This is a genomic window from Pseudomonas sp. PDM14, assembly GCF_014851905.1.
Lineage (GTDB): Bacteria > Pseudomonadota > Gammaproteobacteria > Pseudomonadales > Pseudomonadaceae > Aquipseudomonas.
In genome coordinates, this window is record NZ_JACVAQ010000002.1 from 729,874 (window position 1) to 785,293 (window position 55,420).

A 55,420-nucleotide genomic window follows, 5' to 3' on the forward strand; every position below is an offset into this window, starting at 1 on the left:
ATGCTGGCGCTGCTCGCCTGGGCCAGCCTGCGCCTGCTGGCCACGCTGCGCCCGCACTGGCCACAACAGGGGCTGTGGCTGCCGGTGCTGGGCAATGGCGCGGCCCTGGCGCTCGCCTTGCAGGTGGCGCAGCGCGAGACCGGCCTGGGCCAGGCGATCCTGCTGGGCCTCGGCAGCGCGCTGGGGTTCTGCCTGGTGCTGACCCTGCTCGCCGACCTGCTACAGCGCACCGACCAGGCCGCTGTCCCCGCCGCATTGCGCGGCTTGCCGCTGCTGCTGATCAGCGCCGGCCTGCTCGGCCTGGCGCTGCTCGGCCTCAATGGCCTGGTGCCGGCATGAGCAACGCCCTGCGCCTGGACGCCGAGCGCATCCGCGCCATCGACGCCCTGCTGCCGCAGACCCAGTGCGGCAAATGCGGTCATCCCGGCTGCAAGCCCTACGCCGAAGGCATCGCCCAGGGCGAGGCGATCAACAAATGCCCGCCCGGCGGCACCGCCACCATCCACGCCCTCTCGCGCCTTTTGCAGGTGCCCGAGCTGCCGCTGGAGCTGCCCGCCGTGCCGGCGCAGATCGCACTGATCCGCGAGGCGGAATGCATCGGCTGCACCAAGTGCATCCAGGCCTGCCCGGTGGACGCCATCGTCGGTGCCGCCAAGTTGATGCACACGGTGATCACCGCCGAATGCACCGGCTGCGAGCTGTGCGTCGCCCCCTGCCCGGTGGACTGTATCGATATCCTCGTCCTGCCTGCCGAGCAGGCCGAGGAACAGCGCCGCCACGCCGACCAGTTCCGTCAGCGCCACGAAGCCCACCTGGCACGCCTGGCTCGTGATGACGCGCGCCGCCAGGCCGAACGCCAGGCGCGCGCCACGCCCGCCACAACCACACTGGCAAAGGCCGTGCAGGCCGACCTGCCCCCCGTGCAAGCCCCACCTGCGGTCGACCCGCACAGCCAGCACAAGCGCCTGAAGATCGACGCGGCGATGGCCAAGGTCGCCCTGAACAAGGCCGAAAAGCAGTTGGCCGTGCACGGCAGCCCCGAGCTAGTGCGCCAGGTCGAGGCATTGCGTCAGGCGGCCGAGCAGGCCCAGCGTGCCCTGGATGCCGCCCAACCGGCGGCGCCGAGCGCAGGGCTGGTCGAACTCAAGCAGGCGAAGATCGCCCTTGCCGGCCGCCGCGCCGAACTCGGCAAGGGCGAACGCCAGGGTCTCGACGAAACCGCGCTGGCGCCGCTGCGCCAGGCCCTGCGCGATGCCGAAGCGGCGCTGCACGCCGCCGAAGCCGCCAGCGGCAAACCCGCCCCGGTGCTGGTGCGTACCGACAAGGCGCCGGTGGACGTGCAACTGCGCACACTGAAGACTGAGCTGGCTTACGCCCGCGCCGACCTGCTGCGCCTGGAGCGGCGCCAGACCAGCGACGCCGCCACCCTGGAACAGGCCCGCCAGCGCCTGACGCTTGCCGAGCAGCGCCTGCATGACCACACACGCGCCTGACCTGGCGTTCGACCCGCGTCCGGCCATGCAGCGGGTGCTGCTCGCCTGTCTGCCGGGCCTGTTGGCACTGTTCTGGCTCAACGGCTGGGGCGTCTTGCTGCAACTGCTGCTGAGCAGCGCTACCGTGCTGACCTGCGAAACCCTGGTACGGCGTCTGCGCCAGCAAAGCGCGCCGCCCCCCGACCAGAGCCTGTTCGCCACCCCGTTTCTCGCCGAAGGCAGCGGCCTGGTCAGCGCGGTGCTGCTCGGCCTCGCCCTGCCCGCCTACGCGCCCTGGTGGCTCACGGTCAGCGCCGCGGCCTTCGCCAGCCTGTTCGGCAAGGCGCTGTTCGGTGGTTTCGGGCGCAATCCGCTGAACCCGACCATGCTCGGCTATGCCTTCGCCCTGCTGGCCTTTCCCGCGCACACGGTCCACTGGCCGGCACCACGGGGCGACTACGCTCTGCTCGGCGCGGTGCAACAGGTATTCGGCTTCGGCAGCGGCCTGATCGACGGCTGGAGCCAGGCCACCGCGCTCGACAGCCTCAAGCACAACGACCGCCTGACCATCGACGAACTGTTCACCCGCCACCCGGCCTTCGGCAGTGTCGGCGGGCGTGGCGTGGAATGGGTCGGCCTGGCCTTCCTCGCCGGCGGTCTGTTCCTCCTGCAGCAGCGGGTGATCCGCTGGCACGCGCCGCTGGGCATGCTCGGTGCGCTGTTCGTCATCAGCCTGCTGTGCTGGAACGGTTCCGGGTCGGACTCCAACGGCTCGCCGCTGCTGCACCTGTTCAGCGGCGCGACCATGCTCGGCGCGTTCTTCATCGTCACCGAGCCGGTCAGCGGCGCCGACAGCGCGCGGGCACGGCTGTACTTCGGCATCGGTGTCGGCCTGCTGACCTACCTGATCCGCACCTGGGGCGGCTACCCGGACGGCCTGGCCTTCGCCGTGTTGCTGATGAACCTCGGCGTACCCAGCCTCGAACGCCTGGCGACGTGGCGTGCAGCGGAGGCCAAGGCATGAATCGTCGGCAGATCGCCGTGATCCTCCTGCTCGCCCTGCTCGGCAGCGGCCTGCTCGCGACCTTGCAGTACCTCGCTGCACCGCGCATCGAGGCGCAGCGCCAGCTCGCTGCCGAGCGCCAGTTGCTCGACCTGCTGCCCGCATCGCTCTACGACAATCGGCCCCTGGCGCAGCCCATTGCCCTGCCCATCGACAGCCTGCTGGGTAACCGCACACCGCGCAGCGGTTACCGGGCCACCCTCGCCGGGCGACCCAGCGCCGTGCTGTTGCCGATCACCGCACGTGGCTACGAAGGCGATATCCAGCTGCTGGTGGCGATCGGTGCCGACGGTCGCCTGCTCGCCAGCAAGGTGCTGCAGCAGGCTGAAACGCCGGGGCTCGGCGACCTGATCCTGCCAGAGCGCAGTTCCTGGCTCGTGGGGTTCGCCGGCAAGACGCTGAACGACAACGCGCCGAGTTGGAACCTGCGCGCCGACGGCGGCGAGTTCGACCAGATCGCCGGCGCCACCGTCACCTCCCGCGCGGTGGGCGATGCCCTGCAACGCAGCCTGCGGTTCTTCGATGCACAGCGGCGCTATCTCCTGGGTGAGCAGCCATGAGCCGCGTCGTGCGCAATGCCCTGCTGTTTGGCCTGACGCCGCTGCTCGCCGGCAGCGATCTGCTGGTCAAGGCCCTCACCATCGCCCTGTTCGGGCTGCTGCTGATGAGCCTCGGCGGTGTGACCCTGATGCCACTGCGCCGCTGGCTGCAGGGCAAGGCGCTGGCACTCGCCGCCCTGCTGCTGAGCGCGCTGCTGATCGGCTGTGGCGACCTGCTCCTGCAACTGTTCAGCGGCGAACTGCACGCCGCGCTTGCCGCCTGGCTGCCGTTGCTGGCGCTGCCGATGCTGGCGCTGGCCTTCGACGAACGCCCGACTATCACAAGTGGACTGCATGCCGGCCTTGCATTCGCCGCCCTGGCCCTGAGCCTGGGCCTGTTGCGCGAAGGATTCGGCAACGGCAGCCTGTTCGCCCATATGGACTGGTTATTCGGCCAGGCCGCCAGCAGCTGGCAGCTCTCGCTGCACGGCGGCATCGGCCTGCTGGCTTACGCCCCCGGCGCCCTGATCCTGATCGGCCTGCTGCTGGCCGCCAGGCGTCTTTTCTTCAACTCGACCAGCGAGCCGTCATGAACGCCGCCAAACGCTTTGAAATCTTCCGTCGCCTGCATGAAGACAACCCCGAACCGAAGACCGAGCTGGCCTACACCACGCCGTTCGAGCTGCTGATCGCGGTGATCCTCTCCGCCCAGGCCACCGATGTCGGCGTGAACAAGGCCACGGCCAAGCTGTATCCGGTCGCCAACACCCCGCAAGCCATCCATGCCCTGGGCGTCGAAGGGCTGAGCGAATACATCAAGACCATCGGCCTGTTCAACAGCAAGGCAAAGAACGTCATCGAGACCTGCCGCATCCTCGTCGAAAAACATGGCAGCCAGGTCCCGGATAACCGCGAAGACCTCGAAGCCCTGCCGGGCGTCGGCCGCAAGACCGCCAACGTGGTGCTCAACACTGCTTTCCGCCAATTGGCCATGGCGGTGGATACGCACATTTTCCGCGTCAGCAACCGCACTGGCATCGCGCCCGGCAAGAACGTGGTGGAGGTGGAGAACAAGCTGCTCAAGTTCGTGCCACGCGAATTCCTCCTCGATGCGCACCACTGGCTGATCCTCCACGGCCGCTACGTCTGCCAGGCGCGTAAGCCGCGCTGCGGCAGCTGCCGGATCGAAGACCTGTGCGAGTACAAGGCAAAAACCTCGGACGATTGATCGCTCATAGGCGAAAGCGATCTACCGATTGAAAAAATCTTTTTTACCGCCCCCAACTTTGTCGCTATAAGGTCCGCCAACAGCACCCCCGAACGTTGGAGTGGACCATGAGCACTGGCAAAGAAGACCTCGAACTCGAAGAAGACTTTGTCGCCGAGGAAACCGAGGAAAGCAGCGAGCGCCCAGTGGAGGTCGCAAAGACCAACCTGACCAAGCGTCGCATCATCGACAACCTCCTCGACGAGCGCCGTCTGCAGAAGCAGTTGAACGACTACGACTTCGACCTCTAAGCGCTGCCCATGCAAGACCACCCATGAAAAAGCCCCGCAATCGCGGGGCTTTTTCGTTGCGGCCGAACGCTTCAGTCACCGCGTTTGCCGGACAACAGCTCGATCTTGTAGCCATCCGGGTCCTCGACGAAGGCCAGGATGCTGGTGCCGTGCTTCATCGGCCCGGGCTCACGGGTGATCTTGCCGCCGCGCTGGCGAATGTCCTCGCAGGCCTTGTACACGTCGGCCACTTCCAGGGCGATATGGCCATACGCGGTGCCCAGTTCGTAGGCCTCGACACCCCAGTTGTGAGTCAGCTCGATCACGCTGTTCTCGGCCTCGTTGCCATAGCCGACGAACGCCAGGGTGAACTGCCCGTCCGGGTAATCCTTGCGCCGCAACAGGGTCATGCCCAGCACCTCGGTGTAGAAGGCGATGGACTTGTCCAGGTCGCCGACGCGCAGCATGGTGTGCAGCAGTCTCATGGCAATCTCCTCTGCCCGTTCTCCGGGTCTGAAAATACAAACCCCGGCACATGGCCGGGGTTCGTGGGCTCATCAGGGCAAAAGCTTATCAGAACAGCTTGCGGCCCTTGCCGGCAGCGATACGCATGCGCAGCGCATTGAGCTTGATGAAGCCTGCTGCGTCGGCCTGGTTGTACGCGCCGCCGTCTTCTTCGAAGGTGGCGATGTTGGCGTCGAACAGCGAGTCGTCGGACTTGCGGCCGGTGACGATGACGTTGCCCTTGTACAGCTTCAGGCGCACCACGCCATTCACGCTGGCCTGGGAGGCATCGATCATCTGTTGCAGCATCAGACGCTCCGGGCTCCACCAGTAGCCGGTGTAGATCAGGCTGGCGTATTTGGGCATCAGCTCGTCTTTCAGGTGAGCGACTTCGCGGTCCAGGGTGATCGACTCGATGGCACGGTGGGCCTTGAGCATGATGGTGCCGCCGGGGGTCTCGTAGCAGCCACGGGACTTCATGCCGACATAGCGGTTTTCGACGATGTCCAGACGACCGATGCCGTTCTCGCCGCCGATGCGGTTGAGCTCGGCCAGCACGGTAGCCGGGCTCAGTTCCTTGCCGTCGATGGCGACGATGTCGCCGTTACGGTAGGTCAGCTCGATGTAGGTCGGGGTGTTCGGCGCGGCTTCCGGGGACTTGGTCCAGCGCCACATGTCTTCTTCGTGCTCGGTCCAGGTGTCTTCCAGCACGCCGCCTTCATAGGAGATGTGCAGCAGGTTGGCATCCATGGAGTACGGCGATTTCTTCTTGCCGTGGCGCTCGATCGGGATGGCGTGCTTCTCGGCGTAGTCCATCAGCTTCTCGCGCGACAGCAGGTCCCACTCGCGCCACGGGGCGATGACTTTCACGCCCGGTTTCAGCGCGTAGGCGCCCAGTTCGAAGCGCACCTGGTCGTTGCCCTTGCCGGTGGCACCGTGGGAGATGGCATCGGCGCCGGTTTCGTTGGCGATTTCGATCAGGCGTTTGGCTATCAGCGGACGGGCGATGGAGGTACCCAGCAGGTACTCGCCTTCGTAGACGGTGTTGGCGCGGAACATCGGGTAGACGAAATCACGCACGAATTCTTCGCGCAGGTCGTCGATGTAGATTTCCTTGACGCCCATGGCCTGGGCCTTGGCGCGAGCCGGCTCGACCTCTTCGCCCTGGCCGAGGTCAGCGGTGAAGGTCACCACTTCGCATTCATAGGTGTCCTGCAGCCACTTGAGGATCACCGAGGTGTCCAGGCCACCGGAATAAGCCAGAACTACCTTCTTAACGTCCGCCATGCCAATCAACTCCACGGGGTTGTACGGAAAAACCCGGGATTCTACCGGCCACGACGGCCGATTTACAGGGGCGCGACAGGGACGAGCGACAACGCGACGGATTTGGCGGTCGGTTCGTGACTAGGAAGTAGCAGCCGGCGCGGCCGCCGGTGCAGGCGCGGCGGGAGCTGCAGCCGGTGCCGGCTCTTCGGCGACCGGTTCGCGTGACAGGCTCATGGTCACCCGACGGTTCTTCGCTCGATTGGCTTCACTGTTGTTCGGCACCAACGGATAACGCTCACCATGGAAGCGCACGACGATCTGCTCGGCCGGCACGCCATTGGCCTTCAGGTACTCCTCCACCGCCAGGGCGCGGCGGCGTGAGGTGTCGCGGTTGGTCAGGCGATTGCCGCTGTTGTCGGAGTGGCCGTCGAGCTCGATGCGGTTGACGCTGGGGTCGGCCTTGATGAACGCGAGAATGATGTCGAGCTTGGCCTGGCCCATGGCATCGAGCGTCGAGCCCCCCTCGGGGAAGCCAATCTGCGCCTTGCGGATCTGCTCGAAGTTGACCGGCAGCAGCTTGGCCGTACAGGCCAGGTAGTCGTTGTAGGCCTGGTTGAAGCGCGACGGCAGCAGGCGCACCTCCAGGCTGTCGCCACCCACCTGCGTGCGATGGCGCACGAGTGGGCTGCGGCCTTCCATCAGACCGGTAAGCAGGCGACCGGCCTGCTCCTGCGAGCTGTTGAACGGCACTTCGCCGCTGACCACTGTGACCGGCCCCAGGTTGATGTCACCGCGCCCGGGCTGCCACGGCGCCGCAGCGGCCAGCAACGTGGCGGAGCCGGCGCCCATCCAGCGCTCACGCGCCTTGAGGCGGAACGTGGCCTGCTCGCCGGCGCGACGAACGAACTCGCCGCTGCCGAAATTGGCCACCGGTTGCGACAGCCGGCACTCGAACTGATCGCCCTCGACCTTCCACTCCACCTTCTCCATGCGGGTCTGGAAGGTGATGGCGGCAGCCGGCATGCTCAGTGACAAGCAGGCAAGCAGACCAAGCGGAAAGAGATAGGGCTGGCGCACGACAGGCTCCATGGCGAAAACAGCTTCTATTCGGGGTATCGGTAGCGCTCGGCAAAACTTGATAGCCCGTGCCGGCAAAGGTCATTTCCGGTAGCATGCGAGCACGTTTTACCCGCCTGGAACCTTCCATGTCCGACCGTCTTACCCTGCTGCGTCCCGACGACTGGCACATTCACCTGCGCGATGGCGCGGTGCTCACCCACACCGTCGCCGACGTCGCCCGTACCTTCGCCCGCGCCATCATCATGCCCAACCTGGTGCCGCCGGTGCGCACTGCCGCCGAGGCCGACGCCTACCGTCAGCGCATCCTCGCCGCACGCCCTGCCGCCAGCCGCTTCGAACCGCTGATGGTGCTCTACCTCACCGACCGCACCACCGCTGCCGAAGTCCGCGAGGCCAAGGCCAGCGGCTTCGTGCATGCGGCCAAGCTCTACCCGGCCGGCGCCACTACCAACTCCGACTCCGGCGTGACCAGCATCGACAATATCTTCCCGGTGCTCGAAGCCATGGCCGAGGTCGGCCTGCCGCTGCTGGTGCATGGCGAGGTGACCCGTGCCGAGGTCGACGTGTTCGACCGCGAGAAACGTTTCATCGACGAGCACCTGGTGCGCGTCGTCGAACGCTTCCCGACGCTGAAAGTGGTGTTCGAGCACATCACCACCGGTGATGCGGTGCAGTTCGTCCAGGGCGCCCCAGCCAACGTGGGCGCAACCATCACCGCGCATCACCTGCTGTACAACCGCAACCACATGTTGGTCGGCGGCATCCGCCCGCACTTCTATTGCCTGCCGATCCTCAAGCGCAACACGCACCAGGAAGCCCTGCTCGACGCGGCCACCAGCGGTAGCCCGAAGTTCTTCCTCGGCACCGACTCGGCCCCGCACGCCCAGCACGCCAAGGAAGCCGCCTGCGGCTGCGCCGGCTGCTACACCGCGTATGCGGCCATCGAGCTGTACGCCGAAGCCTTCGAGCAGCGCAATGCGCTGGACAAGCTGGAAGCCTTCGCCAGCCACTTCGGCCCGGACTTCTACACACTGCCACGCAACACCGACCAGATCACCCTGGTTCGTGAAGAGTGGGCCGCACCGGCAACCTTGCCCCTAGGTGAGCTGACCATCATTCCGCTGCGTGCCGGTGAAAATCTGCGCTGGCGTCTGCTGGAGAACAATGCGTGAGCGACGACAACTTCGATGACGAACTCGAAGGCAGCCTGCCTTCCGGCCCTCGCCACCCCATGGCCGCGCGTTTCCGCGGTTACCTGCCGGTGGTGGTGGATGTCGAGACGGGCGGCTTCAACTGCGCCACCGACGCCCTGCTGGAAATCGCCGCGACCACCATCGCCATGGACGAAGGCGGCTTCCTCTACCCGGATCACACGCACTTCTTCCGGGTCGAGCCATTCGCCGGCGCCAACATCGAACAGGCGGCGCTGGAGTTCACCGGGATCAAGCTCGATCACCCGCTGCGCATGGCGGTGACCGAGGAGCATGCGCTCGGAGAAATCTTCAAGGGCCTGCGCAAGTCGATCAAGGCTAACGGTTGCAAGCGCGCCATTCTGGTCGGCCACAACAGCAGCTTCGACCTCGGCTTCCTCAACGCCGCGGTGGCCCGTTGCGACCTCAAGCGCAACCCGTTCCACCCGTTCTCAAGCTTCGATACCGCTACCCTCGCCGGCCTCGCCTATGGCCAGACCGTGCTGGCCAAGGCCTGCCAGGCCGCCGGCATCGAATTCGATGGGCGTGAGGCGCACTCGGCGCGCTACGACACCGAGAAGACCGCCGAGCTGTTCTGCGGCATCGTCAACCGCTGGAAGGAAATGGGCGGCTGGGACGAATTCGACCACTAAGCCCTCCGCAACAAACAAAAAACCCGGCCTAGGCCGGGTTTTTCATGGGCGCGTTTCCTCGATCAGAGGCTGGACGCGTTCTCGGCCAGGTACTTGGCCACACCTTCCGGCGAGGCGGTCATACCCTTGTCGCCCTTCTTCCAGTTGGCCGGACAGACCTCGCCGTTTTCCTCGGTGAACTGCAGGGCGTCGACCAGGCGCAGCAACTCGTCCATGTTGCGCCCCAGTGGCAGGTCATTGACGATCTGCGAGCGGACCACGCCGTTCAGGTCGATCAGGAACGCCCCACGGAATGCCACCCCATCGGCGGACTCGACGTCGTAGGCCTTGGCGATTTCGTGCTTCACGTCGGCGGCCAGGGTGTACTTGACCGGGCCAATGCCGCCCTTGTCCACCGGCGTGTTGCGCCAAGCGTTGTGGGTGAAGTGCGAATCGATGGAAACGCCGATGACTTCGACGTTGCGCGCCTGGAAGTCGGGGATGCGGTGATCCAGTGCGATCAGCTCCGACGGGCAGACGAAGGTGAAGTCCAGCGGGTAGAAGAACACCAGGCCGTACTTGCCCTTGATCGCCGCGGACAGGCTGAAGCTTTCGACGATCTCGCCGGTGCCGAGCACGGCAGCGACGTTGAAATCCGGAGCCTGTTTACCAACGAGTACGCTCATTCTCTATCTCCTGATCAGTGCATTGCGATACGAATCGGCGCAGGCGTCTGGCGCGGGCGTTACAAGCCTGGCCTGGGCTGAGCCTATAGTGACGAGCACTGATCATACACCCGTTCTTTTGCCATGTTCGCCACACTGCCTGCCGCATAAAAATATGCTAACCATTTGATAGTAAAGGCTTTTCCCCTCTCGTCGGCGCGCAGATACAAACGACTTCAATGTTTTGACAAGCATTCTCATTAACATTAGTATCGCCTCCCAACAGCAACCTCTTCTCATTCAAGAGTTGGTCTATGTACGTTTGCCTCTGCCAGGGTGTCACTGACGGTCAAATCCGCGAAGCGATCTATGAAGGTTGCTGCAGCTATCGCGACGTGCGCGACAGCCTCGGTGTCGGCACCCAGTGCGGCAAATGTGCGTGCCTGGCCAAGCAGGTAGTGCGCGAGACCTTGAGCGAGGTGCAGGGCAGCCAGGTCGCCCTCGCCTGCCCCGCCAGCTTCGTCGCCGCCTGAGCGAACCAACTCCATAAAAAAGCCGGACACTGTCCGGCTTTTTTGTTTCCGCCATCGACCTCAGGCGCTGGGCACACCGCTGTGGAAGCGAAACTCGGTGTCCGGCGACTCGATCAGGTGCTGCTCGACAAGGCGCACGCGCTCGATCGTCTCACTCACATCCTGTTCGGTACCGTACTGGTAGGCCAGCTTCAGGTAATTCTGGAAGTGCCGCGCCTCGGAATTCAGCAGGCCGCCGTAGAACTTGGCCAGCTCTTCGTCCAGATGCGGCAGCAGCGCCTCGAAGCGCTCGCAGGAACGCGCCTCGATGAACGCGCCCACCACTAGGGTATCCGTCAGCTTGTACGGCTCATGGTTGCGCACGATGGCCCGCAGTCCAGAGGCGTAGCGCGCCGCCGAAACCGGGCGCAGGTCGATCTTGCGCCGCTTCATGATGCGCAGGACCTGCTCGTGGTGCACCAGTTCTTCGCGCGCCAGCCGCGACATCGCATTGATCAGGTCGATCCGCGTGTTGTACTTGGCCATCAGGCTCAGCGCGGTGCTGGCAGCCTTGAACTCGCAGTTCTTGTGATCGATCAGCATCACTTCTTGGTCAGCCAGGGCCGCCTGAACCCAGGCATCGGGCGTGCGGCAACCAAGGAACGCATGAATTTCCGGGAAGCTCATGCAGCCTCCCGCAGCGCGGAACTGAACGCGCGGAGGAAAGATCGGAAAGAAGTCGTGAACATCGGGGCACGGGTCTCGGCGGACAGGCCAGCCTCTTGGCAGGCAGAATCAGGGCGCGCCATTATACGAGTGGTGGCGCTCGGGACCAGTCGTGTCGTGATGCAGGTCAACACGACTATATTCCTCACGGCTATAGTGACGTCAAAAGAACTGCATTCATGCTCAGGGAGACACCCATGCAAGCTATTCGCAGCATTCTCGTCGTAATGGATCCAAACCGCGGGGAGTGCCTGGCGCTCAAACGGGCCAAGCTGATTGCCGGCGTCACCCAATCCCACCTGCACCTACTGGTCTGCGACAAGAAGCAGGAGCACGCTGCCCTACTGGAAAGCACCCAGGCCGACCTGATCCAGGAAGGCTACAGCGTCAGCTCCCAGCAGTCCTGGCATGAAAACCTCTACCAGACCATCATCACCGTGCAACAGGCCGAAGGCTGTGGCCTGGTGATCAAGCAGCATTTCCCGAGCAATCCGCTGAAGAAAGCCCTGCTGACCCCCGACGAGTGGAAGCTGCTGCGCTATTGCCCAGGCCCGGTGCTGATGGTCAAGACCGACAAGCCGTGGACCGGCGGTATCGTCCTGGCGGCGGTCGACGTCGGCAACAACGACGGCGCGCACCGCACCCTACACTCCGGCATCGTTATGCATGGCTACGACATCGCCGGTTTGGCCAAGGGCACCCTGCACGTGATCAGCGCCCACCCCTCGCCCATGCTGTCCGCCGCCGATCCGACCTTCCAGCTCAAGGAAACCATCGAAGCGCGCTATCGCCAGCAATGTGAAGCCTTCAAGAGCGAATACGAGATCAGCGACGACCGCCTGCATGTCGAGGAAGGCCCGGCCGATGTGCTGATTCCGTACATGGCGCAGAAGCTCCAGGCTGTCGTCACCGTGATCGGCACAGTCGCCCGCACCGGCCTTTCCGGCGCGCTGATCGGCAACACGGCCGAAGTGGTGCTGGACACCCTCGAGAGTGACGTGCTGGTACTCAAGCCGGAAGCCATCCTCGCCCACCTGGAAGAACTGGTCGCGCAGCGTGCCGACTAAGTGAACGCCAAAAAAAGCCGCCCTCGGGCGGCTTTTTTATTGGCTCGGCTCGCTCAGACGCGGATTTCCATACCCTCGCGAAGGAATTTCGGGGCGATGTAACGCTCGTAGTGGGCTTCCGACAGCAGGAAGAACTCCTTGTCGATGGCTTCGCGCAGGTCCGGCAGTGGCCAATCGCGAAACTCCGGCATCAGCGAAATCCCGTAGGCATCGAGACGGCTGATTACCCGCGCGGCGCGCGCGATCAACTGATAGGCCCAGCAGTAGGCCGACTGATCGGGGACGAAACGCACCTGGTGCTGCTCCAGCTGCTGACGCAGACGAACGGCGTCAAACACCTCGAGCTTGCCTTGCATCACCTGCACCAGAAGCACTTCCAGGCGACGCCAGACGGCACTCTTCTCGTCTTCGTTGTACAGGTTCCAGTTCACCACTTCATGGTGAAAGCGCTTGCAGCCGCGGCATACGAGGTCGCCGTAGACGGTTGAGCAGAGGCCGACGCAGGGAGTCTTGATGCGCTGATTGGACATGGCGGGGAAACAGGTCAGTCAAAACAGGCGGCCCATAGTAGCCGCTTAAGCCTGGAGGGTCACGACCAGCCGATGTTCGTCGACTTGCCCATCCCGACATTCGTCGCAGTCAAGCGAGCCGCATGCCTCGGGCTTTGCGCTTAACTTTAGCCGGCTATTCCAGTAGAATCGGTCCGCCATTTTAGGCGTCGATGTCCGTCAGAAGCTGTTTTCAAAGCGTCACGAGCACAGTCAATCCGTCAGGAACATGTTGGCGTCAGGTCTTCCCAGTCCTGCGCCAGCCCTCATCGCCCGGTTCCTGCGGCGTAAAACTTTGAAAGCAGCTTCTTGTATGAGGTTATCGACACAGTGGCCGAGGCGCCCAAAAAGCGCAGAGGCGCTCTGTGCGATGACTTTCTGGATAAGCGTCGCGAGCCACCTTGCGACAACTGATGAGGGTAAAAACTGTGCTTGAAGCCTATCGCAAACACGTAGCAGAGCGTGCCGCCCAGGGTATCGTGCCCCAGCCGCTAAACGCCGAACAAACCGCAGGCCTGGTCGAGCTGCTGAAGAATCCCCCAGCCGGCGAAGAAGAATTTCTCGTCGACCTGCTGACCAACCGTGTACCGCCGGGCGTCGACGAAGCCGCCTACGTCAAGGCCGGTTTCCTCTCCGCTGTCGCCAAGGGCGAAGTCTCCTCCCCGCTGATCACCAAGAAGCGCGCCATCGAGCTGCTGGGTACCATGCAGGGCGGCTACAACATCGTCACCATGGTCGAGATGCTGGACAACGCCGAACTGGCTGAAGTCGCTGCCGCGCAACTCAAGCACACCCTGCTGATGTTCGACGCCTTCCACGACGTCGCCGAGAAAGCCAAGGCCGGCAACACCGCCGCCAAAGCCGTACTGCAGTCCTGGGCCGATGGCGAGTGGTTCAAGAACCGCCCGGCCCTGGCCGACAAGATCACCCTGACCGTGTTCAAGGTCACCGGTGAAACCAACACCGACGACCTGTCCCCGGCGCCTGACGCCTGGTCGCGTCCAGACATCCCGCTGCACGCCCTGGCCATGCTGAAAATGGCCCGTGACGGCATCAACCCGGACGCTGCGGGTTCGGTCGGCCCGATCAAGCAGATGGAAGCACTGAAAGCCCAAGGCTTCCCGGTTGCCTACGTCGGTGACGTGGTCGGTACTGGCTCCTCGCGTAAATCCGCCACCAACTCGGTGCTGTGGTTCTTCGGCGACGACATCCCGAACGTACCGAACAAGCGCGCTGGCGGTTTCTGCTTCGGCACCAAGATCGCCCCGATCTTCTACAACACCATGGAAGACGCCGGCGCCCTGCCGATCGAATTCGACTGCACCAACCTGGCCATGGGCGACGTCATCGACGTGTACCCGTACAAGGGCGAAGTCCGCCGTCATGGCAGCGACGAGCTGGTCACCAGCTTCGAACTGAAAACCGACGTGCTGCTCGATGAAGTCCGCGCTGGCGGCCGTATCCCGCTGATCGTCGGCCGTGGTCTGACCGACAAGGCCCGTGCCGAACTCGGCCTCGGCCCAGCAGACCTGTTCAAGAAGCCGGTAGCACCTGCCGACAGCGGCAAGGGCTTCACCCTGGCGCAGAAGATGGTGGGCCGCGCCTGCGGTCTGGCCGAAGGCCAGGGCGTACGTCCGGGCACTTACTGCGAGCCGAAGATGACCACCGTCGGTTCCCAGGACACCACTGGCCCGATGACCCGCGACGAGCTGAAAGACCTGGCGTGCCTGGGCTTCTCCGCTGACCTGGTTATGCAGTCCTTCTGCCACACCGCGGCCTATCCGAAGCCGATCGACGTCACCACCCACCACACCCTGCCGGACTTCATCATGACCCGCGGCGGCGTGTCCCTGCGTCCGGGCGACGGCATCATCCACAGCTGGCTGAACCGCATGCTGCTGCCGGACACCGTCGGTACCGGTGGCGACTCGCACACCCGTTTCCCGATCGGCATCTCCTTCCCGGCCGGTTCCGGCCTGGTCGCGTTCGCCGCTGCCACCGGCGTCATGCCGCTGGACATGCCGGAGTCCGTACTGGTGCGTTTCAAGGGCAAAATGCAACCGGGCATCACCCTGCGTGACCTGGTCCATGCCATCCCTTACTACGCCATCCAGAAGGGCCTGCTGACCGTCGAGAAGAAGGGCAAGATCAACGCCTTCTCCGGCCGCATCCTGGAAATCGAAGGCCTCAACGAGCTGACCGTCGAACAAGCCTTCGAGCTGTCCGACGCCTCCGCCGAGCGTTCGGCTGCCGGTTGCACCATCAAGCTGCCGGAATCGGCGATCGCCGAGTACCTGAAGTCCAACATCACCCTGCTGCGCTGGATGATCGGCGAAGGCTACGGCGACCCGCGCACCCTGGAGCGTCGTGCTCAGGCGATGGAAGCCTGGCTGGCCAACCCGCAACTGCTGGAAGCCGACAAGGACGCCGAGTACGCCGAGATCATCGAGATCGACCTGGCCGAAGTCAAAGAGCCGGTACTCTGCGCACCGAACGACCCGGACGACGCCCGTCTGCTTTCCACTGTCGAAGGTCAGAAGATCGACGAAGTGTTCATCGGCTCGTGCATGACCAACATCGGTCACTTCCGCGCTGCCGGCAAGCTGCTGGACAAGGTCAAGGGCGGTATCCCGACTCGCCTGTGGCTGGCTCCGCCGACCAAGATGGACGCCCACCAGCTGACCGAAGAAGGCTATTACGGCATCTACGGCAAGGCCGGTGCGCGCATGGAAATGCCAGGCTGCTCGCTGTGCATGGGTAACCAGGCACGCGTCCAGACCGGTTCGACCGTGGTCTCCACCTCGACCCGTAACTTCCCCAACCGCCTGGGCGACGCCACCAACGTGTTCCTCGCCTCGGCTGAGCTGGCGGCAGTTGCCTCCATCCTCGGCAAGCTGCCGACCGTGGACGAGTACATGGCTTACGCGAAAGACATCGACAGCATGGCTGCCGACGTCTACCGCTATCTGAGCTTCGACCAGATCGCCGAGTTCCGCGAAGCCGCGGCCAACGCGAAGATCCCGGCCGTGCAAGTCTAAGCGTCCGCAGTAAAAAGAAGCCCCGCCCAGTGCGGGGCTTTTTTTATGGAGAAAAATCGCAGGTACGACGGTCGGATCAAGTAGGGCCCGGTCGGGCTATTTTTCCCAAGGAGTGCACCATGAAACACTGGATATTCGCCGCGTTCTGCGTACTGGGCCTGGCCGGTTGCGCCAGCGACTACATCATCGCCACCAACGACGGGCAGATGCTCAGCGCCGAAGACAAGCCTGAACTGGACGAGGAAACCGGCCTGCTGATGTATGAGGACCCGGAAGGCAACGACCAGCAGATCCCGCAGAGCTCGGTGAAACAGATCATCGAACGTTAAGTGTGATCGGCCACCCGGACCACTGGGTGGCCACCCTTCCCCACGCTTGCCAGACCTGTCGCGCCAGCTAGCTTTGTAGAGGTCGATGACCGACGCACCGCTATCAGGAGCACAGCATATGAAGGTCTGGATACTCGCCCTGTTTTGCGCCGCAGCCCTCGCCGGCTGTTCCAGCGAATACATCATCACCACCACCGACGGCCAGATGCTCACCAGCGACGAGAAACCGGAGCTGGACGAAGACACCGGCATGCTCGAGTTCGAAGACAGCGAAGGCCGCCTGCAACAGATCCCGCAGAGTTCGGTGAAGCAGATGCTCGAGCGCTGAACCTACGCAACCAACCCCCAACCCCGCCACGGCGGGGTTTTGTTTGCCTGCATGAACGCCTGGCATATGGCTTGCTTGGCTTGTCTGCAACAGAACCCTCCAACGGCGGAGCGAGTTCATAGACAATGGCGTCGTTTCTGGCTACCTGCCCGCAAGGTGGCTGGGGCGGCGCTTTTTTCGTTCAAGGTGGGACTGATCGATGACCGACAACACGACAACGCGCACTGACACGCTGGCCTGGGTGGCCGGCTCGGACGCACCGGAGAAGAGCGTGCTGGACCTGGGCTTCATGGCCCTGACCGACTCGGCCTCGCTGATCGTCGCCGCCACCCAGGGCTTCGCCCAGCCCCACGGCCTGACGCTCAACCTGCAGCGCCAGGCATCCTGGGCGACCCTGCGTGACAAGCTGCTGTCCGGCGAGCTGGATGCAGCACAGACCCTGTACGGACAGATCTATGGTATCCACCTCGGCCTCAGCGGGCCGGCGACCGACATGGCGATCCTCATGGGTCTGTGCCAGAACGGCCAGGCTATCAACCTGTCCGAGCCACTGAAACAGAGCGGCGTGACCAGCGCCGAAGCACTGGCCCAGCGCGCGCGCCAAAGCGGTGCAAAACTCACCTTCGCCCACACCTTCCCCACCGGCACCCACGCCATGTGGCTGAACTACTGGCTGGCCAGTCACGGCATCCATCCGCTGGAAGACGTAAACACGGTGATCGTGCCGCCGTCGCAGATGGTCGCCCACCTCAAGGCGGCGCGCATCGACGGTTTCTGCGCGGGCGGCCCGTGGGGCGCCCTAGCGGTCGATGAGAACCTCGGTTTCACCGTCGCCACCAGCCAGATGATCTGGGCCGACCACCCGGAGAAGGTACTCGGCGTGACCCGCGAATTCGTCGAGCAGTACCCCAACACCGCGCGCGCCCTGACCATGGCCGTGCTCGAGGCCAGCCGCTTCATCGACGAGAACGAAGAGAACAAGCGCAGCACCGCGCAACTGATCAGCGGCAGCGAGTACATCGACGCGCCGTTGTCGGCCATCGAGCCGCGCTTCCTTGGCCATTACCAGGACGGCATCGGTCACGCCTGGCTGGACGCCAACCCGCTGCGCTTCTTCGCCAACGGCGAGGTGAACATGCCCTGGCTGTCGGACGGAATGTGGTTCATGACCCAGTTCCGCCGCTGGGGCCTGCTCAAGGACGACCCGGACTACCTCACGGTCGCCCGGCAGATCCACCAGCTCGACCTCTACCGCCAGGCTGCCGAAGCACTCGGCATCGCCGTACCCGAGAACGCCCTGCGCAGCAGCACGTTGCTCGACGGCACCGTCTGGGACGGCAGAGATCCGGCCGCCTACGCGCACAGCTTCGCCATCCACGCACGCAGCGGCAGCGCCGCTTCCATCGCCCTGTAACGCTGCGAGACGACGACCAAGATGCTACGAATTCTGCTGATCAACGACACCGCGAAGAAGGTCGGGCGCCTGAAGAGTGCGCTCATCGAAGCCGGTTTCGAGGTCATCGACGAGTCTGGCCTGACCATCGACCTGCCCGAGCGCGTCGAAGCCGTACGCCCGGACGTGGTGCTGATCGATACCGAGTCGCCGGGCCGCGACGTGATGGAACAGGTGGTCCTGGTCACCCGCGACCAGCCGAGGCCGATCGTCATGTTCACCGACGAGCACGACCCATCGGTGATGCGCCAGGCGATTCAATCCGGGGTCAGCGCCTACATCGTCGAAGGCATCCATGCCCAGCGCCTGCAACCGATCCTCGACGTCGCCATGGCCCGTTTCGAGAGTGACCAGGCCCTGCGCGCGCAGCTGCAGGCCCGCGACGAACAGCTGGCCGAGCGCAAGCGCGTGGAACTGGCCAAGGGCCTGCTGATGAAGATGAAGAGCTGCAACGAGGAAGAGGCCTACACGCTGATGCGCCGCCAGGCCATGAGCCGCCAGCAAAAGCTGATCCAGGTGGCCGAACAGATCATTGCCATGCACGACATGCTGGGGAACTGAACAGCCGATCCGCCGCGCTGCTGTTTCGCCTATGCCAGGTGACGCCCGGCTGAAAGCACCCGGCCGCGGCGAACCAACGGCCTGCGGGCGAGTCTGCTCAGAAGGCTCGCCACCCCGGCGGGCCCGGCACGCATCCACCTCGAAGGGGGCAGTCTTGAGCGAACGTGCCCTTTTCGAGGATGACCACGCATGCAGACACAATCCCGTCCCTCGCGCCTTTCGGCGCGCCGCCAGGCCCTGCTCGGCGCCCTGCTACTGAGCGGCCTGCTCGCCGGCGAAACCCAGGCCGACCTGTACAAGGGCGTCCCGCCGGGCGGCAACTTCGCCCTGGAAAACTGGAACATCACCGTGCCTGCCGATGCCAGCGGCGGCACCGCGGGCAAGGCGGTGACCATCCCGCCCGAGCAACTGGCGGGCAAGCAGGGCTACCAGTCGACCTGGTTTCGCACCGACAGCGACGGCGCCATGACTTTCTGGGCGCCGCTCAACGGCGCCACTGCCGGCGGCTCCAGCAGCCCGCGCGCGGAGCTGCGCGAGATGCTCGACCCGGGCAACCTCAGCGTGACCTGGAACGGCGCGGGCAATTCGCTGCAGGACGCCCTGGTCAAGGTTACCCAGGTGCCCAGCGACGGCATCGTCATCGTCGGCCAGGTCCATGGCTACGGCAGCGCGCCGCTGATCCTCCTGTACTACCGCTACGACGCCAGCAAGCAGACCGGCCGCGTGATCGCCAAACTGCAGGGCCTGCCGGAACAGGGTCCGCCCTTCACCAACCACGTGCTGGCCGAGAACATCCGCCTGGGCGAAGCCTTCACCTACCAGATGCGGGTCAGCAACAACGTGGCCATGGCCTCGGCCAACGGCGGCCCGGTGGCACGCATGCCGATGGACCCGGCCTGGAACAGCGAGACGTTCTACTTCAAGGCCGGTGCCTACCTGCACATGCATGGCGACAGCGCCACCGAGGGTGGCCGCGCGAAGTTCTACCGGCTCGCCGCCAGCCACCCCAACGACGGCCTGCTGGTCAACAGCCCGGCCGCACTGACCAACGCCACCGCCGAGCAACCGTACCTGGTGCAGCTGTCCAGCACCGGCGGCCTTGGTGGCGCCACCTGGAAACTGGTCAGCGGCCATCCGCCGGCCGGCCTGCGCCTGTCCCGCGACGGCGTGATCAGCGGCACGCCGCAGGCGCGCGCGGTGTCCACCACGGCACACTGGTTCGTTGCCCAGGTGCAGGACGTCAACGGCAGCACCCACCACAAGAAGTTCTCGATCCTGGTCCGCGCCGCGGGTAACTGATCGCGCGTCGCGTCGCCGCCACGGCGAATTCGCCAGCGTTGCCAGGGACGGCAAATCGGGCTCGACAAGCCACCCTGGCTGCGCTTATCTTCGCGCCCTGGCCACCGCAGTGGCCAACGTCGCTCGGACGGTTCCGGGCGCTTACGTATCCGAGGAAAGCATGGCTGACCAAGCTAAGCGCCGCTTTGCGCGCATCGATCGTCTCCCCCCCTACGTTTTCAACATCACTGCCGAACTGAAGATGGCTGCCCGTCGCCGTGGCGAGGACATCATCGACTTCAGCATGGGCAACCCCGATGGCGCCACACCGCCGCACATCGTCGAAAAACTCTGCACCACCGCCCAGCGTGACGACACCCACGGCTACTCCACCTCGCGTGGCATTCCGCGTCTGCGCCGCGCCATTTCGCGCTGGTACGCCGACCGCTACGAGGTGGAAATCGACCCCGACGAGGAAGCCATCGTCACCATCGGCTCCAAGGAAGGCCTGGCGCACCTGATGCTGGCCACCGTCGACCATGGCGACACCGTGCTGGTGCCCAACCCGAGCTACCCGATCCACATCTACGGCGCCGTGATCGCCGGCGCCCAGGTACGCTCCGTGCCGCTGGTACCGGGCATCGACTTCTTCGCCGAGCTGGAACGGGCGATTCGCGAATCGATCCCGAAACCGAAGATGATGATCCTCGGCTTCCCGTCCAACCCGACCGCACAGTGCGTAGAACTGGACTTCTTCGAGCGCGTGGTGGCCCTGGCCAAGCAGTACGACATTCTCGTGGTGCACGACCTGGCCTACGCCGACATCGTCTACGACGGCTGGAAAGCCCCGTCGATCATGCAGGTGCCGGGTGCCAAGGATATCGCCGTGGAGTTCTTCACCCTGTCCAAGAGCTACAACATGGCGGGCTGGCGGGTGGGCTTCATGGTCGGCAACAAGGAGCTGGTCAGCGCCCTGGCGCGGATCAAGAGCTACCACGACTACGGCACCTTCACCCCGCTACAGGTCGCGGCCATCGCCGCCCTGGAAGGCGACCAGCAGTGTGTGCGCGACATCGCCGAACAGTACCGGCAGCGTCGCAACATGCTGGTCAAGGGCCTGCACGAAGCCGGCTGGATGGTCGAGAATCCCAAGGCCTCAATGTACATCTGGGCGAAGATTCCCGAGCAGTACGCCCACCTGGGTTCGCTGGAATTCGCCAAGAAGCTGTTGATCGAGGCCAAGGTCTGCGTGTCGCCGGGCATCGGCTTCGGCGACTACGGCGATGACCACGTGCGTTTCGCCCTGATCGAGAACCAGGACCGTATCCGTCAGGCGGTGCGTGGCATCAAGGCCATGTTCCGCGCCGACGGTCTGCTGCAACCGGCACCCGCCAAACCACGCAAGACCCCGGCGGAGTGAAACCGGCGAGGCGGCAGCGCACGGCTGCCGCCTCGTTTCTCAGCCCGAGTAGTCCAGCGCCGTCCAGGCCCGACTTAGGCCATTGGCGATCACGCAGCCGGGCCGCTCCAGTTCCTCGTTGTAATCCTGTGACAGCCGCGTGACCTCGCCTTCACCACCCTCGCGCTCGGTCAACCACTGCACCTTGCCGCAGTTCGGCGTCTCGATCACGTAGCTGGCGGAAATGCGCGTGTGCTGCCCCGGCAGCTTGATCACGTCCAGCACCCGACCATGTTCCTCGACGCGCTTGCCGTCGGAAACCAGTACCGCCCAGGCATCACCGCCCTCGATCACCAGATAGGCGCCATTGGCCTTGGGCTGTTCGAGCTGTGGCTGGGCACAGCCTGCCAGCAGAGCCAGTAGCAGAATCGTCATCAGCTTGTGGTGCATATAGGCAGCTCCTGTTCCGGTGATCTCGACGGCACTTGAGCTGTACTATTATCCAGTAGTGTTTATTTGTACAGTACTTTTCGTTTACTCTTTTGCGGCCGTGGAACCCAAGGAGACTGACCATGCTGGACGTACTGCAGTTGAAGAACAAAGTGAACCAGATGCCACTGGACAGCATTCGCCCCATGGTTGCGGAACTGCACCTGGAGGGGCTGGTGACAGGCAGCAAGACGCCGTTCCGGCGCGTGCACTTCAACACCTGCTTCGCCGAGATCGAAGCGCTGCTGCAACGTGCCGGCTATCACCGCCAGCTCGATGTGGTCGGCTACCAGGGCCTGGCCTACGCCCTGTTCGATCCCGCGCGCTGGGAGGCGGTCACCGTGCTGCGTTGGCTCAAGGACTACGTCGAGGAAACCCAGCGCCGCTCGCCAGCCGCACTCAGCCACTGAGTGGCTGCTCCACCGCGCGAACCAAAAGCGCACAGGAGCGGCCGGGCGTGCACGGCGATGGCTCGTAAAGGGCATGCACCGGCTGTCGCGTAGCGCCGAGCCGACGTAGCCGGAATCTCGCAGAACCCGGCTAAGCCCCTGTTCTACAAGCACCATTCCTATCGGCAGCAATCCTCCTCGGACCCGTTCCCTCTCGCCCTCAGCAAGCTGGCAAGCCCTTTGCAATAGCCCGTGCAGACTCCTGCGAAGCACGCCAACGGCGGCGGGCCGCGGATCACGGACAACGGCGTCCGTCAGAGAACCCTCCCCCATCGGGTCTCTCTGGCGTACGCCGTTTTTATTTGCCCATGAAAAAGGACCACAGCATGAGTGATCGTGATTCCAACGACCCGATGAACACCAGCCGCCGCAATTTCCTCAAGCACTCCATCGCCATTGCTGGCACCGTGGGCGGGGTCGCCGCGCTGGGTCTCGCCGCGCCCGGTTTCCTGCGTAGCGCGGCCTATGCCGCCGGTTCCGATGCCCCGGAAAAGGCCGCACTGAAGATCGGCTTCATCCCCCTGACCGACTGCGCCTCGCTGGTGGTCGCCGCCACCCAGGGCTTCGCCGCCAAGTACGGCCTGAGCATCACCCCGAGCAAGGAGGCCTCCTGGGCCGGTGTGCGCGACAAGCTCGGCACCGGCGAACTGGATGCCTCGCACGTGCTCTACGGCATGATGTACAGCTCGCAGCTCGGCCTCGCCGGCCCGCAGAAGGACATGGCCGTGCTCATGGGCCTGAACCAGAACGGCCAGGCCATCACCCTTTCCAGGCAGCTCAAGGAAGCCGGCGTAACCACCGGCGCGCAGCTCGCCGCGCACATCAAGAAAGGCGGCACGCCGCTGACCTTCGCCCAGACCTTCCCCACCGGCACCCACGCCATGTGGCTGTACTACTGGCTCGGCAGCCTGGGCATCAACCCGCTGTCGGACGTCAAGACCATCACCGTGCCGCCACCGCAGATGGTCGCCAACATGCGCGTCGGCAACATGGACGGTTTCTGCGTCGGCGAGCCCTGGGGCGCACGGGCGATCACCGACAAGATCGGCTTCACCGCCGTGACCACCCAGCAGATCTGGGCCGACCACCCGGAGAAAGTCCTCGGCTGCTCCCGCGAGTTCGTCGAACAGAACCCCAACACCGCCCGCGCGCTGGTGATGGCCCTCCTCGATGCCAGCCGCTTCATCGAAGCCAGCGCGGAGAACAAGAAGGCCACCGCCAAGCTTATTTCCGGCAAGGCCTACGTCAATGCGCCAGCCGAGGTGATCGAGCAGCGCTTTCTCGGTCACTATGAGGACGGCCTCGGCAACAGCTGGGAAGACCCGCACGCCATGGCCTTCTGCAAGGACGGTAGCGTCAACTACCCCTACCACTCCGACGGCATGTGGTTCCTCACCCAGTTCAAGCGCTGGGGCCTGCTCAAGGACGACCCGGACTACGCCGCCGTCGCCGCTGCGGTGAACCAGACCAAACTCTACGGCGAAGCCGCCAGCGCCCTCGGCCTGAGCGTGCCGAGCAGCCCGCTGCGCAGCAGCACGCTGATCGACGGCAAGGTCTGGGATGGCAGCAACCCGGCCGCCTACGCCCAATCCTTTGCGGTTAAGGCCTGACTTTCGGAGGTGTACAGATGAATGCTCGACTGAAAACCCCGCTGAGCGTGGCCAGCGCCGTCCCCGTCACGCCCGTTCGCCGCCCGTTGCCGGGCACGGAGCTGTTCGCCAGCGCTATCAGGCTGCTGGTCCCGCCACTGCTCGGCATTGCCCTGTTCATCGGCGTGTGGGCACTGATCGCCGCGCGCAGCGAGGGCCTGCCGGGCCCGCTGTCGACCTGGCTGTCGGCGCTGGAGCTGTTCGCCGATCCGTTCTACGACAACGGCCCGAACGACATGGGCATCGGCTGGAACATCCTCCACTCGCTGGGCCGCGTTGGCCTCGGCTTCGGCCTCGCGGCGCTGGTCGGCATCCCGCTGGGCTTCGCCATCGGCCGCTTCACCTTCCTCGCCCGCATGCTCGCACCGGTCATCAGCCTGCTGCGCCCGGTGTCGCCGCTGGTGTGGCTGCCGATCGGCCTGCTGGTGTTCGAGAAGGCCGGGCCGGCGTCGATCTGGGTGATTTTCATCAGCTCGATCTGGCCGATCATCCTCAACACCGCCGCCGGCGTCGCCAGCGTGCCGCAGGACTACCTCAACGTTGCCCGCGTGCTCAAGCTGTCGGAATTCAAGGTGCTCACGCGCATCCTGTTTCCCGCCGTGCTGCCGCACCTGATGACCGGCATTCGCCTGGCCATCGGCGTGGCCTGGCTGGTGATCGTCGCCGCGGAAATGCTCACCGGCGGCACCGGCCTGGGCTTCTGGGTGTGGGACGAGTGGAACAACCTCAACGTCGAACACATCCTCATCGCCATCATCATCGTCGGTCTGGTCGGCCTGGCCCTGGAGCAGTCGTTGCTGCTGCTCGCCAAACGCTTCGACTACGCCAGCTAAGGAGTTCGCCATGGACAAGTTCGTCGAGCTGACCGCCGTCAGCAAACACTTCGAGACCAAGAAAGGCCGCTTCCAGGCCCTGGCCAACGTCAACCTGAGCATTGCCAAAGGCGAGTTCGTCTCGCTGATCGGCCACTCCGGCTGCGGCAAATCCACCGTGCTCAACCTCATCGCCGGCCTGCTCGAGGCCAGCGAGGGCGGGCTGATCTGCAACGGTCGCGAGATCGACGGCCCCGGCCCGGAGCGTGCCGTGGTGTTCCAGAACCACAGCCTGCTGCCCTGGATGACCTGCTACGGCAACGTCCACCTGGCCGTGGAACGGGTGTTCGGTGCCGACGAAGCCAAGGCCCAGCTCAAGGCCCGCACCGAGGCGGCGCTGCACATGGTCGGCCTCGATCATGCGATGCACAAACACCCCAGCGAGATCTCCGGCGGCATGAAGCAACGCGTCGGCATCGCCCGCGCCCTGGCCATGGAGCCCAAGGTGCTGCTGATGGACGAACCCTTCGGCGCCCTCGACGCCCTGACCCGCGCGCACCTGCAGGACGAGCTGCTGCGCATCGTCGGTGCGACCCAGAGCACGGTGGTGATGGTGACCCACGACGTCGACGAGGCGGTGCTGCTCTCCGACCGCATCGTGATGATGACCAACGGCCCGGCGGCCACGGTCGGCGATATCGTCGAGGTGGGCCTGGCCCGCCCGCGTGATCGCCTGGTGCTGGCCAACGACCCGCAGTACCACCTGTACCGCAGCGCGGTGCTGGAATTCCTCTACCAGCGTCAGCAACGTCCGGCGGCTTGATACGCGTAAGGGGACTCAGTGATGGATGATCGTCGGTGATCCACCGATGCTCCGTCGGGTGCCCCTGGCCATCAGTTGCTCATCACAAGCCCGACCTCGTGTCGGGCTTTTCTGGCCCGTCATGCGCGCCGGGCATTGCCGCCTGGCGCGGCGGTGCCTGTACAGCGCCACCGCCAGCCCCTACCCTCGCCCTCTACCTATAACAAGAAACGAGGAACCACCATGCCCTACAGCATCTACGTCGCGGCAGTCCTGTCGCTGCTGCTGATCGCCCTGTCGCTGAATACCTCGCGCCTGCGCATGCGCCATCAGATCGCCTTCGGCGACGGCGGCAAGGCGGACCTGACCAAGGCCATCCGCGCCCACGGCAACACCTTGGAACAGACGGTGCTGTTCATCGTCCTGCTCTACCTCGGCGAAGCCAGCGGGCAGATCAGCCCGCCGCTCACCGCCGCCATCGGCTTCGCCTTCATCATGCTGCGCCTGCTCTACTGCGCCGGCCTGTTCGCCCGCCTGCTCCTGCTGCGCCAGGTCAGCCATGCGCTGACCATGCTGGTACTGCTCGTCGTCACCCTGCTGCTGTTGTTCTGAGCCGAGCCGGTACAGGCTGCGCGAGCCAGGCAATGACGCAGTCGACCACCCCCTGCGGCGCCTTGAGCCAAGCGCTGTGCGGGTTCTCGTGGGGCGGACGCGGCGACGGCAGGCGTTCGATCTGCGGATGGGCCTGGATCAGCTCGGCCAGGCCCAGGGTCGAGGCCGGCGGGGCGAAATGATCGCCCTCGATCTGCACGAACAACGACGCCACGCCATTGCTCGCCGCCGGCGCCTGAGGCAAACCGAGGTGATGGTAATGGCCGGTGAAGGCGACGCGGCCCCAATCACGCATCAACGTGCGCGCCTCGTGGCCACCGAAGCCGATACGCTTGCCCGGCAGGTAGCCGAGCACGCTGACCAGCAGGTTGAACACCAGCGCCACGCTGGGCGTCATCAGCCGCTGGCGACCCTGCCAGTGGCGGTAATGGATGTTGCCGCAGGCGACGCCGATGACGCGCACCGCGCTGCCTGGGTGCGCCGCTGCGTACAGCGTGGCGATATGTCCACCGAGGCTGTGGCCGAACAGCACCGCCGGGCTGCCGGGGAAATGCCGCTGGGCCATGACCAGCAACGCGGGGACGAAGTCCTCGACCAGTTGCCGATAGCCGTAGTCGTGACGGCGATCCGGGCGCGGCAGGCTCTCGCCCTGGCCCGGCCAGTCGGCGACCAGCACGTTGCAGTCGGCCGCCACCAGCGCATTTGCCAGCGCGTCGTACTTGCGCGCGGTCACGCCCAGCGCTGGCAGCACGATCAGCGTGCGCGTCGCACGCGCACAGGGGTACAGGCGCACCGGACACTGAAAGGTGCCATTGGCGAACGGCAGCGTATCGATCATCGCCCACTCCGCAGTCATCACAGGAGCGGCGAATCTAGAGCAATTACTCTATTAATTCCACAGCGAGCGTTCGCCGGACACGCACAACCTCAGGCGGCCTGCTCGGCCGAACGGTCACTGCGGCGCTGCTCCGGCAGCACGTGAGGGGCTTCCAGACGCTGGCGCAGCAGCCTGGCGAACTGCTCGGCCGACGCCTGGCAGCGAAATGGAATCGCGCACGCGTCGAGCTGTACGACCCAACCGGTTTCAGGCACATGGTTCACGCTGATCTGCATCGCAAGTCTCCCCAGTCCAGTGGCTAGCGAAGCGATCCTAGCCCGGCTTTGTGACGGTTCAGGGTCAGCGTGCGTGCAGCCAGGCGTGGTCAAACAGGGCCGAAACGAATCGCCCGGCCTGCTAAACGCACCAGCCTGTAGCACGGCCGGCAGGCTGTGTCGGTTGCGCGCGGTACAAGCGGCAGAAAATCCGCGGGCCGCACCTGTGTGCCAGTGGTTGGCACAGGCAATGCTTTGCGTAGTAGGGATTGCAGCAGGCCGCCAGTGACCATGGCACTCACGGAGCACATCGGCATTGCGTGTTGACCGGGCCTGCAGCCTGGCGTTTAGTTAACCCAAGTGCCGGCGCCGGGGCTCTGCATCCGGCGTCGATTTTGCGACAGACCACGGCGCGATACCTCGCGGACGCGCCCTCTCCCGCCTGCGGAGTTGCGTCATGCCCTACAGCACCAGCGTCGGCAGTCAGACCTACCGCTTCGCCGACCTCAAGACCCTGCTGGCCAAGGCCAGCCCCGCGCGCTCCGGCGACTACCTGGCCGGGCTCGCCGCGGCCACCTACGAAGAACGCATGGCGGCGAAGATCGCCCTGGCCGACGTGCCGCTGCAGACCTTTCTCAACGAGGCGCTGATCCCCTACGAGAGCGACGAAGTCACCCGCCTGATCATCGACCGCCATGATCGCGCCGCCTTCGCTCCGATCAGCCACCTGACCGTCGGCGACCTGCGCGACTGGCTGCTCCTGCACAGCACCGACAGCGCCACCCTCGCCGCCGTCGCACCCGGCATCACCCCGGAGATGGCTGCCGCGGTGAGCAAGCTGATGCGCAACCAGGACCTGATCCTGGTGGCCAAGAAGTGCCACGTCACCAGCCGCTTTCGCAACACCATCGGCCTGCCCGGCCACCTCTCCGTGCGCCTGCAGCCCAACCACCCCACCGACGATGTGCGCGGCATCGCCGCGAGCATGCTCGACGGCCTGCTCTACGGCTCCGGCGATGCCACGGTCGGCATCAACCCAGCCAGCGATTCGCTGCCGACCCTGATGCGCCTGTGGCAGATGATGGACGAGGTGCGCCAGCACTTCGAAATCCCCATGCAGAGCTGCGTGCTCACCCACGTCACCACGCAGATCCAGGCCATCGAGGCCGGCGCGCCGATCGACCTGGTGTTCCAGTCCATCGCCGGCACCGAGAAAACCAATGCCAGCTTCGGCGTGAACCTGGCCATCCTCCGCGAGGCCCACGAGGCGGCGCTGAGCCTGAAGCGCGGCACGGTCGGCGACAACGTCATGTACTTCGAGACCGGCCAGGGCAGCGCGCTGTCAGCCGGCGGCCACCACGGCGTCGACCAGCAGACCTGCGAGGTGCGCGCCTATGCCGTGGCGCGCGAATTCAAGCCGCTGCTGACCAACACAGTGGTCGGCTTCATCGGCCCGGAATACCTCTACGACGGCAAGCAGATCATCCGCGCCGGGCTGGAGGATCACTTCTGCGCCAAGCTGCTCGGCGTGCCGATGGGCTGCGACGTCTGCTACACCAACCACGCCGAAGCCGACCAGGACGACATGGACACCCTGCTGACCCTGCTCGGCACCGCCGGCATCAGCTTCATCATGGGCATCCCCGGCGCCGATGACATCATGCTCAATTACCAGAGCACCTCGTTCCACGACGCCCTCTACCTGCGCTCGGCGATGGGCCTCAAGCGTGCGCCGGAATTCGATGCCTGGCTGACGCGTATGGCCATCACCGATCCGTCCGGCGCGCTGCGCGAGATCGGCCGCGGCCACCACTTGCTCAAGCAATTGCCTTTCGTCTCGGGAGCGGCGTGATGAGTGACCTGACGCTGACCCAGAGCAACCCCTGGGACGACCTGCGCGCGCACACCTCGGCACGCATCGCCCTGGGCCGCGTAGGCTCCAGCCTGCCGACCGCCGAAGTGCTCAAGTTCGGCCTGGCCCACGCCCAGGCGCGTGACGCAGTGCATCGCCCACTGGATTTCAGCGAGCTGCGCGAGCAGCTGCAGGCGGCAGGGTTTCGCGCCCTGCAGGTCAACAGCGACGCCGAAGACCGGCAAACCTACCTGCTGCGCCCGGACCGCGGCCGCCGCCTCGCCGAGCCCTGCCGCGAACGCCTGTGCGGCGAAGCGCCGGCGCCGGAGCTGGCCGTGGTGATTGCTGACGGGCTCTCGTCCATCGCCGTGCAACGCCATGCCCTGCCGCTGCTGGAGCTGTTCCGCCAGCGCTTCGACGCCGACTGGAGCAACACCCCGGTGGTGCTCGCCGAACAGGGGCGCGTGGCCATCGGCGACGGCATCGGCGAAGCGCTGCGCGCGCGCCTGGTAATCGTGCTGATCGGCGAGCGTCCGGGCCTGACCTCGCCGGACAGCCTCGGCCTGTACGTCACCTACCAGCCCCACGTGGGGCGCATGGACAGCGAGCGCAACTGCATCTCCAACGTGCGCCCCGAGGGGCTGCCCTACGCACTGGCGGCGCACAAGCTGGACTTCATCGCGCGTCAGGCCCTGCGCCTGCAACTCTCCGGCGTCGACCTGAAGGACGACAGCACCCTGCAGGCGATCGAAACCCAGGCCTGACAGAAGCGCCAACCGGGGTTATGGTGGAGGCTCATCCCGCAAAGGAGAGCCCCATGCCCTGGTATGCCTGGTTGATCATGATTCTGGCCCTCGGCTCCATCGTCGGCGGCTTGCTGTTGCTGCGCGACAGCGCCCGCAAACTGCCGCTAACCGACGAACAGCTCAAGCGCATCCACGAACGCAACATCGAACAGGACGCCAAGGACGCGCAGGAGCGCTAGACTCCCGCGCCTTCGCCTCATCCGCGACAAGGACGTGCCATGCCCCTGCACCTGCGCCTGCTGCTGCCCGTGCTCTTTCTCGGGCTGGGCGTGGCATTCGCCTATATCCAGCCCATCGGCCTGGCCCTGGCGGCCCTGTTCATCGCCTGGGTCCTGCTCGGCGAGGACTACCTGCCGCACTGGCTGTGGTGGTCAGTGAGCCTGCTGGTCAGTATCGCCCTCGCCGCTCACCTGCTCCCCGGCTTCACCCCCACGCCCCTCGCGGAGGCACGGCGGATCAGCGTCGATGCCGCGCCCTATGCCGTACGCCTGTCGTGGGACAAGGGCCTGGTCGGCCTGACACTGCTCGCCTGGTGGCTGGGCCATGCGCCACGGGCCACCGTCTCTGCGCGCCTGGCCTGGCTGATCGCGCTGCTGACATTGCTGCTGGTGCCTGCACTGGCTCTCGGCCTGGTGCTGGTGGCCTGGCAGCCGAAGTGGCCGCAGGAAGTGTGGCTGTGGCTGGCGGTGAACTTGGGCGTGGCGGTACTGGCCGAGGAGCTGGTGTTTCGCGCCTGGCTGCAGCGCGCGCTGATCGCCCCGCTCGGGCTGTGGGCCGGGGTGCTGCTCACCGCCGTGCTATTCGCCGCCGTGCACCTGCCGTTCAGCCCGTTGTTCGCCGTGGTTGCGGGGGTGGCCGGGCTCGGTTACGGCCTGGTCTTCCATTACAGCGGGCGCCTGAGCGCGGCCATCGCCCTGCACGGTGCGGTCAATCTGTGCCATCTATTACTGTTGAGCTACCCGCTACGCGTGGCGTAACGCCGATGTCGTAGGGCTGGAAGATCCGCTGCATCTGGCCGTTCTCGCGCAACGCCTGGAGCAACTCGCGCAACCGCTCGGCGCTGATCGGCGCCTGCGGACGCAGGATCGCGTAGTGGCGGTAGTGCTGATCCTCCCACTCGGACACCAGCAGTTGCGCCTGCAACTGCGGCTCCTTGCGCACCTTCGCGCCGAGCCAGGAACGGGTGATCGGCGCGACATCGGCACGCCCGCGCAGCACCAGCTCCAGGTTGCTTTCGTGGGAATAGGTCAGCTGCGCATCGAAGTGTTCGCTCAGCCACTGCGGGTCGTTGTTGAAGCCGGCGAAACCGTAGTGGTAGCCGTTGAACAGCGCCAGGCGCTTGTCCATCAGGTTGTCGAAGTAGTGCTGGTCGCGGCCCGGCTCGGCGCGGGCGACCAGCACCTCGGCATCCTCCAGGCCCATGTCGATGCGATGGCCGACAATGCCCTGCCATTTCCAGTCGGGGTTCTCGAACACCGCGAGGTCATAGCGCGCCTGCTCGAAATCCTTGAAACGGCGGTTGAGGGAGGTGGCGCGCAGGACGAACCGGTAATCGCCCTGGAGCTGATTGAGCGCCTCGACCAGCTGCGGCAGCAGGCCGCGCTGCAGGTTCTGCTCGGGCTTGATCGCGTAAGGCGGAAAGTGCACGGCGGCGATGCGGACTTGCTCCGCAGCCTGCACCGGCAAGGCTGCCAGCGCCACGAATGCCATCACTCCCGTTCGCAGCCATCCTTGTCTGCACCCGCTCATACTGACTCCTTGGACAACTTTCAGACAAGCCTATCCCAGGCAAGGATCACTGCATAGGGTTGGCCTTTTCCTCGATCGCCCCACCGCTGCGCTGCAACTGATAGCGCCTGAGCAGCTCGCCCAAACGGCCATTTTTCTCCAGCACGGCGAGCGCCTGCGCCAGCTGCTGCGCGGTGATCGGCCCGTCGCGGCGCAGCAGCGCGTGGTGGTGATAGACCTGATCGGTACGCTCGGACACCAGCAGATCGGCCTGCTCCTGCGGGTGCGATTGCAGGTACAGGCGCAGGTACGAACGCGGCAGCACGCTGAGGTCGGCCCGGCGGTGCAGCAGCATCAGCAGGTTGCTGTCGTGGGAATAGGTGAGCACCGCGTTGTAGGTACTGGAGAGGTAGTCCTGGTCCGCATTGAAACCGGCGAACCCGTAGTGATAGCCGCTGTACAGCGCCATGCGCTTGCCCTTGAGGCTGTCGAAATACTCCTGGCCGCGCCCCGGCTCGGCATGGGCGACGTACACCTCGGCATCGGTGATCTGCAGGTCGAGCCGGTCGGCGACGACGTCCTGCCAGCCCCAGTTCGGCGACTTGAAGAGGATCATGTCGTAACGACCGTGCACAAAGTCGCGGTAGCGCCGGGTCACGGAGGTCGGCACCAGCTCGAACCGGAAGGCCTCCTGGCTGGTGTTGAGGGCGTCCAGCAGCTCAGGCAGCAGGCCGCCGGGCAGGCTTTCGGGTTTGGCGATATAGGGCGGGAAATGGTAGGCGCCGACCTTGACCGGCTGCGCGGCTGCGACCAGCTGACTCGCCAGGAGCACTGCACCAAGTAGCAGGAGCTTGCAGGTCACACGCACCGGAATACCTCAGACAGAGCCCAGGGGACGTGCCGCCGGCTGGCTGGCCGCCCCCCTGCAGCTTAGCCTATTCGGTACGGGCGTCCTTGATGACCAGCGTCAGCGCTTCCTCGGCGAGCTGGTCGAGGCTCATCTTGCCGTCGGCACGGAACCAGGTGGTGCTCCAGCTCAGCGCGCCGGTGAGGAAACGCCGCAGGATGAACGGGTCGCCCTGTACATAGCCGGCGACGCGCGCCTCGCCGAGCACGTCCAGCCAGATCTGCTCGTAGGTGTCGCGCAGCGCGAGAATGTGCGCGCGGCCTTCCTCGGACAGCGAACGCCATTCGTAGACCAGCACGGCCATCGCCTCGCCAGTGCCGCCCATGATCGACTGCAGCTCACAGCGGATCAGCGCCAGCACACGCTCGCGCAGGTTGGCGGCATCGGCCAGCGCGGCGTGCATCAACGCGGTGTTGTAGCGCACGGTTTCCTCCATCACCGAACGGAGGATCTCGTCCTTGCTCTTGAAGTGGTGAAAGATGCTGCCGGACTGGATGCCGACGGCCCCCGCCAGGTCGCGGACCGTGGTGCGTTCGTAGCCCTTGCTGCGAAACAGGTGGGCCGCAGTTTGCAGCAGCTTGCCGCGCGCGCTTTCCGGGTCGGTCACCTGGCCGCTGGCCACCAGTTGCTGCATCACGGCGCGGGCCTTGTGATCGTCCAAACTCGTTTTCTCCGCAGGGGAAATGGGGGCGACGCGCCAGGACTGGCGTGCCGTGGAAACTGATGGACGAAATTTACGGGGCACAAGCCACCCAAGCAAGCGCTTGGCTAAAAAGTTGCTCGCGGGACTTTCAAACCAAGCGCTTGCTTGGTAATGTCTTCTCCATCTTCTGGCGTCGATGGAATCCTATAAAAATGAGCAAGACCATCCGCATTGGCTGCGCCTCCGCCTTCTGGGGCGACACCTCCACTGCTGCCGCGCAGCTGGTGCGCGGCACCGAGCTGGACTACCTGGTGTTCGACTACCTGGCCGAGATCACCATGTCGATCATGGCCGGAGCGAAAATGAAGAAGCCGGACGAAGGCTTCGCCACCGATTTCATCGACGTGCTCGCCCCGCTGCTGCAGGACATTGCCGCCAAGAACATCCGCGTCATCAGCAACGCCGGCGGGGTCAACCCGCAGGCCTGCGCGGCTGCCCTGAGCGCCGCCTGCGCCAAGGCTGGTGTCGACCTGAAGATCGCCGTGCTGCATGGCGACAACCTGCAACCCAAGCTCGGCGAACTGGCCAAGGCCGGTACCACCGAGATGTTCAGTGGCGCGCCGCTGCCGCCCATGTGCGTATCGGTCAACGCCTACCTCGGCGCGCCGGGCATCGTCGAGGCGCTGAAACTCGGCGCCGATATCGTCATTACTGGCCGCGTGGTCGACAGCGCGGTGGTCAGCGCCGCGCTGGTGCATGAATTCAACTGGAGCTGGAACGACTACGACAAGCTGGCCCAGGCCGCCCTCGCCGGCCACATCATCGAATGCGGCGCGCAGTGCACCGGCGGCAACTTCACCGACTGGCGCGACGTGCCGGACTACGAGCACATCGGCTTCCCGGTGGTGGAAGTCAGCGCCGACGCAAGCTTCATCGTCGCCAAGCCGGCAGGCAGCGGCGGCCTGGTCACGCCGTTCACCGTCGGCGAGCAGATGCTCTATGAAATCGGCGACCCACGCGCCTACTACCTGCCCGACGTGATCTGCGATTTCACCCAGGTCAGCCTGAGCCAGGCCGGCCAGGATCAGGTTCTCGTGCAGGGCGCCAAGGGCCTGCCGCCGACCGATCAGTACAAGGTCAGCGCCACCTATCCGGAAGGCTTCCGCTGCACCGCCAGCTGCCTGATCGCCGGCATCGACGCGGTGGCCAAGGCCGAGCGCGTCAGCCAGGCGATCATCGCCAAGACCGAGGAAATCTTCGCCGAGCGCGGCTGGGGGCCCTACCGCGAAGTGCACATCGAGCTGCTCGGCAGCGAAGCCACCTACGGCCCGCACGGGCAACGGCAGGACACCCGCGAAGTGGTGATCAAGCTGGCAGTGCGCCACGCCAAGAAGGAAGCGCTGATCCTGTTCTCCCGCGAGATCGCCCAGGCCGCCACCGGCATGGCGCCGGGGCTGACCGGCATCGTCGGCGGGCGGCCGACCGTGTACCCGGTGATCCGTCTGTTCAGCTTCCTCACCGACAAGCGCAACTGCAGCCTGGAGGTGAGCCTCGGCGAGCAGCGCCAGCCGGTCGCCCTGCCGAAGCTGGGCGCCTTCGATCCACGGCAACTGGCCGTCGCCAGCGAACCACCACAACCCCAGGGCGAAGCCGATGCCAGCGTGCCACTGATCAAGCTGGCCGTGGCGCGCTCCGGCGACAAGGGCAACCACAGCAACATCGGCGTGATGGCGCGCAAGCCCGAGTACCTGCCGTGGATCGCCGAGGCATTGAGCAAGGAAGCGCTGGTCGACTGGATGAGCCATGTGCTCGACCCACAGACCGGGCGCGTCGAGCGCTGGTATCTGCCGGGCAGCCAAAGCCTCAACTTCCTGCTGGAGAACGCCCTGGGCGGCGGCGGCGTGGCCAGCCTGCGTATCGACCCGCAGGGCAAGGCCTTCGCCCAGCAGCTGCTGGAGCTCCCGGTGTCGGTGCCCAGCGCATTGGCCAAGACTTTGTAGAGTGGATTGATTGTTCCCGCGTTGATCGTTCCCACGTTCCGCGTGGGAACGCAGGCAGCGACGCTCTGCGTCGCATGGGACGCAGAGCGTCCCCGGAGCGGTTCCCGCGCAGAGCGTGGGAACCATCGAACAGATAGAGCCGAAGGACAACAACAATGAGCTACGACTCAGTCTTCAAACCCGGCCTGTTCGCCGGCCAGACCATCCTGGTCACCGGCGGCGGCAGCGGCATCGGCCGCTGTGTGGCCCACGAGCTGGCCCACCTCGGCGCCCATGTGGTGCTGGTCGGGCGCAAGCTGGAGAAACTGGAAAAGACCGCCGGCGAAATCGCCGAAGACGGTGGCAGCGCCAGCTTCGCCGTGTGCGATATCCGCGAGGAAGAAGCGGTCAAGGCGATGGTCAAGACGGTGATCGCCGAGCGCGGGCCGATCCACCACCTGGTCAACAACGCCGGTGGCCAGTTCCCCGCGCCGCTGGTGTCGATCAACCAGAAAGGCTTCGAGACCGTGGTGCGCACCAACCTGGTCGGCGGCTTCCTGATCGCCCGCGAAGTGTTCAGCCAGAGCATGAGCAAGACCGGCGGCAGCATCGTCAACATGCTCGCCGACATGTGGGGCGGCATGCCCGGCATGGGCCACTCCGGTGCCGCCCGCGCCGGCATGGAGAACTTCACCAAAACCGCCGCCTACGAGTGGGGCCACGCCGGCGTGCGGGTCAATGCCGTGGCGCCGGGCTGGATCGCCTCCAGCGGCATGGACACCTATCCCGAGTCGATGAAGAACATGATCCGCAACCTCAAGGATCACGTGCCGCTGCAGCGCATCGGCACCGAGTCGGAGGTGGCCGCGGCCATCGTCTTCCTGCTCTCCCCCGGCGCCAACTTCATCAGCGGTAACACCATCCGCATCGACGGCGCGGCCAGCCAGGGCACCCGTGCCTGGACCCTGGGCAAGGCGAAAAACAGCGAGTCCTACAACGGCTTTCATCGCGCCTACGTGCCCGATGTACTGAAAGACCAGGGAGAGTGATGCGATGCCGGTGATCCAATCCGAACTCGACGTCCACGGCGACAGCTTCGCGCAGAACCGCGAGGCCATGCTGGCAACCATCGCCAGCTTCCGCGACGTCGAACAGAAGGTCCTCGACAAGGCCGCCGAGGCCAAACCCAAGTTCATCAAGCGCGGCCAGTTGCTGCCGCGCGAGCGCATCAACCTGCTGCTCGACTCCGGGGCGCCGTTCCTCGAGTTGGCCTCGCTGGCCGGCTACAAGCTGCACGACGACAAGGACGGCACCCAGGCCGGCGGCGGCATCATCGCCGGCATCGGCTACGTGGCCGGCGTGCGCTGCCTGGTGATTGCCAACAACAGCGCGATCAAGGGCGGCACCATCTCGCCCACCGGGCTGAAGAAATCCCTGCGCCTGCAGCAGATCGCCGTGGAAAACAAACTGCCGGTAATCACCCTGGCCGAAAGCGGCGGCGCCAACCTCAACTACGCCGCCGACATCTTCGTCGAAGGCGCCCGTGGCTTCGCCAACCAGGCGCGGATGTCGGCCATGGGCCTGCCGCAGATCACCGTGGTACACGGCTCCAGCACCGCCGGCGGCGCCTACCAGCCGGGCCTCTCCGACTACGTGGTGGTGGTGCGCGGCAAGGCCAAGATGTTCCTCGCCGGCCCGCCCCTGCTGAAAGCTGCCACCGGTGAAGTGGCCACCGACGAGGAACTGGGTGGCGCCGAAATGCACGCCCAGGTCGCCGGCACCGCCGAATACCTGGCCGAAAACGACGCCGATGGCGTGCGCATCGCCCGCGAAGTCGCCGGCCTGCTGCCGTGGAACGCGCAGCTGCCAGCGCGCCCGGCCAAGGCTTATAGCGAGCCGCTGTACCCGGCCGAGGAGCTACTCGGCATCGTCCCGGCCGACGCCAAGAAGCCCTACGACGTGCGCGAAATCATCGCGCGCATCGCCGACGGCTCGGCCTTCCTCGACTTCAAGAACGAGTTCGACAGCCAGACCGTCTGCGGCCACCTGGCCATCGAAGGCCAGCCCTGCGGCTTTATCGGCAACAACGGGCCGATCACCCCGCGCGGCGCGGCCAAGGCAGCGCAGTTCATCCAGCTGTGCGAGCAGAGCAACACGCCGATCCTGTTCTTCCACAACACCACCGGCTTCATGGTCGGCACCGAATCGGAACAGAACGGCGTGATCAAGCACGGTTCCAAGCTGATCCAGGCGGTGGCCAATTGCACGGTGCCGAAGCTGACCATCGTCGTCGGCGGCTCCTACGGCGCCGGCAACTACGCCATGTGCGGCCGTGGCCTCGACCCGCGCTTCATCTTCGCCTGGCCCAACAGCAAGACCGCCGTGATGGGCGGCGCCCAGGCCGGCAAGGTGCTGCGCATCGTCACCGAGGACAAGCACCGCAAGGAAGGCAAAGAGGCCGACCCGAAGATGCTCGACATGCTGGAAATGGCCACCGCGCAGAAGCTCGACAGCCAGTCCACCGCGCTCTACGGCACCGCCAGCCTGTGGGACGACGGCCTGATTGACCCGCGTGACACGCGCAAGCTGCTCGGCTTCCTGCTGGATATTTGCGCAGAAGCCGCAGTACGCCCCCTCAAATCCAACTCGTTCGGCGTCGCCCGCCTGTAACCCTTCGGAGAACAATAAAAATGATCTTCACCCAAGAACACGAAGAGCTTCGCCGCACCGTCCGCAACTTCGTCGACAAGGAAATCAACCCGCACGTCGACGAGTGGGAGAAAGCCGGCAAATTCCCCATGCACGAGATCTTCAAGAAGGCCGGCGACCTCGGCCTGCTGGGCATCTCCAAGCCGGAGAAATTCGGCGGCATGGGCCTGGACTACAGCTACTCGGTGGTCGCCGCCGAAGAGTTCGGCACCATCCACTGCGGCGGCATCCCCATGTCCATCGGCGTGCAGACCGACATGTGCACCCCGGCCCTGGCGCGCTTCGGCTCCGATGAGCTGCGCGAGGAGTTCCTGCGTCCCGCCATCGCCGGCGACATGGTTGGCTGCATCGGCGTCTCCGAAGTCGGCGCTGGCTCCGACGTCGCCGGCCTGAAGACCACCGCGCGCAAGGACGGCGACGACTACGTGATCAACGGCAGCAAGATGTGGATCACCAACTCCCCGTCTGCCGACTTCATCTGCCTGCTGGCCAACACCAGCGACGACAAGCCCCACGTCAACAAGTCGCTGATCGTGGTGCCGATGAACACCCCAGGCATCACCTTGAGCCCGCACCTGGACAAGCTCGGCATGCGCAGCTCGGAAACCGCCCAGGTGTTCTTCGACAACGTGCGCGTACCGCAGCGCAACCGCATCGGCCACGAAGGCGCTGGTTTCATGATGCAGATGCTGCAGTTCCAGGAAGAACGCATGTTCGGCGCGGCCAACATGATCAAGGGCCTGGAGTATTGCGTCGACAGCACCATCGAGTACTGCAAGCAACGCCACACCTTCGGCCAGCCGCTGATCGACAACCAGGTCATCCACTTCCGCATGGCCGAACTGCAGAGCGAGATCGAGGCCCTGCGCGCCCTCGTCTACCACGCCACCGAGCTGTACATCAAAGGCCGCGACGTGACCAAGCTGGCCTCCATGGCCAAGCTCAAGGCCGGCCGCCTGGGCCGCGAAGTCACCGACAGCTGCCTGCAGTACTGGGGCGGCATGGGCTTCATGTGGGACAACCCGGTGTCGCGCGCCTACCGCGACGTGCGCCTGGTCTCCATCGGCGGCGGCGCCGACGAAATCATGCTGGGCATCATCTGCAAGCTGATGGGCACCCTGCCCGGCAAAAAGAAATAACTTCGCCGATGGTTCCCACTTCGAGGCGTCGAACCGACTGCGTGGGAACCCAGAACGGGACGCTCCGCGTCCCAGCGGCGCAGAGCACCGCACAGCGCATTCCCATGCAGAGCGTGGGAACGATCACGAGGAGCCTGTGATGGCTGAACTACCGAATACGCAAACCCTGCTGCTGGAGCAGGTCGAGGGCGTGCTCTACGTCACCCTCAACCGCCCGGAAAGCCGCAACGCCATGAGCCTGGCGATGGTCGAGGAACTGCGCGCCGTGCTGCGCGCGGTGCGCGTCGACCTGAACGTGCGCGCCCTGGTGCTGCGCGGCGCCGACGGCCACTTCTGCGCCGGCGGCGATATCAAGGACATGGCCGGTGCCAGAGCCCGCGGCAGCGACGCCTACCGCGAGCTGAACCGCGCCTTCGGCAGCCTGCTGGAGGAAGCCCAGTGCGCACCGCAGGTGCTGGTCGCCGTACTGGAAGGCGCAGTGCTCGGCGGCGGCTTTGGCCTGGCCTGCGTCTCCGACATCGCCATCGCCCACCAGGGCGCCAAGTTCGGCCTGCCGGAAACCAGCCTGGGCATTCTGCCGGCGCAGATCGCGCCGTTCGTGGTCAAGCGCATCGGCCTAACCCAGGCCCGTCGTCTGGCCCTGACTGCCGCCCGCTTCGACGGTGCCGAGGCCTTGCGCCTGGGCCTGGTGCACTTCAGCGAAGCCGACGACCAGGCCGTGGTCGACCGCCTCGCCGAATGCCTGCAGCAGATACGTCAGTGCGCACCGGGCGCCAATGCGGCGACCAAGGCGCTGCTGCTGGCCACCGAAACGGAGAACCTCGGCAGCCTGCTCGACCACGCCGCCGGCCAGTTCGCCGAAGCGGTGCTGGGCAGCGAAGGCGCGGAAGGCACCATGGCCTTCGTGCAGAAGCGCAAGCCGAAGTGGGCTGAGTGACTCAGGCACACACGAACAACTCCCTCTCCCGCCGGGAGAGGGCTGGGGTGAGGGGAAGACCGCACGGGCTGAACCATCCCTCACCCCTGGCCCCTCTCCCAACGGGAGAGGGGAACAAATCGAGCGGTTTGAACGGCAGGAGTAAAAAAACAACATGGCTGCATTCAACAAGATTCTGATCGCCAACCGTGGCGAGATCGCCTGCCGGGTGATGCGCACCGCGCAAGACCTAGGCTACCGCACCGTGGCGGTGTACTCCGCAGCCGACGCCGGTGCACGCCATGTGCAGCTGGCCGACGAGGCCGTGTGCATCGGCCCGGCGCAGGTCAACCAGTCGTACCTGGTGATCGACAACATCATCGCCGCGGCACAGAAGACCGGCGCCGATGCGATCCACCCGGGCTACGGTTTTCTCTCCGAGAACGCCGACTTTGCCCGCGCCTGTGAAGCCGCCGGCATCGTATTCATCGGCCCGACCGTGGAAGCCATCCACCTGATGGGCAGCAAGCGCCTGTCCAAGATCGCCATGCTCGATGCGGGCGTACCCTGCATCCCCGGCTACGAAGGCGCCGCCCAGGACGACGAGACCCTGAGCCGGGAGGCAGCGCGCATTGGCTACCCGCTGATGATCAAGGCCAGCGCCGGTGGTGGTGGCCGTGGCATGCGCCTGGTGCATGAATCGAGCGAGCTGCTGGCGCAGATCCGTACCGCCCGCTCCGAAGCGCAGAACGCCTTCGGCTCCGGCGAGCTGATTCTCGAGCGCGCAGTGATTCGCCCGCGCCATGTGGAAATCCAGGTATTCGGCGACCAGCACGGCAACATCGTCTATCTGGGCGAACGCGACTGCTCGGTGCAGCGCCGCCACCAGAAAGTGGTCGAGGAAGCGCCCTGCCCGGTAATGACGCCGGAGCTGCGTAAAGCCATGGGCGAAGCGGCGGTGAAGGCGGCGGCCTCGGTCAACTACGTTGGCGCCGGCACCGTGGAATTTCTCCTCGACCAGAGCGGCGAATTCTTCTTCCTGGAAATGAACACCCGCCTGCAGGTCGAGCACCCGGTCACCGAACTGATCACCGGACAAGACCTGGTCGCCTGGCAGATCCGCGCCGCCGAAGGCCAGCCGCTGCCGCTCAAGCAGGACGAAATCCGCCTCACCGGCCACGCCATGGAAGTGCGTCTGTACGCCGAGGATTCGGCGCACAACTTCCTGCCGCAAACCGGCGAAGTACTGCGCTGGGAACCGGCGCTGCTCGATGGCATCCGCATCGACCACGGCCTGGTCGAAGGCCAGGCCATCACCCCGTTCTACGACCCGATGCTGGCCAAGGTCATCGCCTACGGCGCCACCCGCGACGAGGCCCGGCGCAAGCTCGCGCGTGCGGTCGAAGACTGCGTGCTACTCGGCGTCAACGGCAACCAACGCTTCCTCGCCAACCTGCTCAAGAATCCCGAGTTCGCCGCTGGTCACGCCACTACCGCCTTTATCGGCGAACACTTCGCCGACGACCCGAGCCTGACGCCACAAGCCCCGGCTGCCGCCGAGCTGGCGACTGCCGCCGCCCTGCTCTACCAGGCCTCGGCCAATGGCCGCGCCCACCAGGGCGGCCTGGCCGGCTGGCGTAACAGCAGCGGCGCGCCCTGGAGCTTCGTGCTCAAGCAGGGCGAGCAGAAACACGCGGTCGAGCTGCAGGTGCTGGAGTCCGGCGTACAGCCGCTGCTGCGTGCGCAAATCGGCGAGGCTCAGGTCGAACTGCGCCTGCTGGCCAGCGATGGCCGCTGGGCCAGCCTGGAGCTGGACGGCATCCGCCAGCGCCGCGCCTATCACCTGGCCGGCGAGCGCGTCTGGCTATATGGCCACGGCGGCAATCTGGAGCTCAGCGACGTCACCCACGAACCGGCCGGCGGGCAGAACGCCGCCAGCTCCGGCACGGTCAAGGCGCCGATGGATGGCGCCATAGTCGAGGTGCTGGTGACCGAGGGCGAACGCGTCAGCAAGGGCCAACTGTTGGTGGTGCTGGAAGCGATGAAGATGGAGCACCCGCTCAAGGCCGGCATCGACGGCGTGATCCGCCGCGTTGGCGTGAGCCAGGGCGACCAGGTGAAGAATCGCCAGCTGCTGGTGGAGGTCGAAGCCGCGGAAGCTCAATGAGGTAGGACAGGTGAGCGCCGCATACACCCGCGCGGCGCTCACCCACCCTACGCACTAAAAACCCGTTTGATCGTTCCCGCGCTCCGCGTGGGAATGCAGGCCGCGACGCTCTGCGTCACATGGGACGCAGAGCGTCGCCCAAGGGGTTCCCACGCAGGAGCGTGGGAACCATCGCCATATCAGCAAGAACAATGAATAACGGAGCCCCGCTATGTCCCTGCAAGGCAAAACCCTGTTCATCACCGGCGCCAGCCGCGGCATCGGCCGCGAGATCGCCCTCAAGGCCGCTGCCGATGGCGCCAACATCGTCATCGCCGCCAAAAGCGCCGAGGCCCACGCCAAGCTGCCGGGCACCATTCATTCGGTGGCCGCTGAAGTCGAAGCCGCCGGTGGCAAGGCCCTGGCCCTGCAACTGGACGTGCGTGACGAAGCCGCTGTGAAGGCCGCCATGGCCCGCGCCGCCGAACACTTCGGTGGCATCGACGTGCTGATCAACAACGCCGGGGCGATCAAACTGCTCGGCGTCGAACAGTTGGAGCCCAAGCGCTTCGACCTGATGTTCCAGATCAACACCCGCGCGGTGATGGTTTGCAGCCAGGCGGCCCTGCCCTACCTGAAGAAAAGCAGCAACGGCCATATCCTCAGCCTGTCGCCACCGCTGAACATCGACCCGAAATGGTTCGCCCAGTACGGCCCCTACACTTCGACCAAGTACGGCATGAGCATGCTCACGCTGGGCATGAGCGAGGAATTCAAGAAGTACGGCATCAGCGCCAACGCACTGTGGCCGAAAACCATGATCGCCACCGCCGCCATCGAGTTCGAACTGGGCAGCCGCGACGCCTTCAAGCGCGCGCGCACCCCGGCGATCATGGCTGACGCGGCGCACCTGATCCTCTCCAGCCAGGGCCGCAGCATCAGTGGGCGCCTGTTGATCGACGAAGACATCCTGCGTGAGCACGGCCAGACCGAGTTCGAGCACTACCGCTTCGATGCCGATGGCGGCAGCCTGGTCCCGGACCTGTTCGTCGACTAAAGATAGATTCACCCTCGCGCCGCGCCGATCGAGACGGCACCTCGCCACCCAGCCCCGTTGCGGTGGCTGGGCGCTACTCGTTCAGTTGCGAAACTTGAACTGCAGCTCGGCGCCTTGCACCGAGTCATCACCGGCCTGCTCGTTGGTGAGAATCCGCCCGTTAAGCTCGAACGGGCTGACCTCCGGGGTTTTGTCGACGAACATCGGCGGCAGCACCGGTTGCTCGTTGAGCACCTCACTCGGTTTGATCTCCTCGACCAGCTCTTTGGGCAACCGCAGATCCAGCTTGGCCGGCGGCAGAACCACGTCCTTGGCGGGTTTGGGCTTGCTGAGTTTAGGCTTTGGCGTGCTGGCGATGGCTTTCTGTTCCTCCGCCGGCTTTGGCTTTTCGGCGTCCGCCGCCTGCTTAGCGGCCTCGCCCTTGGGCGTCTCGGCCTTGCTTGGCGCTGGCGTGGCAGGTTGCACCGCGGGAGGCTTCGGCGTTGGTGGCGCCTTCGGTGCGGGCGGGTCGTCGCAGGCCACGAGCAGGCCGGCAAGTGCTAATGGAGCAAATAAGCGAAACGATTTCATAGCGGTAGAACGGTAAACATGAGTCTTTATGCTCGCCCGTGTTCCGCCATCTGGCAAGCCGCGGGGCGTGTCGCGAGGTTTCATTCAGCGCCAGGCCTGCAGGGGAGAAGCGTCCAGCCGCTGCCACTGGCCGGCACGCGGCAGCTCGTGAGGCGGCAGCCAGAGCGTCCCGCGCGCCTCCAGCGGCGTAGCGCAGAGCCTCAGCAGATCGGCCAGGGCGATGCGCCGCAGCTCGCCGGCGTCCTCTTCGTTTTCCCAGTCATAGGTGAAGCTGCGCACCTCGATGCCCTGGGCGTCGAAGCCCTCAAACACGGGCATGCAGCCGATATGGCTACCACCATCGCGCCAGCTTCGCTCATGGGTATCGAGCAACAGTAGGTGCCATTGGTCGGTATCTGCCGGCTGGCTGGCTGACAGGCGGTCGACGAAGCGGGTCAGCGCCAGGTAGCGTCCGTCCGCCGACCAGATCATCGACGGGCCGAGGTTGTCCAGCGCCAGGCCCGAGGCGGTCAACAGGCAGCCACCCCGGCGCGGAAAGCCCTCACGCAGGTAGCTGTCGCAGTACTCGCTCTGCGTACCGAACAACCAGGCGGCATCGTGCCCCGTTGGTGCGGGCAACACGAAATCGCCCTCGGCGTTGGCCACCTGCGGCCGGCCGACCAGGCGCCAGCGCGGCAATGGCTGCAACGCCTGCTCGGTGATGCGCAGTGTCAGGGACTCGTAGTACAGCCGCGAATCCGCGCGGTATTCGACAAAGCGTGCGGCACGCTCGGCAGCAGGCGCGGCCTGATCGTAACGCCGCAGCGGCGTGCTTTGCTCGTCCTCGCCCAGACGCCCGAGGATGTGCAACAGGCTCAGCTCGCCAGCACGCAGGTCCACCAGCCGCGCCACCAGCAACGCGCGCGGCAGGCACAACAGGGTGCGCTGCAGGGTATCCGCCACGCAGACCTGAGCCGACACCCCCGGCGAATCGGCGAACGCCACCAGCGCCAGGTAACGCCCACACTCGGACACCCGGTGATCGAGCAGCCAGTCGCCGTCGAGCACCCAGCCACCGATCCGGCAGGTATAGGCGCCGAGCCGGCCACTCAGGTTGTCGCGCTGCCAGGTGAAGGTCGCCCGCACGCCCTCACCCAGCGGCTCGGACAACACCGTGGCGGCCCCACGGCGCGCTTCGGCCACCAGCGGCAGGCTGAGTTGCACGCGGCTGCGGCGATACTCGCCAACCTGCAGGCGGCCCTGGGCGCTATGGCCGATGGCGACCTCCACATCGCTCGGTGTGCTGTGCAGCGCATAGCCGAAACCGATGTGGTCGGGGTACGGATGATCGACCGTGCCCTCCACGATCATCGCCTGCTCGGTGAGCGCACTCGCCTGTTCCCAGAACAGCGACGGCTCGTCTTCGGCCTCGCTCCACGGTTTGGCCAGCACACGCCAGCCCTGCCCGGCTTGCCACAACCAGTACGCGCATGGCCAACGGGTCTGCGCCTGCAACGCAGTCACCCGGCACACCAGCGCCTGGCCATCGGCGCGCCAGATGACCGGTTCGCTGGCGTCGATCAGCAGGTCGCTGAGCGCGTCATCCATCTGCAAGCGATAAGCCGGATAACGCAGCGGCAGCGTCGGATCAGCCAGCGCACGCAGCGACTCGGGAACGTAACGCCTGGCGAGCAAACGATGCCCGCCCTGCGGTGCCGGGAAACGGCGCTGTTCGGGGGCGCCCGCATCGATCCAGCCGGGCTCGAGCCACAGGTCGCCTGTCGCCTCCAGCTGCACGGCATTGGCCGGATCGAGCAGATCGGCCAGCGGCATGCGATAGCGCTGGTTGTCCACCAGTGGACTGCAACGGCCAGTGAGCGCCTCGTCGGTGAACGCGTCGAGCTCCCAGAATTCGTTGAGCTGCGCGTGGCGATAAACCTTGCGCGTCTGCCGATCAAGAATCAGCAGGCCCCAGCCATCACGCCCCGGCAAGGGCGCGGCGAAATAGCGGCCGTTATCGGAAAAGCGCACCGATGAACCGAGGCCGCTGAGCAGCACGCCATCGGGAAACAGGTAGGTGCCATAGGTCGGCCCGCCCATGCACAGCTCGCCCCAGTCGAAGGTGCGCACCGCCTCGCCCTCGGGCGTGAGCAGGTCGTCACCGGACCAGGCGCTGGCCCCTGCTGGCAGATCATGGTTCACCGCCTCGGGCTTGAGCGGCGACTTGGCCAGGCCCAGACGCCTCTCATAGGTGGCCGCCGAGGCCAGCCCCACGAACAGCAGCAGGACCGCCAGCGGCACGCCCCACCACGCGGTAATCCAGCTACCCAGGGCAATGCACAGGCCGATGATCACGGCGGTCAGCAGCCAGCTCAGACCAGCGGCAAATTGCTTCCAGCCCAGCTTGGCGCTACCACCGACCAGCACCACCAACAGCGCGAGAATGCCCAGCCCGTAATACGGCGCGAGCATGGCAACGCCGGCAATCGGCGCCACCAGCTTGACCAGCTCCCAGACCAGGCGCAGCAACAGCCGGTGCATCGGTTGCTGATCCTCATCCACGGTCGGGCTGTTCGGTTCGGCGGGCATGGCGCGGCATTCCTTGCGCAGGGAAAGCCGCAGTCTACCCGCCGCCCGCGAGCACTACCGCGAACTGCCCGTGCTTTGCTGCTCGAGCTGGCGCAGCTCGGCGGTTACGTCCTGCTGTGGGAATGCCTGCTTCGCCGCCTCCAGCTGGCGCTCGGCAGCCTCATGCTGACCATCACGGCGCAACTGCAACACGCTGAGCAGCCGCTGGTGCAGCGAGGCGTCTTCGGCCAGTTTCTGCTGGCCCTCTACCCTGCCCGCCACCGTGGCCTCTGCCTGGGCTTCGGCCTTGGACCTGGCCGACGCGGCAGCCTTTTCCTTCGCGGCGGCAAACGCCTGGTCCGCTGTCGGCACCATCTCCTGCGCGGGGCTGCCGGCAGCATCGGCCAGCGCCTCAACGGACGGTGCTGGCGCCGGCTTTGCTGCAGGCGCCTGAAGCGCCATGCGCGGTGCAGCCGAGTAGGCCGCACTGGCATCGACGCTTTCCGCCAGGGCCGTCGGTTGCTCGGTTTTCTTCGCGGCAATCTCGGCGGACTGCTTGCGCGCCTCGGCCATCGCCGGCGTGCTTTCACGGGCCAGCGGCGCGGGTGCCTGGGCCGCCATCGGTGCCGGTGCGTCGTACAGCGCCGGGGCCTGTTCCTGGGTGCGCCAGGTCAGGCTCAGGCCGATGCCGACGATGGCCAGGCTGGCGAAGGCGGCCGACCAGCGCGTGCGCCCGCCGGAGCCGAACAGCCAGGCATGCAGGCGTTGTGACCAATCGGGCTTGGCCGCCTGAGGCGCCACGGCATCGTGCGCCGCGGCAAGAATCAGCGCATCGAGGGCCGCCGATGGCTCGCCTTGGCTGTGCTGGCGAAAGTGCTGCAGGAGCGCGTCGTCCTGCTGCGAATCATGGGGGTGGTGGCTCATGCGGATACCTCCTCGGCCGAAGCCGGATCGGCCAGCAGCCGACGCAACTTGTTCAACGCATAACGCAGACGACTCTTCACGGTTTCCGCCGGCGTCTGCGTGAGCTCGGCAATCTCGTGCAGTTCCAGGTCGCCATGGGCGCGCAGCAGGAACACCTCGCGCTGTTCCTCGGGCAGATCGGCCAGGGCCGCCTGCAGGCGCTCCTGGTCACGACTGAGCAGCAGCTGTTGCTCGGGGCCGGGCCCCGGGTCGGCGCTGGCATGCTGCTGCTCGTCGTACTCATCGAGCTTTCCCTGGTGGCGACCGGACTTGCGCCAGTGGTCGATCAGGCGGTTGCGCGCGATCTGGTACAGCCAGGTCTTGAACAGCACGGCTTCGCGCTGTTCGCTGGCACTGCGGATCAGGCTCATCCAGGTGTCCTGGAACACTTCCTCGGCCAGCGCGTGATCACCACACAGGCCCAGCAGGAAACGAAACAGGCCGAGGCGATGGCGTTCGTAGAGTTGCGCGAACGCCGCCGCCTCGCCGTTGCGATAACGCCGCAGCAGTGCGGCGTCATCGTCCCTCAAGGGTTGGTTCAATTAGTCGGCCCTGACTTGAACGTTTTGCGCAGTGTGCAGGCTTTGTGCAAGCTCCACCAGTTGCACGAACTCGGCGCGCAGCCCGTAGCGGTCCTCGCCCTTGGCCGCACGAGCCAGGGCCGCACTGTCGGCCAGGCCGAACGCGCCGGTATAGCGACCATCCTTGAGCTGCTGGGCGAAGGCGGCGACGGCGGCGGCGAAACGCAGGTCTTCGCTGGCCTCGGCGATTGGTGTGATCCGCGCGCTGGCCTCGATCGGCACCTCGACCAGCTTGCTGCTGCCGCCCTGCGGCGCCTTGTAGCGCAGGCGCAGCCAGGCCAGTTCGCCCGCCTTGCCCTCGCCCTTCACCGCCGGCGCATAGCGCAGCGGCTCCAGCCAGCCCTTGGCGCCGACGGGGACGATCTCGTACAGCGCGGTCACGGTATGCCCGGCACCGATCTCGCCGGCGTCGACCTTGTCGTTGCTGAAATCCTCGCGTTTTAGGGCGCGGTTCTCGTAGCCCAGCAGGCGGTACTCGCTGACCTCGGCCGGGTTGAACTCGACCTGGATCTTCACGTCCTTGGCGACCACGGCCAGGGTCGAGCTGAGCTGTTCGACCAGCACCTTGCGTGCCTCGCGCAGGTTGTCGATGTAGGCATAGTTGCCGTCGCCGGCATCGGCCAGTTGCTCCATCAACTGCTCGTTGTAGTTATCGGTGCCAAAGCCCAGGGTGGTCAGGGAAACCCCGCTCTTGCGCTTGTCGGCAGCCAGTTGCTTGAGGGTTTCGAAGTCGCTGATGCCAACGTTGAAGTCACCATCGGTGGCCAGCAGGATGCGGTTGATGCCCTTGTCGACCAGGCCCTGCTGCGCCTGCTGATAAGCCAGCTGGATGCCGGACTCGCCCGCCGTAGAGCCGCCTGCGGTGAGCTGGTCGATGGCCGCGCGAATCTTGGCCTTCTCGCTGCCGGCCGTGGACTCGAGCACCACCCGCGCATCGCCGGCATAGGTGACCAGCGCCACACGATCCTGCGGGCGCAGCTGGTCGACCAGCAGCTTGAGCGTGCCTTGCACCATCGGCAGGCCCTCGCGGCGGTCCATCGAGCCGGACACGTCGACCAGGAACACCAGGTTGGCCGGCGGCAACTCGGCCACCTGCATGTCGGCCGCCTTGATCGCGATACGCAGCAGACGACTCTGCGGATTCCACGGCGAGGCGGCCAGCTCGGTGCCGACGCCGAACGGTGTGTTGCCGGTGGGCTGCGGGTAGGCATAGGGGAAGTAGTTGACCAGCTCCTCCAGGCGCACCGCGTCCTGCGGCGGCAGGCTGCCGCTGTTGAGGAAGCGGCGCACGTTGGCATAGCTGCCGGTGTCGACATCGACGCTGAAGGTCGAGACCGGTTGCTCGGCCACGGCGTGCACGGGATTGTCGGCGACCTTCTGGTACTGCTCGCGGTAAACATCCTGGTAACCCTGGACACTGTCGACCATCGGCGCCGGCGCGATCATCGGCATGCTCTGCGGCGCCATCTTGCGCAGCTCGACAGCGCCGGCAACGCTGGCGGCTTCGCTGCGTTGAGGCGCGCTGTAGGCGGCACTGGCATCCAGCGCTTCGTGCTGCTGTTCGTGCAGCACCATGGGTTCGGCCGGCTTGGCGGTGGCCTTGGCGGGTGCCTCGCTCTCGGCCACGCTGCAGGCCGTCAGGGCGATGGCCAAGCCGGCAGTGAAACCGGCGAGCAGTGGTTGGCGAATCAAGGTAGTGAGGTCGGACATGGCGGCGGTCTCCTGGGGCGAAAGGTCCATTCGCTCAGGTAGACGGGGCCGCCGTCCGATCCGGGTTAAGCCGGCGTGAAAAATCCGCCGGCTCCAGGGCCATGGCTCAAGCAGGCGGGTTGGCCGCCTCCTGGCAGAGCTGCCCGGCGAGCATGCCGAGGGTCATGATCGCCCGCTCGGCCTCGCGGTTCCACGGGATGCCGCAGGTCAGGCGCAGGCAGTGGTTGAACTGCTCGGTGTTGCTGAAGATCAGTCCCGGCGCGATGCTGATGCCCTGCTGCAACGCGCGGGTATGCAGGTCCTTGACGCTGATCCGCCCCGGCAGGCTGACCCAGAGGATGAAGCCGCCATTGGGCCGGGTCATCTGCGTGCCTTCCGGAAAGTGCTGCTGCACCGCCAACTGGTAGGCGGTCATGTTCTTGCGGTACTCCTGGCGAATGGTGCGCAGCTGGCGGTCGTAGCCGCCGTTCTCCAAGTAGGCCGCCACCCCCATCTGCGTGACGCTGCAGGCCGAGTGGGTGCTGAACGTCTGCAGGCGCACCACTTCCTCCTGGTGCCGCCCGGCGATGATCCAGCCAATGCGCACACCCGGCGAAATGGTTTTCGAGAAGCTCGAGCAATACACCACCTGGTCGTCGTGGTCGTAGGCCTTGAGCGCCTTGATCCGGCCTGGCTCGAACAGCAGCTCGCCGTAGATATCGTCCTCGATGACCTGGATGCCGTAGTCCGCGGTCAGCTTGAGCAACTGCTTCTGGCGCTCCTCGGGAATGCTGCCGCCCATGGGGTTGCTCAGGCGCGACGTCAGTACCAGCGCCTTGATCGGCCACTGGTTGGCCGCCAGCTGCAGCGCTTCGACACTCATCCCGGTAGACGGATCGCAGGGAATCTCGATGACCTTGAGACCCAGCAGCTCGGCCAGTTGCAGCAAGCCGTAGTAGGTCGGCGATTCGGTGGCGATCAGATCACCGGGCTTGGTCATCACCCGCAACGCCATGTGGATCGCGTCCACACAGCCGTGGGTGATCACCACTTCCGAGGGGTCGACCACCACACCGGCATCGCGCATGCGGATCGCAACCTGCCGGCGCAACGGCTCGAAGCCGGGGCTGAACATGTAGCTGAATGCGCGCGGGCTGTGGAAACGGGTGACCTTGGCCAGTTGCTGATGCAAGGCGCGCACGGGCAAGTAGTCCACATGCGGCACCGCGGCGCCCAGCGGGAACACGCCTTCCTGGCGCGAGTCGGTGAGCACCTGGTTGATGATGCTGCTGCGGGTGACCAGGCCAGGGCGCTCGACACGCGCAATGTCTGGCGTCGATGCCGTCAGCGCGGCAGTCTGGTGCACATAGAAGCCCGACTGCGGGCGCGCGCGGATCAGACCCTGGTCTTCCAGATTGGCATAGGCCTGCAGGACGGTCGCGTGGCTGACATTGAGCTGCGAGCTCATCTTGCGCACCGACGGCACGCGCTCACCGGGCTGGTAGACGCCACGGCGGATGTCTTCAGCGAGTTGCTGAGCGATGCGTTGATAGAGCAGCAGATTGGTCATGGCGTACAGTCCTTGGCGATCCCACCAGAACAGTAGCCGAGTTATTGAAAATTGCACCCATACAGTTCGCACAGGTGGCTACAGTACAGTTATACATCAACACTGAATAAGCGAAATTGTTCTGGTATTACTCGGTCATCCTGCTTCTTCAGTGCAAAAAAAGCCCCGGTACCGTGCGGTAACCGGGGCTCCCTTGAACTGTATCGGTCAGCGGTCAGCGCCCAGCTTGCCCTGTTCATCCGAGAAGACGATCTCCACCCGCCGGTTCTTCGCCCGACCACGGCTGGAAGCGTTATCAGCCACCGGGAACGCTTCGCCATGCCCTTCCACGGTGATGCGCTTGGGGTCGATGCCCAGGTCGATCAGTACGTCGGCTACGGTCTGCGCACGGGCGCGTGACAGGTCGAGATTCTCCTTGGCATCACCGCGGCCATCGCTGTAGCCCTCGATGCGCACCACGCGCCGCGGGTTGATCTGCAGGAACTGCACGAGCTTGAGCACGGTGCGATTGGCCGAGGTTTTCAGCTCGGCACGACCAGCGTCGAACAACACATCACCGAGGGTCATCACCAGGCCGCGATCGGTTTCTGCCGCCGCCAGGCTGACCATCTGCTCCTCCAGCCACTTTCCTTGCTGCTGAACGCTGAGCAGCTTGGCTTCGCGCAGGGCCAGCTGCAGCCGCTCACGCTCCAGATCCAGGCGCGCTGCGCGTTCCTGATTTAGCTTCAGTTCACTGTGCTGGGCGGCGATCTCGCTGTACCGCTGGCTAAGGTAGGCGAAATGCGCGACGTCGTCGCTACTGCCCCAGTAACTGGACAACCGCTGCGCCCGGGCGAGCGACTCGCCCGCGCGAATCACATCCTTCGGCGCACTGCGCAGCACGTCGGGGTTTTCCTTCACTTTCTGGAACTGCGCTTCGCTGTCCGCGAGGATCTGCTCGCTCTCCTGGCTGGCACAACCGCCAAGCACCAGCAGCAAGGCGGTGGCGCCAAGGTATGTGTACAGGCTCACTGCAGATCCCCCAGTTGCTTGCGCAAACGCGTGATCCGCGTGTTCAGTTCTTCCAATTGCTTCTGACTTTTCAGCGTCAGCACCTTGGCTTCGGCCAGCCGCGCATCGAGCTCGGCTTGCTCGGCGAATATGCGCGCTCGCTTGAAGTCTTCCTCGCCCATGTTCTTTTCCGCACGCGCCAACTTGGCTTCGGCCAGCTGCATTTCCGCAATCTGCTCGTCGGCACCCACGGCCTTGGCTTGGGCCACGGCCTGGGTGGTCAGGCGCATTTGCTCGGTCGGTGCCGGGTCATTGGCACAGCCGGCCAATGCCAGCGCGACCAGAACGGCGCAGGGGATTCGCATCTTCACTGAAATTTCCTACTCACTCGGCGGGACACTGACGGGTTGCAACTGCTGCTCTTTCCAACGCAGCAGGTCGCGCTGCAGGAGGGAGTCCGGCAGCCCGGAAGCGGTCAATTCTGTCATTTTTTTCGCGAGCTGTCCGCGCAGCCAGGGCTCATTGCAGGCGGAGTTGTGCGACACCGCCAGATACAGACCTTCGCTGGAAATCGGCGGTTCGAGTGCTTCCAGGTCATCCATCAGGCCCAGGGTGTCGACCACCGCCAAACCCGGGTAGCGCTCGTACAGGACGTAGTCGGTACGCCCAAGGAGCAGTTTCTGGAATGCCTGGGTCACGGCAGGCACGCTTTCCAGGCTCAGATTGGCCTTGGCAAAGGCATCGAACTGCTGGCCGAAGCTGTTGTTCACCAGGGTGCCACCGGTATGCCCACGCAGGTCATCCCAGCCGTTGTAGGTGAACGCCTGCCCCTTGCGCACCCAGACCACGCTCGGCGTCAGGTAAACGGCCGGGTGCACGTAATCCATGCTGTCCAGGCGGCTCAGCGTCAGAAATGCTCCTGCGACCAGGTCGACGCGCCCGGTGCGCACCTCGTCCTGCGCCCGCGACCAGGGGCCGGTGTAGATCACCTCGATCTTGACCCCGATGTCTTCACCGATGCGCTTGAGCAGGTCGGCATTGGCGCCAATCAGTTGCTGCGGATTCTGCGGATCACGCCACAGGTAGGGCGGGTATTCCGGATTGCCGGTCGCCACCAGGCGTTCACACTTGCTCGCTGCCTGGGCCGAAAACGGCATCAGGACCAACACCAGCAGCAACAGTGACGACGTGGAAAACAGCTGAACGCGCATGGGCGGTATCCCGACTTGAAGTTCGAGTGGGCATAGGTCATATCTGACAACCCGGAAATCGGGTTAATCGTAGCTTAAAAATTACTCTAAATAATTATTAGCGATAAGGATTCGCCATGAAGAAGTTTCTCCTCGGCTTTGGCGTGCTGCTGGCCGCTGTAATCGGCACCTTGTACTTCTCACCCAATGCGCTGATCAGCACGGTTCGTTTCATCGAACGCCAGGTCGCCGGCGTGAGCGATCAGCAGATCACGGTCGACGGGATTTCCATTCAGTACTACGAGGGCGGCCCCGCCGATGCCGAAACCATCCTCATGATCCACGGCTTCGGCGCCAACCGTGATAACTGGCTGTATTTCGCTCGCCCCTTCACGGATCGTTATCACGTCGTCGCCCTTGACCTGCCTGGCTTCGGTGAAAGCGACAAGCCAGAGGTCAGTTATGACGTTGGCGCACAAACCGCGCGAGTGCAAGCCTTCACCCGCGCCCTCGGCCTGAAAAAAATACACCTTGTCGGCAACTCCATGGGCGGTCATATCGCCGCACTCTACGCCGCACGTTATCCCGACCAGGTCCTCAGTGTCGCCCTGCTGGACAACGCCGGCGTCACCTCGACGCAGAAGAGCGAGATGTTCCGCCGCATCGAGAACGGCGAAGCCAATCCGCTGGTGGTGAGAAAACCGGAGGACTTCCAGGCGGTCATGGACTTCGTCTTCGTCAACCCGCCCTCCCTGCCCGAATCACTGAAGCGGCATTTCGCCGAACAGTCCATGGCCAACAGCGCCCACTACGACACCATCTTCACCCAGCTGCGCGACCGCTACGTTCCGCTGGAGCCCGAGCTGCCAAAGATCCAGGCACCCACGTTGCTGCTCTGGGGCGAGCAGGATCGCGTGCTGGATGTCTCCAGTATCGAGGTAATGAAGCCGCTGCTGAAGAAGCCCAGCGTGGTGATCATGAAGGACTGTGGCCATGCGCCGATGATCGAACGCCCAGAAGAAACCGCGCGGCATTATCAGGCGTTCCTCGACGCCAACCCCAGCTGATAGACAGGCATAAAAAAACCCGCTCGATGAGCGGGTTTTTTTTGGTGCGGATAACCGGTCGATCAGACCAGTTTTTCCAGCTCCGGTACAGCTTCGAACAGGTCAGCCACCAGGCCGTAGTCAGCCACCTGGAAGATCGGGGCTTCTTCGTCCTTGTTGATCGCAACGATCACTTTGGAGTCTTTCATGCCCGCCAGGTGCTGGATGGCACCGGAGATGCCGACCGCGATATACAGCTGCGGAGCAACGATCTTGCCGGTCTGGCCAACCTGCATGTCGTTCGGTACGAAACCGGCGTCGACAGCGGCACGCGAGGCACCAACAGCAGCGCCCAGCTTGTCGGCCAGCGCGTACAGGTGCTTGAAGTTGTCACCGTTCTGCATGCCACGGCCGCCGGAAACGACGATCTTGGCAGCGGTCAGCTCGGGACGATCGGACTTGGCCAGCTCTTCACCGACGAAGGAGGACTTGCCGGCGTCAGCCGAACCGCTCACCGCTTCAACGGCAGCGGAACCGCCTTCAGCGGCAACCGGATCGAAACCGGTGCTACGCACGGTGATGACCTTCACGGCAGCCGAGGACTGCACGGTAGCGATGGCGTTACCGGCATAGATCGGACGCTTGAAGGTGTCGGCGCTTTCAACGGCGACGATCTCGGAGATCTGGTCGACGTCCAGCAGAGCGGCGACGCGCGGCAGGATGTTCTTACCATTGCTGGTCGCAGCGGCCAGCACGTGGCTGTAGCCCTTGCCCAGTTCGGCAACCAGCGGCGCAACGTTCTCCGGCAGCTGATTGGCGTAGGCAGCATTGTCGGCTACCAGGACCTTGGCCACGCCAGCGATCTTGGCAGCAGCGTCAGCAGCGGCACCGGCATTGGCGCCAGCAACCAGCACGTGGATGTCGCCGCCAATCTTCTGAGCAGCAGCAACGGTGTTCAGGGTGGCAGGCGCCAAAGCGGCGTTAGTGTGTTCAGCGATAACCAGGATAGTCATTTAGATTACCTTCGCCTCGTTCTTCAGTTTCTCGACCAGTTCAGCCACGGACTTGACCTTGATACCTGCGCTGCGAGCAGCCGGCGCTTCGACTTTCAGGGTCTTGACGGTGGAGGCGGTGGAAACGCCCAGCGCGTCCGGAGTAACGGTCTCCAGCGGCTTTTTCTTGGCCTTCATGATGTTCGGCAGCGACGCGTAGCGCGGCTCGTTGAGGCGCAGGTCGGTGGTCACGATAGCCGGCAGGCTCAGCGCAACGGTCTGTAGACCACCATCGATTTCGCGAGTGACGTTGACCTTGTCACCAGCCAGTTCGACTTTCGACGC

58 protein-coding genes (2 of these 58 running past the window's edge) are annotated in these 55,420 nt (G+C 65.1%); 35 read left to right on the plus strand and 23 right to left on the minus strand.

From position 1 onward, the window contains the following. The 7 genes from IB229_RS16010 to IB229_RS16040 all read left to right on the plus strand — a co-directional run. On the plus strand, positions 1 to 339 hold the 3' portion of the coding sequence (locus IB229_RS16010; RefSeq protein WP_192330736.1) for an Rnf-Nqr domain containing protein. It extends 201 nt beyond the left edge of the window; the window shows 339 of its 540 coding nt (coding positions 202-540); the start codon falls outside the window, past its left edge; it ends in the stop codon at positions 337 to 339. Then, positions 336 to 1,493 carry an RnfABCDGE type electron transport complex subunit B gene (locus IB229_RS16015; RefSeq protein WP_192330738.1) on the plus strand — a complete coding sequence of 386 codons (1,158 nt, stop codon included), beginning with the start codon at positions 336 to 338 and terminating at the stop codon, positions 1,491 to 1,493. Before IB229_RS16010 ends, IB229_RS16015 begins: the two co-directional genes overlap by 4 nt. After that, positions 1,474 to 2,496 carry an RnfABCDGE type electron transport complex subunit D gene (locus tag IB229_RS16020; protein ID WP_192330740.1) on the plus strand — a complete coding sequence of 341 codons (1,023 nt, stop codon included), beginning with the start codon at positions 1,474 to 1,476 and terminating at the stop codon, positions 2,494 to 2,496. The genes IB229_RS16015 and IB229_RS16020 overlap by 20 nt, the downstream gene beginning before the upstream one ends. Continuing rightward, positions 2,493 to 3,095: an RnfABCDGE type electron transport complex subunit G gene (locus IB229_RS16025; RefSeq protein WP_192330742.1), complete on the plus strand. Its 603-nt coding sequence runs from the start codon at positions 2,493 to 2,495 to the stop codon at positions 3,093 to 3,095. The genes IB229_RS16020 and IB229_RS16025 overlap by 4 nt, the downstream gene beginning before the upstream one ends. Continuing rightward, positions 3,092 to 3,667, plus strand: coding sequence for an Rnf-Nqr domain containing protein (locus IB229_RS16030; RefSeq protein ID WP_192330744.1), 576 nt, complete (start codon positions 3,092 to 3,094; stop codon positions 3,665 to 3,667). The genes IB229_RS16025 and IB229_RS16030 overlap by 4 nt, the downstream gene beginning before the upstream one ends. Continuing rightward, a complete protein-coding gene (nth, locus tag IB229_RS16035) occupies positions 3,664 to 4,302 on the plus strand; it encodes an endonuclease III (RefSeq protein ID WP_192330745.1) in 639 nt (212 codons plus the stop codon). Before IB229_RS16030 ends, nth begins: the two co-directional genes overlap by 4 nt. Positions 4,303 to 4,409: 107 nt before the next feature. After that, positions 4,410 to 4,592 (plus strand): PA3496 family putative envelope integrity protein, encoded by a 183-nt coding sequence (locus IB229_RS16040; protein WP_192330747.1) that lies wholly within the window; start codon positions 4,410 to 4,412, stop codon positions 4,590 to 4,592. Positions 4,593 to 4,663: 71 nt separating this feature from the next. Here IB229_RS16040 and gloA read toward each other — a convergent pair whose 3' ends face one another. The 3 genes from gloA to IB229_RS16055 all read right to left on the minus strand — a co-directional run bounded on the left by gloA (position 4,664) and on the right by IB229_RS16055 (position 7,367). Further along, positions 4,664 to 5,056, minus strand: a complete 393-nt coding sequence (gloA, locus tag IB229_RS16045; RefSeq protein WP_192330749.1) for a lactoylglutathione lyase — start codon at positions 5,054 to 5,056, stop codon at positions 4,664 to 4,666. Between the two features lie 88 nt (positions 5,057 to 5,144). Continuing rightward, the gene (locus IB229_RS16050) at positions 5,145 to 6,362 is read right to left on the minus strand and encodes an argininosuccinate synthase (RefSeq protein WP_192330751.1); all 1,218 of its coding nucleotides are present in this window, start codon (positions 6,360 to 6,362) and stop codon (positions 5,145 to 5,147) included. A 120-nt stretch (positions 6,363 to 6,482) separates the two neighbouring features. Further along, on the minus strand, positions 6,483 to 7,367 hold the full coding sequence (locus IB229_RS16055) for a flagellar protein MotY (protein WP_225579220.1): 885 nt from the start codon (positions 7,365 to 7,367) through the stop codon (positions 6,483 to 6,485). Between the two features lie 182 nt (positions 7,368 to 7,549). On the opposite strand from IB229_RS16055, the gene pyrC reads away from it, so the two are divergent. Together pyrC and rnt are read left to right on the plus strand one after the other, a co-directional pair. Next, positions 7,550 to 8,596 carry a dihydroorotase gene (gene pyrC, locus IB229_RS16060; RefSeq protein ID WP_192330754.1) on the plus strand — a complete coding sequence of 349 codons (1,047 nt, stop codon included), beginning with the start codon at positions 7,550 to 7,552 and terminating at the stop codon, positions 8,594 to 8,596. Then, on the plus strand, positions 8,593 to 9,267 hold the full coding sequence (gene rnt, locus IB229_RS16065; protein ID WP_192330755.1) for a ribonuclease T: 675 nt from the start codon (positions 8,593 to 8,595) through the stop codon (positions 9,265 to 9,267). Before pyrC ends, rnt begins: the two co-directional genes overlap by 4 nt. Before the next feature lie 62 nt (positions 9,268 to 9,329). Here rnt and IB229_RS16070 read toward each other — a convergent pair whose 3' ends face one another. After that, entirely contained in the window at positions 9,330 to 9,932 is a 603-nt protein-coding gene (locus IB229_RS16070; protein ID WP_192330757.1) for a peroxiredoxin, read from the minus strand. 293 nt (positions 9,933 to 10,225) lie between these two features. Between IB229_RS16070 and IB229_RS16075 the strand changes: the two genes are divergently transcribed. Next, positions 10,226 to 10,444, plus strand: coding sequence for a bacterioferritin-associated ferredoxin (locus tag IB229_RS16075; RefSeq protein WP_192330759.1), 219 nt, complete (start codon positions 10,226 to 10,228; stop codon positions 10,442 to 10,444). A 60-nt stretch (positions 10,445 to 10,504) separates the two neighbouring features. On the opposite strand, the gene IB229_RS16080 is transcribed toward IB229_RS16075, so the two are convergent. Continuing rightward, positions 10,505 to 11,110 (minus strand): tRNA-(ms[2]io[6]A)-hydroxylase, encoded by a 606-nt coding sequence (locus tag IB229_RS16080; protein ID WP_192330761.1) that lies wholly within the window; start codon positions 11,108 to 11,110, stop codon positions 10,505 to 10,507. A 236-nt stretch (positions 11,111 to 11,346) separates the two neighbouring features. Here IB229_RS16080 and IB229_RS16085 point away from each other — a divergent pair, with 236 nt between their 5' ends. Then, the gene (locus IB229_RS16085) at positions 11,347 to 12,216 is read left to right on the plus strand and encodes a universal stress protein (RefSeq protein WP_192330763.1); all 870 of its coding nucleotides are present in this window, start codon (positions 11,347 to 11,349) and stop codon (positions 12,214 to 12,216) included. A 53-nt stretch (positions 12,217 to 12,269) separates the two neighbouring features. Here IB229_RS16085 and IB229_RS16090 read toward each other — a convergent pair whose 3' ends face one another. Then, entirely contained in the window at positions 12,270 to 12,746 is a 477-nt protein-coding gene (locus IB229_RS16090) for a DUF1289 domain-containing protein (RefSeq protein WP_192330766.1), read from the minus strand. Positions 12,747 to 13,192: 446 nt separating this feature from the next. Here IB229_RS16090 and acnB point away from each other — a divergent pair, with 446 nt between their 5' ends. The 7 genes from acnB (at position 13,193) to alaC (ending at position 21,171) form a co-directional block, all read left to right on the plus strand. After that, entirely contained in the window at positions 13,193 to 15,802 is a 2,610-nt protein-coding gene (gene acnB / locus IB229_RS16095) for a bifunctional aconitate hydratase 2/2-methylisocitrate dehydratase (protein ID WP_192330768.1), read from the plus strand. Between the two features lie 119 nt (positions 15,803 to 15,921). Continuing rightward, a complete protein-coding gene (locus tag IB229_RS16100) occupies positions 15,922 to 16,131 on the plus strand; it encodes a YgdI/YgdR family lipoprotein (protein WP_192330770.1) in 210 nt (69 codons plus the stop codon). 118 nt (positions 16,132 to 16,249) lie between these two features. After that, the gene (locus tag IB229_RS16105; RefSeq protein WP_192330772.1) at positions 16,250 to 16,459 is read left to right on the plus strand and encodes a YgdI/YgdR family lipoprotein; all 210 of its coding nucleotides are present in this window, start codon (positions 16,250 to 16,252) and stop codon (positions 16,457 to 16,459) included. A gap of 199 nt (positions 16,460 to 16,658) precedes the next feature. Further along, on the plus strand, positions 16,659 to 17,873 hold the full coding sequence (locus tag IB229_RS16110) for a CmpA/NrtA family ABC transporter substrate-binding protein (RefSeq protein ID WP_192330774.1): 1,215 nt from the start codon (positions 16,659 to 16,661) through the stop codon (positions 17,871 to 17,873). A gap of 21 nt (positions 17,874 to 17,894) precedes the next feature. Further along, positions 17,895 to 18,473, plus strand: a complete 579-nt coding sequence (locus IB229_RS16115) for an ANTAR domain-containing response regulator (protein WP_192330776.1) — start codon at positions 17,895 to 17,897, stop codon at positions 18,471 to 18,473. Between the two features lie 189 nt (positions 18,474 to 18,662). Next, the gene (locus IB229_RS16120; RefSeq protein ID WP_192330778.1) at positions 18,663 to 19,772 is read left to right on the plus strand and encodes a polysaccharide lyase family 7 protein; all 1,110 of its coding nucleotides are present in this window, start codon (positions 18,663 to 18,665) and stop codon (positions 19,770 to 19,772) included. A gap of 160 nt (positions 19,773 to 19,932) precedes the next feature. Then, complete coding sequence (gene alaC / locus IB229_RS16125; RefSeq protein WP_192330780.1) at positions 19,933 to 21,171, plus strand: alanine transaminase; 1,239 nt, start codon at positions 19,933 to 19,935, stop codon at positions 21,169 to 21,171. A gap of 39 nt (positions 21,172 to 21,210) precedes the next feature. Here the strand turns inward: alaC and IB229_RS16130 are convergent, their stop codons facing one another. Further along, positions 21,211 to 21,600 carry a hypothetical protein gene (locus tag IB229_RS16130; RefSeq protein WP_192330782.1) on the minus strand — a complete coding sequence of 130 codons (390 nt, stop codon included), beginning with the start codon at positions 21,598 to 21,600 and terminating at the stop codon, positions 21,211 to 21,213. Between the two features lie 122 nt (positions 21,601 to 21,722). Between IB229_RS16130 and IB229_RS16135 the strand changes: the two genes are divergently transcribed. The 5 genes from IB229_RS16135 to IB229_RS16155 all read left to right on the plus strand — a co-directional run bounded on the left by IB229_RS16135 (position 21,723) and on the right by IB229_RS16155 (position 25,963). Next, entirely contained in the window at positions 21,723 to 22,049 is a 327-nt protein-coding gene (locus IB229_RS16135; protein WP_192330784.1) for a transcriptional regulator, read from the plus strand. Positions 22,050 to 22,414: 365 nt separating this feature from the next. Continuing rightward, on the plus strand, positions 22,415 to 23,698 hold the full coding sequence (locus IB229_RS16140; protein WP_192330786.1) for a CmpA/NrtA family ABC transporter substrate-binding protein: 1,284 nt from the start codon (positions 22,415 to 22,417) through the stop codon (positions 23,696 to 23,698). Positions 23,699 to 23,715: 17 nt separating this feature from the next. Continuing rightward, positions 23,716 to 24,570 (plus strand): nitrate ABC transporter permease, encoded by an 855-nt coding sequence (gene ntrB, locus IB229_RS16145; protein WP_192330788.1) that lies wholly within the window; start codon positions 23,716 to 23,718, stop codon positions 24,568 to 24,570. Positions 24,571 to 24,580: 10 nt separating this feature from the next. Beyond that, the gene (locus tag IB229_RS16150; protein WP_192330790.1) at positions 24,581 to 25,372 is read left to right on the plus strand and encodes an ABC transporter ATP-binding protein; all 792 of its coding nucleotides are present in this window, start codon (positions 24,581 to 24,583) and stop codon (positions 25,370 to 25,372) included. A 222-nt stretch (positions 25,373 to 25,594) separates the two neighbouring features. Then, positions 25,595 to 25,963, plus strand: a complete 369-nt coding sequence (locus tag IB229_RS16155) for an MAPEG family protein (RefSeq protein ID WP_192330792.1) — start codon at positions 25,595 to 25,597, stop codon at positions 25,961 to 25,963. Here IB229_RS16155 and IB229_RS16160 read toward each other — a convergent pair. Together IB229_RS16160 and IB229_RS16165 are read right to left on the minus strand one after the other, a co-directional pair. After that, entirely contained in the window at positions 25,941 to 26,801 is an 861-nt protein-coding gene (locus IB229_RS16160) for an alpha/beta fold hydrolase (protein WP_192330794.1), read from the minus strand. The two genes, IB229_RS16155 and IB229_RS16160, sit on opposite strands and share 23 nt — an antisense overlap. Positions 26,802 to 26,890: 89 nt before the next feature. Beyond that, a complete protein-coding gene (locus IB229_RS16165) occupies positions 26,891 to 27,076 on the minus strand; it encodes a hypothetical protein (RefSeq protein WP_192330796.1) in 186 nt (61 codons plus the stop codon). Between the two features lie 436 nt (positions 27,077 to 27,512). Here IB229_RS16165 and IB229_RS16170 point away from each other — a divergent pair, with 436 nt between their 5' ends. Genes IB229_RS16170 through IB229_RS16185 form a run of 4 tightly spaced genes read left to right on the plus strand, consistent with a single transcriptional unit; the run spans position 27,513 to position 30,690 of the window. After that, entirely contained in the window at positions 27,513 to 28,907 is a 1,395-nt protein-coding gene (locus IB229_RS16170) for an ethanolamine ammonia-lyase subunit EutB (RefSeq protein ID WP_192330798.1), read from the plus strand. After that, a complete protein-coding gene (gene eutC / locus IB229_RS16175; protein ID WP_192330800.1) occupies positions 28,907 to 29,671 on the plus strand; it encodes an ethanolamine ammonia-lyase subunit EutC in 765 nt (254 codons plus the stop codon). The genes IB229_RS16170 and eutC overlap by 1 nt, the downstream gene beginning before the upstream one ends. 53 nt (positions 29,672 to 29,724) lie before the next feature. Next, on the plus strand, positions 29,725 to 29,892 hold the full coding sequence (locus tag IB229_RS16180; protein ID WP_192330802.1) for a DUF2897 family protein: 168 nt from the start codon (positions 29,725 to 29,727) through the stop codon (positions 29,890 to 29,892). Between the two features lie 39 nt (positions 29,893 to 29,931). Continuing rightward, positions 29,932 to 30,690: a CPBP family intramembrane glutamic endopeptidase gene (locus IB229_RS16185; protein WP_192330804.1), complete on the plus strand. Its 759-nt coding sequence runs from the start codon at positions 29,932 to 29,934 to the stop codon at positions 30,688 to 30,690. On the opposite strand, the gene IB229_RS16190 is transcribed toward IB229_RS16185, so the two are convergent. The 3 genes from IB229_RS16190 to IB229_RS16200 form a co-directional block, all read right to left on the minus strand. Continuing rightward, positions 30,641 to 31,423, minus strand: a complete 783-nt coding sequence (locus tag IB229_RS16190; protein ID WP_192330806.1) for a transporter substrate-binding domain-containing protein — start codon at positions 31,421 to 31,423, stop codon at positions 30,641 to 30,643. The genes IB229_RS16185 and IB229_RS16190 overlap by 50 nt on opposite strands. A gap of 85 nt (positions 31,424 to 31,508) precedes the next feature. After that, complete coding sequence (locus IB229_RS16195) at positions 31,509 to 32,303, minus strand: substrate-binding periplasmic protein (protein ID WP_192330808.1); 795 nt, start codon at positions 32,301 to 32,303, stop codon at positions 31,509 to 31,511. 73 nt (positions 32,304 to 32,376) lie between these two features. Next, entirely contained in the window at positions 32,377 to 33,009 is a 633-nt protein-coding gene (locus IB229_RS16200) for a TetR/AcrR family transcriptional regulator (protein WP_192330810.1), read from the minus strand. Positions 33,010 to 33,203: 194 nt separating this feature from the next. Here IB229_RS16200 and IB229_RS16205 point away from each other — a divergent pair, with 194 nt between their 5' ends. From IB229_RS16205 to IB229_RS16235, 7 genes are all read left to right on the plus strand, one after another. Further along, a complete protein-coding gene (locus IB229_RS16205; protein WP_192330812.1) occupies positions 33,204 to 34,991 on the plus strand; it encodes an acyclic terpene utilization AtuA family protein in 1,788 nt (595 codons plus the stop codon). A 155-nt stretch (positions 34,992 to 35,146) separates the two neighbouring features. Next, a complete protein-coding gene (locus IB229_RS16210; RefSeq protein WP_192330814.1) occupies positions 35,147 to 36,019 on the plus strand; it encodes an SDR family oxidoreductase in 873 nt (290 codons plus the stop codon). A 4-nt stretch (positions 36,020 to 36,023) separates the two neighbouring features. Next, positions 36,024 to 37,640, plus strand: coding sequence for a geranyl-CoA carboxylase subunit beta (gene atuC, locus IB229_RS16215; RefSeq protein ID WP_192330816.1), 1,617 nt, complete (start codon positions 36,024 to 36,026; stop codon positions 37,638 to 37,640). Positions 37,641 to 37,660: 20 nt separating this feature from the next. After that, complete coding sequence (gene atuD, locus IB229_RS16220) at positions 37,661 to 38,818, plus strand: citronellyl-CoA dehydrogenase (RefSeq protein ID WP_192330818.1); 1,158 nt, start codon at positions 37,661 to 37,663, stop codon at positions 38,816 to 38,818. A gap of 139 nt (positions 38,819 to 38,957) precedes the next feature. Beyond that, positions 38,958 to 39,755, plus strand: a complete 798-nt coding sequence (locus tag IB229_RS16225; RefSeq protein ID WP_192330820.1) for an enoyl-CoA hydratase/isomerase family protein — start codon at positions 38,958 to 38,960, stop codon at positions 39,753 to 39,755. A gap of 154 nt (positions 39,756 to 39,909) precedes the next feature. Continuing rightward, positions 39,910 to 41,901 (plus strand): geranyl-CoA carboxylase subunit apha, encoded by a 1,992-nt coding sequence (atuF, locus tag IB229_RS16230; RefSeq protein ID WP_192330822.1) that lies wholly within the window; start codon positions 39,910 to 39,912, stop codon positions 41,899 to 41,901. Between the two features lie 211 nt (positions 41,902 to 42,112). Further along, positions 42,113 to 42,937: an SDR family oxidoreductase gene (locus IB229_RS16235; protein WP_192330824.1), complete on the plus strand. Its 825-nt coding sequence runs from the start codon at positions 42,113 to 42,115 to the stop codon at positions 42,935 to 42,937. Between the two features lie 81 nt (positions 42,938 to 43,018). Here the strand turns inward: IB229_RS16235 and IB229_RS16240 are convergent, their stop codons facing one another. The 9 genes from IB229_RS16240 to IB229_RS16280 form a co-directional block, all read right to left on the minus strand. After that, complete coding sequence (locus tag IB229_RS16240; RefSeq protein ID WP_192330827.1) at positions 43,019 to 43,591, minus strand: hypothetical protein; 573 nt, start codon at positions 43,589 to 43,591, stop codon at positions 43,019 to 43,021. Continuing rightward, on the minus strand, positions 43,592 to 46,075 hold the full coding sequence (locus IB229_RS16245) for a hypothetical protein (RefSeq protein ID WP_192330828.1): 2,484 nt from the start codon (positions 46,073 to 46,075) through the stop codon (positions 43,592 to 43,594). It lies immediately after the preceding gene. A 54-nt stretch (positions 46,076 to 46,129) separates the two neighbouring features. Continuing rightward, positions 46,130 to 46,978, minus strand: coding sequence for a hypothetical protein (locus IB229_RS16250; protein WP_192330830.1), 849 nt, complete (start codon positions 46,976 to 46,978; stop codon positions 46,130 to 46,132). After that, positions 46,975 to 47,559 carry an RNA polymerase sigma factor gene (locus IB229_RS16255; protein ID WP_192330838.1) on the minus strand — a complete coding sequence of 195 codons (585 nt, stop codon included), beginning with the start codon at positions 47,557 to 47,559 and terminating at the stop codon, positions 46,975 to 46,977. Before IB229_RS16255 ends, IB229_RS16250 begins: the two co-directional genes overlap by 4 nt. Next, the gene (locus tag IB229_RS16260; RefSeq protein WP_192330840.1) at positions 47,560 to 49,308 is read right to left on the minus strand and encodes a vWA domain-containing protein; all 1,749 of its coding nucleotides are present in this window, start codon (positions 49,306 to 49,308) and stop codon (positions 47,560 to 47,562) included. Positions 49,309 to 49,414: 106 nt separating this feature from the next. Then, on the minus strand, positions 49,415 to 50,857 hold the full coding sequence (locus IB229_RS16265) for a PLP-dependent aminotransferase family protein (RefSeq protein ID WP_192330842.1): 1,443 nt from the start codon (positions 50,855 to 50,857) through the stop codon (positions 49,415 to 49,417). Between the two features lie 207 nt (positions 50,858 to 51,064). Beyond that, on the minus strand, positions 51,065 to 51,868 hold the full coding sequence (locus IB229_RS16270; protein ID WP_192330844.1) for an OmpA family protein: 804 nt from the start codon (positions 51,866 to 51,868) through the stop codon (positions 51,065 to 51,067). Beyond that, positions 51,865 to 52,212 carry a DUF4398 domain-containing protein gene (locus IB229_RS16275; RefSeq protein WP_192331596.1) on the minus strand — a complete coding sequence of 116 codons (348 nt, stop codon included), beginning with the start codon at positions 52,210 to 52,212 and terminating at the stop codon, positions 51,865 to 51,867. Before IB229_RS16275 ends, IB229_RS16270 begins: the two co-directional genes overlap by 4 nt. 15 nt (positions 52,213 to 52,227) lie before the next feature. Next, a complete protein-coding gene (locus IB229_RS16280; protein ID WP_192330846.1) occupies positions 52,228 to 53,058 on the minus strand; it encodes a substrate-binding periplasmic protein in 831 nt (276 codons plus the stop codon). A gap of 116 nt (positions 53,059 to 53,174) precedes the next feature. On the opposite strand from IB229_RS16280, the gene IB229_RS16285 reads away from it, so the two are divergent. After that, positions 53,175 to 54,104 carry an alpha/beta fold hydrolase gene (locus tag IB229_RS16285; RefSeq protein ID WP_192330848.1) on the plus strand — a complete coding sequence of 310 codons (930 nt, stop codon included), beginning with the start codon at positions 53,175 to 53,177 and terminating at the stop codon, positions 54,102 to 54,104. A 62-nt stretch (positions 54,105 to 54,166) separates the two neighbouring features. On the opposite strand, the gene IB229_RS16290 is transcribed toward IB229_RS16285, so the two are convergent. Both IB229_RS16290 and IB229_RS16295 read right to left on the minus strand, forming a co-directional pair. After that, complete coding sequence (locus tag IB229_RS16290; protein WP_192330850.1) at positions 54,167 to 55,096, minus strand: electron transfer flavoprotein subunit alpha/FixB family protein; 930 nt, start codon at positions 55,094 to 55,096, stop codon at positions 54,167 to 54,169. Then, positions 55,097 to 55,420, minus strand: partial view of an electron transfer flavoprotein subunit beta/FixA family protein gene (locus tag IB229_RS16295; RefSeq protein ID WP_192330852.1) — the 3' portion only. 426 nt of this gene lie beyond the right edge of the window; 324 of the gene's 750 nt are visible here — the last part of the coding sequence; its start codon lies beyond the right edge, outside the window; the stop codon is at positions 55,097 to 55,099. It lies immediately after the preceding gene.

Coding starts and splice junctions, on each gene's coding strand:
- ntrB (WP_192330788.1), top strand. CDS start 23,716: ATGAATGCTCGACTGAAAACCCCGCTGAGCGTGGCCAGCGCCGTCCCC.
- IB229_RS16040 (WP_192330747.1), top strand. CDS start 4,410: ATGAGCACTGGCAAAGAAGACCTCGAACTCGAAGAAGACTTTGTCGCC.
- IB229_RS16165 (WP_192330796.1), bottom strand. CDS start 27,076: ATGCAGATCAGCGTGAACCATGTGCCTGAAACCGGTTGGGTCGTACAG.
- IB229_RS16160 (WP_192330794.1), bottom strand. CDS start 26,801: ATGATCGATACGCTGCCGTTCGCCAATGGCACCTTTCAGTGTCCGGTG.
- IB229_RS16020 (WP_192330740.1), top strand. CDS start 1,474: ATGACCACACACGCGCCTGACCTGGCGTTCGACCCGCGTCCGGCCATG.
- IB229_RS16210 (WP_192330814.1), top strand. CDS start 35,147: ATGAGCTACGACTCAGTCTTCAAACCCGGCCTGTTCGCCGGCCAGACC.
- IB229_RS16290 (WP_192330850.1), bottom strand. CDS start 55,096: ATGACTATCCTGGTTATCGCTGAACACACTAACGCCGCTTTGGCGCCT.
- IB229_RS16155 (WP_192330792.1), top strand. CDS start 25,595: ATGCCCTACAGCATCTACGTCGCGGCAGTCCTGTCGCTGCTGCTGATC.
- IB229_RS16120 (WP_192330778.1), top strand. CDS start 18,663: ATGCAGACACAATCCCGTCCCTCGCGCCTTTCGGCGCGCCGCCAGGCC.
- eutC (WP_192330800.1), top strand. CDS start 28,907: ATGAGTGACCTGACGCTGACCCAGAGCAACCCCTGGGACGACCTGCGC.
- IB229_RS16235 (WP_192330824.1), top strand. CDS start 42,113: ATGTCCCTGCAAGGCAAAACCCTGTTCATCACCGGCGCCAGCCGCGGC.
- IB229_RS16100 (WP_192330770.1), top strand. CDS start 15,922: ATGAAACACTGGATATTCGCCGCGTTCTGCGTACTGGGCCTGGCCGGT.
- IB229_RS16055 (WP_225579220.1), bottom strand. CDS start 7,367: ATGCCGGCTGCCGCCATCACCTTCCAGACCCGCATGGAGAAGGTGGAG.
- IB229_RS16025 (WP_192330742.1), top strand. CDS start 2,493: ATGAATCGTCGGCAGATCGCCGTGATCCTCCTGCTCGCCCTGCTCGGC.
- IB229_RS16240 (WP_192330827.1), bottom strand. CDS start 43,591: ATGAAACCTCGCGACACGCCCCGCGGCTTGCCAGATGGCGGAACACGG.
- IB229_RS16150 (WP_192330790.1), top strand. CDS start 24,581: ATGGACAAGTTCGTCGAGCTGACCGCCGTCAGCAAACACTTCGAGACC.
- IB229_RS16265 (WP_192330842.1), bottom strand. CDS start 50,857: ATGACCAATCTGCTGCTCTATCAACGCATCGCTCAGCAACTCGCTGAA.
- IB229_RS16205 (WP_192330812.1), top strand. CDS start 33,204: ATGAGCAAGACCATCCGCATTGGCTGCGCCTCCGCCTTCTGGGGCGAC.
- IB229_RS16280 (WP_192330846.1), bottom strand. CDS start 53,058: ATGCGCGTTCAGCTGTTTTCCACGTCGTCACTGTTGCTGCTGGTGTTG.
- IB229_RS16180 (WP_192330802.1), top strand. CDS start 29,725: ATGCCCTGGTATGCCTGGTTGATCATGATTCTGGCCCTCGGCTCCATC.
- alaC (WP_192330780.1), top strand. CDS start 19,933: ATGGCTGACCAAGCTAAGCGCCGCTTTGCGCGCATCGATCGTCTCCCC.
- IB229_RS16190 (WP_192330806.1), bottom strand. CDS start 31,423: ATGGCATTCGTGGCGCTGGCAGCCTTGCCGGTGCAGGCTGCGGAGCAA.
- IB229_RS16105 (WP_192330772.1), top strand. CDS start 16,250: ATGAAGGTCTGGATACTCGCCCTGTTTTGCGCCGCAGCCCTCGCCGGC.
- IB229_RS16245 (WP_192330828.1), bottom strand. CDS start 46,075: ATGCCCGCCGAACCGAACAGCCCGACCGTGGATGAGGATCAGCAACCG.
- IB229_RS16080 (WP_192330761.1), bottom strand. CDS start 11,110: ATGAGCTTCCCGGAAATTCATGCGTTCCTTGGTTGCCGCACGCCCGAT.
- IB229_RS16260 (WP_192330840.1), bottom strand. CDS start 49,308: ATGTCCGACCTCACTACCTTGATTCGCCAACCACTGCTCGCCGGTTTC.
- IB229_RS16090 (WP_192330766.1), bottom strand. CDS start 12,746: ATGTCCAATCAGCGCATCAAGACTCCCTGCGTCGGCCTCTGCTCAACC.
- IB229_RS16070 (WP_192330757.1), bottom strand. CDS start 9,932: ATGAGCGTACTCGTTGGTAAACAGGCTCCGGATTTCAACGTCGCTGCC.
- IB229_RS16135 (WP_192330784.1), top strand. CDS start 21,723: ATGCTGGACGTACTGCAGTTGAAGAACAAAGTGAACCAGATGCCACTG.
- IB229_RS16250 (WP_192330830.1), bottom strand. CDS start 46,978: ATGAGCCACCACCCCCATGATTCGCAGCAGGACGACGCGCTCCTGCAG.
- IB229_RS16015 (WP_192330738.1), top strand. CDS start 336: ATGAGCAACGCCCTGCGCCTGGACGCCGAGCGCATCCGCGCCATCGAC.
- IB229_RS16285 (WP_192330848.1), top strand. CDS start 53,175: ATGAAGAAGTTTCTCCTCGGCTTTGGCGTGCTGCTGGCCGCTGTAATC.
- IB229_RS16140 (WP_192330786.1), top strand. CDS start 22,415: ATGAGTGATCGTGATTCCAACGACCCGATGAACACCAGCCGCCGCAAT.
- IB229_RS16050 (WP_192330751.1), bottom strand. CDS start 6,362: ATGGCGGACGTTAAGAAGGTAGTTCTGGCTTATTCCGGTGGCCTGGAC.
- IB229_RS16030 (WP_192330744.1), top strand. CDS start 3,092: ATGAGCCGCGTCGTGCGCAATGCCCTGCTGTTTGGCCTGACGCCGCTG.
- IB229_RS16115 (WP_192330776.1), top strand. CDS start 17,895: ATGCTACGAATTCTGCTGATCAACGACACCGCGAAGAAGGTCGGGCGC.
- IB229_RS16130 (WP_192330782.1), bottom strand. CDS start 21,600: ATGCACCACAAGCTGATGACGATTCTGCTACTGGCTCTGCTGGCAGGC.
- atuF (WP_192330822.1), top strand. CDS start 39,910: ATGGCTGCATTCAACAAGATTCTGATCGCCAACCGTGGCGAGATCGCC.
- IB229_RS16275 (WP_192331596.1), bottom strand. CDS start 52,212: ATGCGAATCCCCTGCGCCGTTCTGGTCGCGCTGGCATTGGCCGGCTGT.
- atuD (WP_192330818.1), top strand. CDS start 37,661: ATGATCTTCACCCAAGAACACGAAGAGCTTCGCCGCACCGTCCGCAAC.
- IB229_RS16170 (WP_192330798.1), top strand. CDS start 27,513: ATGCCCTACAGCACCAGCGTCGGCAGTCAGACCTACCGCTTCGCCGAC.
- IB229_RS16110 (WP_192330774.1), top strand. CDS start 16,659: ATGACCGACAACACGACAACGCGCACTGACACGCTGGCCTGGGTGGCC.
- IB229_RS16085 (WP_192330763.1), top strand. CDS start 11,347: ATGCAAGCTATTCGCAGCATTCTCGTCGTAATGGATCCAAACCGCGGG.
- IB229_RS16185 (WP_192330804.1), top strand. CDS start 29,932: ATGCCCCTGCACCTGCGCCTGCTGCTGCCCGTGCTCTTTCTCGGGCTG.
- nth (WP_192330745.1), top strand. CDS start 3,664: ATGAACGCCGCCAAACGCTTTGAAATCTTCCGTCGCCTGCATGAAGAC.
- gloA (WP_192330749.1), bottom strand. CDS start 5,056: ATGAGACTGCTGCACACCATGCTGCGCGTCGGCGACCTGGACAAGTCC.
- pyrC (WP_192330754.1), top strand. CDS start 7,550: ATGTCCGACCGTCTTACCCTGCTGCGTCCCGACGACTGGCACATTCAC.
- atuC (WP_192330816.1), top strand. CDS start 36,024: ATGCCGGTGATCCAATCCGAACTCGACGTCCACGGCGACAGCTTCGCG.
- IB229_RS16075 (WP_192330759.1), top strand. CDS start 10,226: ATGTACGTTTGCCTCTGCCAGGGTGTCACTGACGGTCAAATCCGCGAA.
- IB229_RS16225 (WP_192330820.1), top strand. CDS start 38,958: ATGGCTGAACTACCGAATACGCAAACCCTGCTGCTGGAGCAGGTCGAG.